Annotated in this window: 43 protein-coding genes (1 of these 43 cut by a window edge); 14 read left to right on the top strand and 29 right to left on the bottom strand. The window is 64.0% G+C overall.

Annotated elements, in window-relative coordinates; all coding sequences use genetic code 11:
- Window positions 1–481: 481 nt before the first annotated feature.
- Window positions 482–1,018, top strand: coding sequence for a cytochrome c (locus HZB53_19540; protein ID MBI5879846.1), 537 nt, complete (start codon window positions 482–484; stop codon window positions 1,016–1,018).
- A gap of 60 nt (window positions 1,019–1,078) precedes the next feature.
- Here the strand turns inward: HZB53_19540 and HZB53_19535 are convergent, their stop codons facing one another.
- Window positions 1,079–3,994 (bottom strand): glycosyltransferase family 39 protein, encoded by a 2,916-nt coding sequence (locus tag HZB53_19535; protein ID MBI5879845.1) that lies wholly within the window; start codon window positions 3,992–3,994, stop codon window positions 1,079–1,081.
- Window positions 3,995–4,124: 130 nt separating this feature from the next.
- Between HZB53_19535 and HZB53_19530 the strand changes: the two genes are divergently transcribed.
- The 3 genes from HZB53_19530 to HZB53_19520 all read left to right on the top strand — a co-directional run bounded on the left by HZB53_19530 (window position 4,125) and on the right by HZB53_19520 (window position 6,160).
- Window positions 4,125–4,793, top strand: coding sequence for a histidine phosphatase family protein (locus tag HZB53_19530; protein MBI5879844.1), 669 nt, complete (start codon window positions 4,125–4,127; stop codon window positions 4,791–4,793).
- A gap of 2 nt (window positions 4,794–4,795) precedes the next feature.
- Window positions 4,796–5,296: a DUF3090 domain-containing protein gene (locus HZB53_19525; GenBank protein MBI5879843.1), complete on the top strand. Its 501-nt coding sequence runs from the start codon at window positions 4,796–4,798 to the stop codon at window positions 5,294–5,296.
- A gap of 123 nt (window positions 5,297–5,419) precedes the next feature.
- The gene (locus HZB53_19520; protein ID MBI5879842.1) at window positions 5,420–6,160 is read left to right on the top strand and encodes an SCO1664 family protein; all 741 of its coding nucleotides are present in this window, start codon (window positions 5,420–5,422) and stop codon (window positions 6,158–6,160) included.
- Window positions 6,161–6,166: 6 nt separating this feature from the next.
- Here the strand turns inward: HZB53_19520 and HZB53_19515 are convergent, their stop codons facing one another.
- On the bottom strand, window positions 6,167–6,784 hold the full coding sequence (locus HZB53_19515) for an HAD family phosphatase (protein MBI5879841.1): 618 nt from the start codon (window positions 6,782–6,784) through the stop codon (window positions 6,167–6,169).
- 78 nt (window positions 6,785–6,862) lie between these two features.
- Between HZB53_19515 and HZB53_19510 the strand changes: the two genes are divergently transcribed.
- Both HZB53_19510 and raiA read left to right on the top strand, forming a co-directional pair.
- A complete protein-coding gene (locus tag HZB53_19510) occupies window positions 6,863–7,597 on the top strand; it encodes a ComF family protein (GenBank protein ID MBI5879840.1) in 735 nt (244 codons plus the stop codon).
- A gap of 112 nt (window positions 7,598–7,709) precedes the next feature.
- On the top strand, window positions 7,710–8,315 hold the full coding sequence (gene raiA, locus HZB53_19505; GenBank protein ID MBI5879839.1) for a ribosome-associated translation inhibitor RaiA: 606 nt from the start codon (window positions 7,710–7,712) through the stop codon (window positions 8,313–8,315).
- A gap of 80 nt (window positions 8,316–8,395) precedes the next feature.
- On the opposite strand, the gene HZB53_19500 is transcribed toward raiA, so the two are convergent.
- The 17 genes from HZB53_19500 to HZB53_19420 all read right to left on the bottom strand — a co-directional run bounded on the left by HZB53_19500 (window position 8,396) and on the right by HZB53_19420 (window position 29,115).
- Window positions 8,396–9,169, bottom strand: a complete 774-nt coding sequence (locus HZB53_19500; GenBank protein MBI5879838.1) for a glycosyltransferase family 2 protein — start codon at window positions 9,167–9,169, stop codon at window positions 8,396–8,398.
- Window positions 9,166–10,098, bottom strand: a complete 933-nt coding sequence (locus tag HZB53_19495; protein MBI5879837.1) for a glycosyltransferase family 2 protein — start codon at window positions 10,096–10,098, stop codon at window positions 9,166–9,168. Before HZB53_19495 ends, HZB53_19500 begins: the two co-directional genes overlap by 4 nt.
- Window positions 10,099–10,114: 16 nt before the next feature.
- Window positions 10,115–11,029 carry an aminoglycoside phosphotransferase family protein gene (locus tag HZB53_19490; protein ID MBI5879836.1) on the bottom strand — a complete coding sequence of 305 codons (915 nt, stop codon included), beginning with the start codon at window positions 11,027–11,029 and terminating at the stop codon, window positions 10,115–10,117.
- 5 nt (window positions 11,030–11,034) lie between these two features.
- Window positions 11,035–12,243, bottom strand: coding sequence for a hypothetical protein (locus HZB53_19485; GenBank protein MBI5879835.1), 1,209 nt, complete (start codon window positions 12,241–12,243; stop codon window positions 11,035–11,037).
- Between the two features lie 169 nt (window positions 12,244–12,412).
- Window positions 12,413–12,769 carry a DUF192 domain-containing protein gene (locus tag HZB53_19480; protein MBI5879834.1) on the bottom strand — a complete coding sequence of 119 codons (357 nt, stop codon included), beginning with the start codon at window positions 12,767–12,769 and terminating at the stop codon, window positions 12,413–12,415.
- Window positions 12,760–13,692 (bottom strand): type II secretion system F family protein, encoded by a 933-nt coding sequence (locus HZB53_19475; protein MBI5879833.1) that lies wholly within the window; start codon window positions 13,690–13,692, stop codon window positions 12,760–12,762. The genes HZB53_19480 and HZB53_19475 overlap by 10 nt, the downstream gene beginning before the upstream one ends.
- A 16-nt stretch (window positions 13,693–13,708) precedes the next feature.
- On the bottom strand, window positions 13,709–14,665 hold the full coding sequence (locus tag HZB53_19470; GenBank protein MBI5879832.1) for a type II secretion system F family protein: 957 nt from the start codon (window positions 14,663–14,665) through the stop codon (window positions 13,709–13,711).
- Between the two features lie 27 nt (window positions 14,666–14,692).
- Window positions 14,693–16,132, bottom strand: coding sequence for a CpaF family protein (locus HZB53_19465; protein ID MBI5879831.1), 1,440 nt, complete (start codon window positions 16,130–16,132; stop codon window positions 14,693–14,695).
- Window positions 16,133–16,196: 64 nt separating this feature from the next.
- Window positions 16,197–17,603, bottom strand: a complete 1,407-nt coding sequence (locus HZB53_19460; protein MBI5879830.1) for a response regulator — start codon at window positions 17,601–17,603, stop codon at window positions 16,197–16,199.
- 14 nt (window positions 17,604–17,617) lie between these two features.
- Window positions 17,618–18,394, bottom strand: coding sequence for a Flp pilus assembly protein CpaB (gene cpaB / locus HZB53_19455; protein MBI5879829.1), 777 nt, complete (start codon window positions 18,392–18,394; stop codon window positions 17,618–17,620).
- A gap of 380 nt (window positions 18,395–18,774) precedes the next feature.
- Window positions 18,775–22,692: a DUF11 domain-containing protein gene (locus HZB53_19450; GenBank protein MBI5879828.1), complete on the bottom strand. Its 3,918-nt coding sequence runs from the start codon at window positions 22,690–22,692 to the stop codon at window positions 18,775–18,777.
- Window positions 22,693–22,924: 232 nt separating this feature from the next.
- Window positions 22,925–25,105: a VWA domain-containing protein gene (locus HZB53_19445; GenBank protein ID MBI5879827.1), complete on the bottom strand. Its 2,181-nt coding sequence runs from the start codon at window positions 25,103–25,105 to the stop codon at window positions 22,925–22,927.
- A 21-nt stretch (window positions 25,106–25,126) separates the two neighbouring features.
- Window positions 25,127–25,519, bottom strand: coding sequence for a pilus assembly protein (locus HZB53_19440; GenBank protein MBI5879826.1), 393 nt, complete (start codon window positions 25,517–25,519; stop codon window positions 25,127–25,129).
- Window positions 25,520–25,524: 5 nt separating this feature from the next.
- Entirely contained in the window at window positions 25,525–26,076 is a 552-nt protein-coding gene (locus tag HZB53_19435) for a pilus assembly protein (protein ID MBI5879825.1), read from the bottom strand.
- Window positions 26,077–26,733: 657 nt separating this feature from the next.
- A complete protein-coding gene (locus HZB53_19430; GenBank protein MBI5879824.1) occupies window positions 26,734–27,810 on the bottom strand; it encodes a sensor histidine kinase in 1,077 nt (358 codons plus the stop codon).
- Window positions 27,807–28,508 (bottom strand): response regulator transcription factor, encoded by a 702-nt coding sequence (locus tag HZB53_19425; GenBank protein ID MBI5879823.1) that lies wholly within the window; start codon window positions 28,506–28,508, stop codon window positions 27,807–27,809. The genes HZB53_19430 and HZB53_19425 overlap by 4 nt, the downstream gene beginning before the upstream one ends.
- A 73-nt stretch (window positions 28,509–28,581) precedes the next feature.
- Window positions 28,582–29,115, bottom strand: a complete 534-nt coding sequence (locus tag HZB53_19420; protein MBI5879822.1) for a nitroreductase family deazaflavin-dependent oxidoreductase — start codon at window positions 29,113–29,115, stop codon at window positions 28,582–28,584.
- 412 nt (window positions 29,116–29,527) lie between these two features.
- On the opposite strand from HZB53_19420, the gene HZB53_19415 reads away from it, so the two are divergent.
- A complete protein-coding gene (locus tag HZB53_19415) occupies window positions 29,528–30,346 on the top strand; it encodes a 1-acyl-sn-glycerol-3-phosphate acyltransferase (protein MBI5879821.1) in 819 nt (272 codons plus the stop codon).
- Between the two features lie 31 nt (window positions 30,347–30,377).
- Window positions 30,378–31,709, top strand: a complete 1,332-nt coding sequence (locus HZB53_19410) for a DUF4147 domain-containing protein (GenBank protein ID MBI5879820.1) — start codon at window positions 30,378–30,380, stop codon at window positions 31,707–31,709.
- 76 nt (window positions 31,710–31,785) lie between these two features.
- Here the strand turns inward: HZB53_19410 and HZB53_19405 are convergent, their stop codons facing one another.
- The 3 genes from HZB53_19405 to HZB53_19395 form a co-directional block, all read right to left on the bottom strand.
- On the bottom strand, window positions 31,786–32,118 hold the full coding sequence (locus tag HZB53_19405; protein MBI5879819.1) for a ferredoxin family protein: 333 nt from the start codon (window positions 32,116–32,118) through the stop codon (window positions 31,786–31,788).
- Between the two features lie 263 nt (window positions 32,119–32,381).
- Window positions 32,382–34,298 carry an acetate--CoA ligase gene (locus tag HZB53_19400; GenBank protein MBI5879818.1) on the bottom strand — a complete coding sequence of 639 codons (1,917 nt, stop codon included), beginning with the start codon at window positions 34,296–34,298 and terminating at the stop codon, window positions 32,382–32,384.
- A gap of 196 nt (window positions 34,299–34,494) precedes the next feature.
- On the bottom strand, window positions 34,495–35,940 hold the full coding sequence (locus HZB53_19395) for an aspartate ammonia-lyase (protein ID MBI5879817.1): 1,446 nt from the start codon (window positions 35,938–35,940) through the stop codon (window positions 34,495–34,497).
- A 325-nt stretch (window positions 35,941–36,265) separates the two neighbouring features.
- Here HZB53_19395 and HZB53_19390 point away from each other — a divergent pair, with 325 nt between their 5' ends.
- The 6 genes from HZB53_19390 (at window position 36,266) to HZB53_19365 (ending at window position 42,791) form a co-directional block, all read left to right on the top strand.
- Window positions 36,266–38,026, top strand: a complete 1,761-nt coding sequence (locus HZB53_19390) for a 2-oxoacid:acceptor oxidoreductase subunit alpha (protein ID MBI5879816.1) — start codon at window positions 36,266–36,268, stop codon at window positions 38,024–38,026.
- 15 nt (window positions 38,027–38,041) lie between these two features.
- On the top strand, window positions 38,042–38,959 hold the full coding sequence (locus tag HZB53_19385) for a 2-oxoacid:ferredoxin oxidoreductase subunit beta (protein MBI5879815.1): 918 nt from the start codon (window positions 38,042–38,044) through the stop codon (window positions 38,957–38,959).
- Window positions 38,960–39,038: 79 nt separating this feature from the next.
- Entirely contained in the window at window positions 39,039–39,941 is a 903-nt protein-coding gene (gene lipA, locus HZB53_19380; protein ID MBI5879814.1) for a lipoyl synthase, read from the top strand.
- Window positions 39,942–40,014: 73 nt separating this feature from the next.
- Complete coding sequence (locus HZB53_19375) at window positions 40,015–40,863, top strand: sulfurtransferase (protein ID MBI5879813.1); 849 nt, start codon at window positions 40,015–40,017, stop codon at window positions 40,861–40,863.
- A 2-nt stretch (window positions 40,864–40,865) separates the two neighbouring features.
- Entirely contained in the window at window positions 40,866–41,258 is a 393-nt protein-coding gene (locus HZB53_19370; GenBank protein MBI5879812.1) for an iron-sulfur cluster assembly scaffold protein, read from the top strand.
- 882 nt (window positions 41,259–42,140) lie between these two features.
- On the top strand, window positions 42,141–42,791 hold the full coding sequence (locus tag HZB53_19365; GenBank protein MBI5879811.1) for a hypothetical protein: 651 nt from the start codon (window positions 42,141–42,143) through the stop codon (window positions 42,789–42,791).
- A gap of 535 nt (window positions 42,792–43,326) precedes the next feature.
- On the opposite strand, the gene HZB53_19360 is transcribed toward HZB53_19365, so the two are convergent.
- The 7 genes from HZB53_19360 to cobO all read right to left on the bottom strand — a co-directional run.
- The gene (locus HZB53_19360; protein MBI5879810.1) at window positions 43,327–43,614 is read right to left on the bottom strand and encodes a hypothetical protein; all 288 of its coding nucleotides are present in this window, start codon (window positions 43,612–43,614) and stop codon (window positions 43,327–43,329) included.
- Between the two features lie 147 nt (window positions 43,615–43,761).
- A complete protein-coding gene (locus tag HZB53_19355) occupies window positions 43,762–44,394 on the bottom strand; it encodes a transaldolase (GenBank protein MBI5879809.1) in 633 nt (210 codons plus the stop codon).
- Between the two features lie 4 nt (window positions 44,395–44,398).
- Window positions 44,399–45,349: a transketolase family protein gene (locus HZB53_19350; GenBank protein MBI5879808.1), complete on the bottom strand. Its 951-nt coding sequence runs from the start codon at window positions 45,347–45,349 to the stop codon at window positions 44,399–44,401.
- 11 nt (window positions 45,350–45,360) lie between these two features.
- Window positions 45,361–46,188, bottom strand: coding sequence for a transketolase (locus tag HZB53_19345; GenBank protein ID MBI5879807.1), 828 nt, complete (start codon window positions 46,186–46,188; stop codon window positions 45,361–45,363).
- Window positions 46,189–46,551: 363 nt separating this feature from the next.
- Window positions 46,552–47,430, bottom strand: coding sequence for a DMT family transporter (locus tag HZB53_19340; protein MBI5879806.1), 879 nt, complete (start codon window positions 47,428–47,430; stop codon window positions 46,552–46,554).
- Window positions 47,431–47,468: 38 nt separating this feature from the next.
- Window positions 47,469–48,863 (bottom strand): dihydrolipoyl dehydrogenase, encoded by a 1,395-nt coding sequence (lpdA, locus tag HZB53_19335; protein MBI5879805.1) that lies wholly within the window; start codon window positions 48,861–48,863, stop codon window positions 47,469–47,471.
- A 246-nt stretch (window positions 48,864–49,109) separates the two neighbouring features.
- Window positions 49,110–49,137: the end of a cob(I)yrinic acid a,c-diamide adenosyltransferase gene (gene cobO, locus HZB53_19330; GenBank protein MBI5879804.1), read on the bottom strand. The gene runs 515 nt beyond the window's last position; only the last 28 of its 543 coding nucleotides appear in the window; its start codon lies beyond the right edge, outside the window; it ends in the stop codon at window positions 49,110–49,112.

Below are 49,137 nucleotides of genomic sequence, written 5' to 3'. Positions count from 1 at the left end.
CCAACAAAGTTGGGAGGGGGTCGGGGGGAGGGCAACGCCGCTTACTTGTCGAGCCAGCGTGCGTGACAAGCACCAGAGGGCCAAGTTCATAGCAAGCCGGCATTGGACAGTACGCGTCCAAAGCCAAATTGAGAATTGCTGGAATTCGTCGCCGTCTGCCATCTCTGGCGCGAATGATGGTATAATAACGTCGTGGTAGCCACTGGATTGCGCCGCCGGCGCTCTCCGCACAAATGCGATCATCTGCAACGGAGCAGATTAGCATTATGGTGTTCGCCGCTCAACGAATCTCGCTAGTAATACCTGGCGCGCTCGCACCGATTGCCTCGCGACAAGCAGTCCATCGCAGTCGTTCCTCTAGCGACGGCGCCCTTTTTGCGCCGGATGCAGGCGGCCGCTCGCGCGGCGCACGAGCCGGGCAGGCATTCCCCACGCGTGCCTGCGCATGCACACGCGCCACGGGGCGGCGCGAGGCTGACGTATGAACGGCCGGATACCGCTTGCGATTGCCTTGACCCTGCTCGCAACGCTGATCTGCATGGTTGCGTTGCTGTCGACGGCGGCCAGCATCTCGGAAGCGATCGGTAGCGCGAACGACGAGAGCGACTTCATCAATCCGGTGCCGTTCAAGGGCGTTGCGGTTGCCCCGCTGCCGCGCCCCGATGCGGGTCGCATCGAGCGTGGCGCCAGGGTGTACACCGCGCAATGCGCGAAATGTCATGGCGCCACACTGCAAGGCGCCCCCCAATGGCCGCTGCGCCAACCCGACGGCTCGTACCCGGCCGCGCCATTGGATGCGTCGGGCCCGGCCTGGCGAAACCGCGATACAACCATCATCGACGTCATCACCAACGGCAATGGCCCGGCCGGCGCCAGCGGCATGCCGGCCTTTAGGACCACGTTGTCACCCGCGGAGGTGGTCGATGTGATGGACTACATCAAGTCGCGCTGGAGCCGAGACCAGCGCCGCAAACAATGGTGGCAAACCCAGCGGGATGCGGAGACCTCTCCGGAGTGACCGGCTGACGATACAGAAAGCCCCCGTGTGAACGGGGGCTTTCTGTTTTCCGCCATACGCCTAACGCACGATTAGCCGGACGCCAAGGCGCGCTGCGTTCGGCGCGCCCGGCGCCGCCAACGACAGACGCTCGCCCGTGCGCGCATCGTACAGCCCAACCTCGATAACGTAGTTGCCTGGCGGCATCTCTTTCGGCAGCCGCAGATCGTGCGTGTCGACGAGGTACTCGCCCGGCACCCAGGTCACAGTGGGCCGCGCGCCGCCCGCCGGCACCGAGTCATCTTGCGCCAGCGGCGGGCCATCGGTTGACCGCACCTGCACAAACACCTTGTACCCGGCGCGCACGCGTTGTACCGCGCGCCAGTGCAGATCCACTCGCAGCGAGTCGCCGGCGACGAGCGTGACCGTGCCGGTAAACGCGCCACTCAGCGCCGGCGTCGGCGTGAGGTCGTAGCCGTACAGCATAATCTCATTGCCGCTGAAGCGAAACTGCTGCGTGACGCGCGGTCGAGTCGGCTGAAAGATGCGCGTGCTTGGCTCAACCTTGACATTGCCGACCGATACGGATGCACCAACGGTTGTTCCAAGCCGGTCCATGATGGTCATGCGCAAGGTGCGGTCGCCCTCCGCCGCGTCGGACGGGACATAGAACGTGTAGCGTGCCTTTACGATCTCTCCCGTGTGCCACTGGCTGGTCGGGTAGCCGCTGACCAGCGGCGCCGGTGCATCGCCCGTGAACGACTCCGTCGGCGCCGAGCTGCGGGAGATCAGGAACTGCACGCGGTAGTCGTCTTTCGGCGTCGCCAGCGCCCGCCAGTAGATCGTGACCTGAATCGGCTCGCCCGGTTGTCCGGCGTCGCGGTCAAGCTCATAGCCGATCATATCAATCACGCCGGCCACGTTGTAGCGCATCAGACGGGCCGGCTTGATCTTTTCCAGCGGGGGCGGCTGCTGGGCGCGTTCAATGCGGATGGGATCCGAGACTATCGTACGGCCGGCCGGGTTTCCGGCCGCATCCAGCACATCGAGCGTCTGCAGATCATCGGCGGCATACAACTGAACTTCAAGGCTGTATTCACCGGGTGGCGTGCCGGGGTCGAGCGGCACGGCCAGCGCACCGAACACAATGTCGCCGGCGCGCCAGCGAGTGGTCGGGAAGTCGTATGTCGCCGGCCGCGCATCGAGCTTACCGACGAGCCGACCGGCCGAATCGAGCGCGCGCAGCGACACCTGGTAGTCGCGCGTCAGGTCGGCCAGCGCGCGCCAGTAGACTGTCACCGCGATGCCCTGATCGGCCGGCTGCGCCGCCGGCGGCAGATTGTAGCCGAGCAGCTCGATCTGCCCTCCAAAGTTGGCCGTGCGGGCGTACTGAATCTGCGGCTTGTCGCGAAACACGGTGCCCGGCGCCAGTACGTAGTGCAGGACATCGACCCCCCAGAACGAATCCACCCCCACGCGCTGCGCCTGTGTGTCGAGGATGGTGCGCACAAACCCGCCGGGGTCTACGATCTCGTCCTGCCACAGCACCAGCCACGCGCCGGTCGCGCCGCTCAGCGCCTGATTGAGTTCGTTGGCTACGTTGTAACCCAGCACGCGCCGGGTCGACAACGTCGGCGAATCGGGCAGCGGGATGGTGCGCCCCTGCGGATCGTAGTACTGGTAGACCGGGTACATGTGCCCGGACACGAGGATGGTCGGCTCGCTGGGCGACCGTTGCGACCTGATCGTCGCCACAGCCGAGCGAAAATCGTCCTTCATGAACTGCGGGTCAGTGTATAGATTGATCAGCCCGCTGACCACCGTGCTCGCCACGACCGCCACGCAACCCGCCGCCAGCGACAGCAGCGTATAGCGGCGTGCGGCGTGCGCCGGCGCGCTGCGCCAGAACGCTAATCCCAGCGCTGCGAGCGTCGCCGCCACGAAAAGCAGGAAGGCCGGCGACGCGATCATCAAGTAACGGGGATGAAACTTCGGCCGCCCATACGAAATGAACCACATGAGCAGTACGGGCATGACCAGCCACAGCAGCAGATAGACCCGCGCGGCTGCGCCGGTTGTCAGCGGGAGGCGGAACGGGTTGTCCACGTACGGAGCGACCGGATCGCGCTGCAGGCGCGCGGCCGCAAACCAGCCGGCAATCGCCAGCAAGCCGAACACGAGCGCCGGCAGCAACGCGTCGGCTTCCAGCATCGTCTGGCCGGTGCTGAATAGGATCAGCGTCTTGCGCGCCACCTCGCCCATGGATAACACGCCTTCAAAGTACGACTCATCCTGGGCGAAGCGCGCCAGCGCAAACTGCGCCCACGGCGCAAACGACAGGCACACCAGCGCGCTGCTGGTCAGGCCAACGAAAAGCATCCCCCAGTGCGTTTCCTGCCGCACCCACCAGTAGAAGAAATAGATCACCTGAAACGCAACAATGAAGAATGCGTAGAAGTGCAGATAAACGGCAACCAGATTGGCCAGCGTCCAGGCGATCCAGGTCAGCCAGGTGGGCCGCGCCAGCCAGCGCCAGAAAAAGAAGGCCGACAGCAGCACGAACAGTACCGTCGGCATGTACATGCGCGCTTCCTGCGAGTACCACACGTACATCGGCGATAGGGCCGCCAGCACGGCGGCGATCCAGCCGGCCGGCTCGCCCAGCAGCCGCCGCCCCAGGTGATAGAACAGCGGCACGCACAACACGCCGGACGCCAGCGACAGATACCGCAGGCTGAACTCGCTCTGCCCCACGGCCAGCGTCCAGTAATGGAGGATGTAGTAGTAGAGTGGCGGGTGGATATCGGCGGCCGTGCGCTCCGTGATCGCGCCAAGCGACTGGGCGGAGAGCCACGCGCTAAACGCCTCGTCATACCAGAGCGACATCGCGTCGATACGCGCCAGCCGAACGACGTAGGCCGCCAGCGCAACGACAGTGAGCAAGTTACGGCGGGACAGCAGCCGGTGCGCGGTGGCGGCGAGGGTGGCAAGGTTCATGAGGCGTCTGAGCAGAGTCTAGCATGCCGGCAGAATGCGTGCAAATGGCGCATCGATTTGCCGTCCTATCTACCTTACGTCGCGTAGCGCCCGTTTGGACTTTCGCAGTTATGGTATAATCGCTGGAAGGATGACTACTTTCATTTTTGTGCGTCACGCCACCAATGATTGGGTAAAAAAGGGCAAACTGCCCGGCTGGACCGAGGGTATTCACCTGAACGACGAGGGGCGCAAGCAGGCCGCAGCCGCTGCTGGGCGCCTCAAGCCGGTCAAACTCGACGGCCTGTTCGCCAGCCATCTAGAGCGCGCGCAGGAGACGGCAGGGTATATCGCCGATGGTCGCAAGCTTGCCGTGCAGGTGCGCGAAAACCTCGCGGACCTGAAAACCGGCGAGTGGACGGGCAAATCGGTGAAGCAGGCCTCGAAGCACAAGCTGTGGGCGGCGATTCAGACGCGCCCGGCGCACACACGCATGCCGGGCGGCGAATCGTTCAGCGAGATGCAGGGCCGCCTCGTCGCTGAACTGGACGATATCGCGCGCCGCCACCCGAGGGGCACCGTCGCGGTCGTCTCGCACGCCGATGCCATCAAAGCCATCGTCGCGCACTACCTGCGGCTGGACCTCGACCACTTTCAGCGCATCGTGATCAGCCCGGCGTCGCTGACGGTCGTGCAGGTGGACGGAGGCATGGCGCGTTTGCTGCGCCTGAATGACACCGGACCGCTGGAACCGTTCGCGGCGCCGCATCGCCCCTCCAAGCGCGCGCGCAAGCAGCGGGGCGCGGCTCGAAAACGTTAGCTATGCCGCAACTTCTGTACGACTTCAATCCGGTCAGCGACGTCGTCGTGGACGCAATCGGCGAACCGGGACACCGCACTTTCTATCTGCAGGGCCGCCAGGGCCGCTCCACCGTCACCGTCATCATCGAGAAGTTACAGGCACAGGCGCTGGCCGACGGAATTGACGAGCTGCTCGAGAAGCTCGGCGAGCCGCCCAACACAAGTAAGGCGGAACTGTCGCTGGACGAGCCGCTCGAACCGCTGTTTCGCGTCGCGCAGATCGGCCTCGGACACGACGAGCGCACCGACCGGCTGGTCATCATCGCCTACGATTCGCCCGACGGCGACGAGGACGACGCCGAAGCGTCCGGCGCCGTGCGTTTCTGGATGAGCCGCGACCAGGCGCGCGCGCTCGCCGCCCATGCGCGCATCGTATGCGCCGGCGGCCGCCCGACGTGTGTCCTGTGCGGCAACCCGATCGACGCCGAGGGGCACTTCTGCCCCAAGCGCAATGGCCATTAGGCCGCCGCGCCGCCCTTCACCGCTGCCTCCCCCTGCGAACCGGCCCCGGCGCATTCAACTCAGACCAGAGCCATGAGCAAGAGACGCAACCGACCCACCGCAACTGAGACGCGCGAGGTGCGCATGCCCGCATCGCACCTCGAACCGCACACGACCGTCGAAATCATCGACACGCTATCCCACGGGCAGATCGACCTTCAGGGGTTGCTGCCCTGGAGCACCAATTACACGTTCCTGGGCGTCGTGACGCGCGGCGAGGTGCAGCTACTGGCCGTGTACAAGCCGTGCGCCGGAGAGCGGCCGCTGTGGGACTTCCCGACCGGCACGCTCTGCCAGCGCGAGGTTGCCGCGTATTGCGTGTCGGCCGCGCTCGGCTGGGACCTGGTGCCGCCGACCGTCCTGCGCGAGGGGCCACACGGGCCGGGCTCGGTGCAGCTGTTCATCGACTGCGACGCCGAGCAACACTACTTCACGCTCAAGGAATCGCACCGCGAGACGTTTAAGATGATGGCCATCTTCGACGCGTTACTGAACAACACCGACCGCAAGGGCGGCCACTGCCTGATCGACCGCAACGGCAAAGTCTGGGCCATCGATCACGGCGTGACGTTCCACCCGGAGCCGAAGCTGCGCACGGTGATCTGGGACTACGCGGGCGAGTCGATTCCGCCGAAACTGCTTGAGGACATGGCATCGATGCAGGCGCAGTTGGAGCAGCACGGCACCGTTGCCGACCGGCTGGCCGAACTGCTGTCCGCCGATGAAATCCAGGCGTTCGAAGGCCGGCTGGCCGAACTGCTGGAAGCGGGCAGGTTCCCGGAGCCCAATTCGGACTGGTACACGGTACCCTGGCCGCCGGTTTAGCCGGCGCTAGAGGATACCGCGCCGCTTCAAGTCGCCGGCCAGTTGCTCGGCCGACTCGAAGCGAATGGCATCGATGCCCAGCGATGCCGCCGCAGCGACATTCGCCGGCACGTCGTCGATAAACACGCACTGCTCCGCCCGGCAACCGGCGCGCTCCACCGCCAACCGGTAGATGCGCGCGTCGGGCTTCGTCAGTTTCACATCGCCCGATATCACCGCATCGTCAAACAGGTGCAGGAAGTCGAAGCGCGCGCGCGTCTCATCAAACTTGCCGGGCGGGAAATTCGACAGTGCAACCAGCGGCCAACCGGCGGCCTTCAGTTGCCGCAGAATCGCCACCGTCGGCTCGATCGCCCCGCCGAACGAGTGCACGTAGCGCTGACCGTAGAGACGAATCTGTTCGCACCAGCGCGGGTGCTGTGCGCACAGCGCCTCGGCTGCCTCGTCGAAGCTGCGCCCGGCGTCCTGGTGCATGTTCCAGCCGTAGAAATCGATCTCAGCCAGAAACGCATCGACGGCCGCTTCGTCGCCGCCAAACACCTCTCGGTACACGTAGCGTGGATCCCAGTCGAGCAGCACCCCGCCCAGGTCAAAGATAATCGCGCGAATTAGATGGTCAGTCATGGCGTCAGTGTAACCGACGCCTTCGCCGGGTGCAAATTGCCGCTTGCGCAGCGCCGGCAACTGCGCTACGATACACCCATGCCAGAGCGGACGACTGCGCGCACGCGTATCGCGGCGCTGTGGCGCGACGCCAACCGGACCGTGCTCGACCTGCTCTTCCCGCCGCGTTGTGCCGGCTGCGGCCGGCTGGGGCGCGAGTGGTTCTGCGCCGCCTGCACCGGCGCGCTGCAGCGTATTGCGCCGCCATTCTGCCCTCGCTGCGGCAGCGAGCTACCGTCCCCTTCTGCCGCATGTGCCAGTTGCGCCGCTCACCCACCGCCCGACGTGCTGGCCAGCCTGCATGCAGTCGCACGATACGCCGATCCGCTGCGCCCGGCGATTCACGCGCTGAAGTATAACGGGCGAACGGTGCTCGCCGAGCCGCTGGGCGCGCTGCTGGCCGCCGAGCTTGCCACGCTCGCGCTGCCGGCCAGCCTGATCGTGCCGGTGCCGTTGCACAAACAACGCGAGCGCCAGCGCGGCTACAACCAGTCGGCGCTGCTCGCGGCCGAAGTCGGCCGCCGCTGCGGCCTGCCGGTCGATCGAGACGCACTGGTGCGCGACCGGAACACGGAACCGCAGGTCAGTATGCACAGCGCCGCCGAGCGCCGCGCCAATATCGCGGGCGCCTTCCGCGCCCGGCGCGCGCTGCCCGGCGAGAAGATTCTGCTCATCGACGATGTCGCGACCACCGGCGCGACGCTGGCCAACTGCGCGATCGAACTGGCTGCCGCCGGTGCCGGAATTGTTTGGGGATTGACTTTAGCACGTTAAAGATGCGATAATATAGGTGAGCACAATCGAAAGGAGGCGCTCTGTCGGGCGCGGAGCACACCGATCGGATAGCCCCGCGTTCAACCACCATTTCCATTGAGGAGGGTCGTTTATGCAACTCTCGATCACGGGACGCAACGTTGAGGTCACGGACTATACCCGTGAGTACGTGGAAAAGAAGATGCAGCGCGTCGAGCGGCATCTGCCGGGCATGACGGAGGCGCGGGTCGAGTTGACCAGCGAAAACACCAAGGGGTCGGACGCACGCAACGTGGCCCAGATCACGCTCCGCTCGGGCGGCAAGATTCTGCGCGGCGAGGAGCGTGGCTCCGACCTGTTCACCGCCATCGACATGGCGATGGAGAAGGTGGTGCGCCAGGTCGACCGGTTCAAGGAGAAGCGCCATGGCCGCAAGCGGCGAAGCGCCGGCTTGCGCGAGACGGTCGATGCGATCGAAAGCTTGCCAGTCGCGCTGGCCGAAGCGGCATCCGAGCCGCCGCCGGCCAGCCCGGATGACCTGGAGTACGAAGCGTATCTGCCGATCGTACGCACCAAACGCTTCCAGACCTCGCCGATGTCGGCCGAGGAAGCGATCGAGCAGATGGAGTTGATCGGCCACTCGTTCTTCGTGTTCTACAACGAGAGCGACGGCGGAGTGAACGTGCTCTACCGGCGCAACGACGGCGACTACGGGCTGCTGATACCGGAACTGGGATAGTAGAGCGGCGCAGTAAACGCGAAGCGGGTGGACTAGTCCACCCGCTTCGCATTTCCCGTCCCGCCGCGTATCCTCTGCACTCAGGGCGCTCCCGCCCCAGGGTCACCGGCGCCCTGGCGGCGCATCAAACGATAGATCTCGAACTGGTACCACGCCATCAACCCGCACAATAGCCACCCGCGCCAGCCGTCGCGCCAGCCGGACAACTGCACGAAGCGCCGGTAGAACTCGCGTAGTGGCTGCGTCACAAACTTGCGCGGCTGCGGCCGGACGCCTTGCTGCCACAGCTTGTGGGCGTCAAACTGCGCATAATACCTTTGCTTGCGGATGAACTCACCGATCGTCTCGTAGTTGATATGCGTGAGGTGCCGTGTTAGTTCGCCAACGTCGCCGTCCAGCACGACCAGCTCGTGCACCGTCCGCGCTGGGTCGTAGCGCGCGCCGGCGCGGCGCATCAAGCGCAGTTGCCGATCCGGGTACCAGCCTGTGTGCCGTATCCACGCTCCGAAGATATAGTTCTTGCGCGGTATCCAGTAGCCGGCCTGCGTGTCCGGCGCGGCATTGATCGTCGCCCGCACCTCGTCGCGCAGATCGCCGGGCACGCGCTCGTCGGCGTCCACGAACAGCACCCAGTCGCCGGTCGCCAGGCCAAGCGCCGTGTCGCGCATCGCCGCGTAGTTGACGAACGCGCGCTCCTCCAGCCGCGCGCCGGCCGCGCGCGTAATCTCCGGCGTGCGATCGGTGCTGAACGAATCCACCACCAGCATTTCGTCGGCCCACGCCAGGCTGGCGAGGCAATCCGGCAGGTGCCGCTCCTCGTTGCGCGCCAGCACCACCGCGGAAAGCGTCGTCATGAGTTACCCGCCAACATGGCGCGCACGTCGGCAATTGCCGACAGTCGCGCCGATCGTTCAGCCTGATTCATCTGCGTGTCCGCCTCAGTCGTGCGTTGTGCATGCCAGAGGCCCAGGCGGATGACGAATCGGATTGTAGCCAGCCGCGCCCGCGACTCGAACTTCCCGAAATAGCGCAAGCGGCTCTTCCAAAGCTGCACGTACATCGCCTGCCGGAACTGGCTGGTCGATTGGCCCTCAAAGTGCACAATGCCCGCGCGTGGCTCGCACCAGATATCCCAGCGCGCGGCCCGGATGCGCCGCGACCAGTCCACTTCCTCGACATACATGAAATACCCTTCATCCATCAGGCCGGCATCTTGTATTGCCGCGCCGCGCAACAGCATGCTTGCACCCAGCGGGTGATCTACCAGGAACGGCTCGGCATGACGCGCATAGCGGCCATTGAGCGCGGAGTTCATGACGCGATGCTGCGCCGGAAAGAAGTCGAAGTACGTCTGGAAGATGCCGGGGAAACGGAACGCCGAATGCTGAAAACGCCCGTCGGGGTAGGTCAACTGTGCGCCGACCATCCCCGCGCGCGGGTGCGCCTGAATGAACGCCAGCAGCGTCGCAATGGCATCCGGCTGCACGTGCGTGTCGGGATTCAGCAGCAACACGAACTCCGGCGCGCCGGATTGCTGACCGCCGAATCCGAGCGAGCGCAGCGCCACGTTATTGCCGGCCGCGAATCCGAGGTTGGCGCCCGCCTCGATCAACTGGACGCCTGGAAACTCGGCGCGCACCATCTCCGCGCTGCCATCCCGCGACGCATTGTCCACCACGATCGGCAGCGGATTCACGCCCTCGCTGGCGATCACTGCCCGCAGACAGTCGCGCAGCAGATCACGCGTGTTGTACGAGACGATAATGACTGGTAAATCGATCACAGGTTTTTTTGGGCCGCTAGACGAACGCGCAGAGTTGGTCGTACAACGCCTGCGTGCGCACCACCTGTCGACGGGCGCGATCGACATCCGGTTCGCCAAACAGGAACACGATGACCAGCATCATCGCGGTGTCGAGCCGGTAGATCGTCTCCACCGCCGGCGGCACGGAATCGAAGATCGCCGCATCACCGTAGCCAGCGAGGAAACCGTCCCTGAGATTGCCGGCCTCGGCCACACGCGCCAACTCAAAAACTGGGTCGCCATGCAGGGCGTTACCCCAGTCGTTGATCGCCACCACCCGCGACTGCCGGGTGAATAGGTTGGCCGGGCGCGCATCCATGTGCAGCAACTGCCGGCGCGGCACATACGTGCCCAGTATCTCGTTTAGCAACTCGGGCCGCAGACGGTCGAGAATCAATTCCGCGTACCGCTCGACTGCGCGTGCCCGATCAGCGACACGAGCCGCCACCATGGCGTTGAAGCCGCCCGGTCGCTCTGCGACGAGGGTGCGCTCCACCGGCGGGCAGTCGTGGATCGACCGCACCAGGCGACCTAAGTCGTGGAACGACAGCGGACTGTCGTCACGCGCGATGAACTCTGACGCCAGAAAATCGAGCCCGTCGTCGTTCAGGTGCAGGGCGCGGATCGCTGGCGATGGCACACCGTGACGGCACGCGTGCAAGGTCAACACGGCTTCCTGCTCCAGATATGCGCGCAGGTCCCAAATCCCGAAGTCGTCGCTGACGAAACGCTGCCAGGGCGTCTTGATCGCCACCGGTCCAAAGGCGTCCGTGTCGGCGCGGCAGACGAGCCCTTCCAACCCCTGCCCCGCGATCTCGAAATGGTCGGCCTGCCACTCCGGATAGTGCGTTTGCACTTCCGCCTGCAGCGCCGCCAGCAGTTGCGCTTTCCGCGCAGCGGACTGCGTCATGGCGGCTAGAATCCGATCGTCACCTTCGTCGGCGCAATGCGGTCGTTGACGATGCGTACCTGCTCATGGTACAGACCAACCCAGAAGTACGGCGCCAGCGGGTTAAACTGGCTCTTGTCGGTCATGCGCACGCGCCCGGTGACCTGGACGCGCTGGCCGGGCATCAGGTAGTACAGGTCTTTGCCATTGACGGTCTTGACGGTCAACTGGCTCGGCGATCCGATGCCCCAGCGGTACGGATAGAACCGCCCGGTCGAGTTGCCTTCGAAGTCCATGCCGATGCGGAAGACGCCCGGCTCTTCGTATTCGCCCAGCCCGTTGAAGTTGGCAATCGAATCGTATTCGGTGCCGCTCCACGGCCCCTTGGTGCGCACCGGCGTCGTACCGATGTTACCTACGGTGGCGGTAAACACGAGGCTGGAGCCTAGCGGAACCGAGGTCGGCGCAATACGCGCCGTCGCGCCGATGATCTCGGCGCGCGGCACGCCGCCGTCGGCCACGGTCAGTGTATTGGTCGCCACGACGGTATTGCCAAGCGCGTCGGTCGCCTCGGCCACGACGATGTAGTCCCCATCCGGCGGAGGCTGCGCGCCCAGGTCCACGCCGCCTTCGTAGTCGTAGGTGTGCACGCCGGGGTCGCCCGGCCTGGCCGCGTTGTCCAGCCGCTCCGGCACGGGCCACTTGCTGCCGTCCTTGCCGCGCAAGTAGACCAGCACATCGGCCTTCTTCGTCAAGTTGTACGCCATGCTGACGCGGTCATCAATACCGTCGCGGTTCGGGGTAAAGCGGTGCGGAAAGACCGTGAAGTTCTGGATCTCCGGCAGCGTCAGGGTCGAGCCTTCGATTTTGAAACTCCGCTCGGCCAGCTCGGGGGCGCCGCCATCGGCGGGCAGCGCCTCAATGCGCACGCCGTACGCGCCGTTGGGCAGCACCATGCCACCCAGCACGCCGCCAAACAGAAACGAATAGGTTCCGGGCGAGCGGAGCTGCGCCTTGCGCAAAACGTAGGCGCGACCATCGGGGCCGATCAGTGTGACGCTGATCGTCGCGCCGGCGGCCAGCGTGTACGAGACCTCGAGCGCTTCATCTTTGCCGTCGCCGTTAGGCGTGATCGTCTCCGGGCGCACGGACGCCGCCGGCAGCAGCGGCGGCGCGCCGCAGGCGGCCAGCAGCCACAGGCATAGGACCGACGCAAATAGATGTCTGATGGTCATGACCGTTCAACAGGCACAAAAATATCTGGAGCAAAACGACTCCAGAACTGTTTTCGAGTCTAACAGAGCCGATATCAATCGTCAAATGGGCGCGCCGCCGAAAACGGGCCGCCCCGCCAGATCGCGTAATCGGCGGGGCGTTTTGGGCTGCGTCATGCAGAGGGCACGATTACGGTTGCGGCTCAAGCTCCAACTGATCACCAACCTGCGTGGCGCTGGCGGCAATCGCCCCGGCGGGCAGTTCCAGCGTGGCCCAGGCGCGCCAGAACGGCTTGCCCAGCGTGTTGGGGCGCAATCCGGGCTCCAGGCCAACGACCACGCCGCGCCGGTCGATATACACGCAATCGAGCGGGAAGCGCATCCAAAACATGTGAATCCAGTTCGTGTCGTACAGCACCAACCCGCCGCCGGGCGGCAAAGCCGGCCTACCCATCAGTCCCAGCAAGCGGTCGGCGAAGCCGGTCGCCTCGGCCGCACCGGCGGCGACCACCGAGCCGCGCGTGCGGTTGCGAATGCTTACCCGCACAGGCCCGGCAGCATATTAAACTGGCGGCACAGGCGCGGGATGGTCGGGCCCAGAATGACGATGAACAGGCCGGGAATCAGCAGCAGTACAAGCACGACGCTCATCTTGGTCGGCGCCTTGTGCGCTTCTTCTTCGGCGCGCTGGCGGCGCTTGATGCGCATCTGCTCGGACTGCACGCGCAGGATCTTGGTCATGCTGACGCCTAACTGCTCGGCCTGGATCAGCGCGGTCACGAAGTTGCTCAGGTCGGACACGCCGGCGCGCTCCGCCATGTCCTTGAGCGCTTCTTTGCGCGAGCGCCCCATGCGCACTTCGCTGTTGACCCGGCCAAAGGCGCGCGCCAACTCGTTATCCATCTTCTCGGCCACCCGCGCCAGGCCGGCATCCAGCGCCAGGCCGGCCTCTACGCTGATCGTCAGCAGGTCGAGCGCATCGGGCAGGGATCGCTGGATCGTCTTCTGACGGGCCGCGATTTTCCGGTTGAGCCACAGCACCGGCAGGTAGAAACCCAGCCCGCCGCCCGCCGTGGCATACAGCACCGCTTGCGCAAACGGCGCCTTGCTCACGAGCATCAGCCCGAGCGGCAGCACGGCGCAGACCACGGCGGCCAGCGTCCGCACGCCCAGAAAATCGGTTGGCAACCAGTTGTACGGGTTGCCCGACATCTCCAGCTTAAGGCGCATACCCTCGACATTGGCGCGCGGCGCAAAACGCAGCGCCAACCCTGAAAGGCTCTGCAGCATCGGGCGCCCGACACGCTCGGAGAACGGCCGCTCCATTTCGATTTCGTCGAGCGTACGCACGCGCGTGCCAAACTGGTTCAGGCGCGACTGCAGCGGGTCGGCCCGGCCAGGCAGCGCCAGGCCGATGAACACCATCAATACCGCAGCAAACGCCAGCAAGGCCACAAGGATGGGTAACACAACGATCCTCCGCCAGCTAGACCTCGATATTCACGATGCGGCGAATCAGCACAAAAGCCAGACCCACCAGCCCGAACGAGGTGCATGCCAGCATCATGCCGCAAATACTGCGGAACAGCTCGCCCATGTAGTCGCCGTTCAAAACAAAGAGCACCATCGTCAGGATGAACGGCATCGAGCCGACCAGATAGCCGGCGCTTTGCTGCTGCGCCGTCAGCACGCCGATCTCGCCCTTGATGCGAATGCGTTCGCGGATCGTATGCCCGATGATTTCCAGCACCTGCGACAGGTTGCCGCCCACCTCGTGGTTGATCAGGATTGCCGTCACCGTCATATCGAGGTCGTCATTGGCGTTGCGGCGCACCATGTTGTTCATCGCCGCTTCCATGTCAAGGCCGAGCCCCATCTCGCGCACCACCCGTCCAAACTCCCCGGCGATGGGCGGCGGCATTTCGCGCGACAGCAACTCCATGGACTGCAACAGGCTGTAGCCTGAGCGCAGCGAGTTGGCCAGCAGGGCGACGGCATCCGGCAGTTGGGAAGCAAACGCCTTGCGGCGCTGGCCCTGCCGGAAGCCGAGGTAGACGCGCGGCAAAAAGTAGCCCAGCACGCCGCCCGGCAGCGCCATGAACGGCTGGCGGAAGATAAGGTAGAACAGCAGACCCACGCCGGCGACGAGCGCGAAGCTGATCAGCAGGAATTCGCCCGGCGTCAGCTTCAGATCGGCGCGCGCCAGTTGCACGATCAGGTCGTTGGACTGGCCGCGCCTGGACAGCTCTTTGTCGATCTCGTCGGCCAGCTTGCCTTTTTTTTCCTGCACCGGCGTCGTGTCGCTTCCGCCGGTGCGCGAAGCAAAACGGTCCAGCCGGTCGCCGATTGCGTTCGAGCTAAACACGTACCGTGCGACACCGGCAAACATGATCACGATCGAAATCGTGCACAACAACGCCACGCCTATCGGGGCCAGTTCCATATGCTGGACGCTTTCCGCGGTGGCCGCTTAACGCCGCCGCCGGTCTCCGGTAAAGCCGAAGACCTCGGGCGGCAGTTGGATGCCCGACGCTTCCAGCTTTTCCGTGAACTTCGGGCGAATGCCGGTCGGCTGCAGCCGCCCCATGATCTTGCCGTTCTCGATGCCGTACTGTTCGAACTTGAAGACGTCCTGCATGACGATCACGTCGCCTTCCATGCCCTGCACCTCGGTTACCGCCACGGTGCGACGCGTGCCGTCGCGCATGCGCTCCAGTTGGACGACCACATCGACCGCCGCCGAAATCTGCTCGCGGATGGCGCGCACCGGCAGGTCCATGCCCGCCATCAGCACCATTGTCTCGAGGCGGGAGAGCGCGTCGCGCGGGCTGTTGGCGTGCAAGGTCGTCATCGATCCGTCGTGGCCGGTGTTCATCGCCTGCAGCATGTCGAGCGCCTCGCCCGAACGGCATTCGCCGACGATGATGCGGTCGGGACGCATGCGCAGCGTGTTGATGACCAGATCGCGAATCGTCACCTCGCCCTTGCCTTCAATGTTCGGCGGACGCGACTCCAGCGTGATGACGTGATCCTGCTGCAACTGCAGCTCGGCCGCGTTCTCGACCGTGATGATGCGCTCATCGGACGGGATGAACGACGACAACATGTTCAGGAACGTCGTCTTGCCGGTGCCCGTGCCGCCCGACACGACCAAATTCAGGCGCGCGAAGCAACACGCCTTCAGCAGCTCGATCGCCTCCGCCGAGATCGCTCCCATCTCAACCAGGCGCTCGGCGGTCAGCATCCGCTTGAAGAACTTTCGGATAGTGACCGTGGGGCCGCGCAGGGCCAGCGGCGGGATGATGATGTTGACGCGCGATCCATTCGGCAGGCGGGCGTCGACATACGGCTGCGCCTCATCGACCCGACGGCCGATCGGCGACACGATGCGATCGATGATCCGCATCACGTGCGAGTCGTTCTCGAACTGCACCGACGACTTCTCGACTTTGCCGGCCCGCTCGATGTAAACCGTCTTCGGCCCGTTGACCATGATTTCGGTGATCGATTCGTCACCCAGCAGCACTTCGATCGGGCCAAACCCAAGTATGTCCGAAACGATCTGCTCGAACAACTTCGCACGGTCGGCGCGGTTCATCGGGACGTTTTCTTCCTCGACCGCCGCGTTGAACAGCGTCTCCAGGCTCCGGCGTACCTCTTCGGTCTTGCTGACGTCCAGCTTGGGATCGAGCTCGGCGATCAGGCGGGCGTGAATGCGCTCTTTCAGCTCACGCTGGGCGTCGCGAACCGGCGCGGCAGCCTGCCGCCGCAAGCGGATTTCATCTAGCTTGGACGCGCTGCCATCCACGCCGCCGCCATCGACGGACGCCGTGTTGGCGCCCGCCGGGACGGGCGTCAGGCCGCCCGGCGTCGTCTGAACCGATTTTTCAATGCGTTTCAATAGTGACATGCTTACTCCCCGCGTGCCCGCTGGGCGGCGACAGGCAACCCGCCGGTCGCCCAGCAGGCCGGTCCTAGCGGAACAACCCGCGTCGTTGCTGCGGTTGCGCCCTGGCCGATTCTCCGGCCGGGTCGGCTGCCGGTCGCACGAGCAGCTTGGCCAGTCGTACGATCGAAAGCGCCGCCAGTGAGTTCTTTTGATTGATTACGAACGGCTGCCCCATCTGCGCGGCCTGGGTTGTCGCGCGGTCGTCGCGCTCGATGACCGCATAGACGGGGTGCTTGATGCTGGCCTGGATATCCTGCGCCGTGATACTGCTGCGCGGGTCATGCTTGCTCAGGATCATCAAGGTCTTGTCCGCCGGATACTTGAGCGCCTCGGTCACCTCAAAGAACAGTTTGGTATTCTTGATAGCCGGAATCTCGCTGGTCGTCAGCAGCAGAATCCGGTCGGCCACATCCAACACATTGAGCGTGACCTCGTCAAGCGATGCAAACGTATCGACCACAATATAGTCAAACTTGGCGCGCAGCGCAGTCAGGATCGTCCGCACCGCCGGCGCCGTGACCAGTTCCGCCAGTTCCGGCGAGGACGGCGCCAGCATGACCTTGATGCCCGACGGATGCGAGACCATCAGATCGGCAAGTATTTCCAGATCGGGCCCGCCTTCGGCCGACGCGATTTCGGCGATCGTCTGCTGGCTGGTCAGGTTGAGCAGCACGCCGACGTCGCCAAAGCGCAAGCTGCAATCGACCAGCGCCACGCGCCCACGCGTCTCCTCTTTCAGCGCAATGGCCAGATTGGCGGCCAGCGTGCTGCGACCCAGCCCGCCGCTGGCGCTGAAGACAACCAGCACTTTGCCTTGCGGCACGCTTGGGGCGGCGGGTGCGCTGGCGGGCGCCTGCGTGTATGGCGCCACGGTCCTGGCCGGCGGCACCGTGATCGTGCGCTCGCCTGCCGGCGGTGGTAACGTTGCCGCGGACACTACCTGTCCGGCCGGTCGCGCCGGCGTCGCCGAAACGCGGTTGTCCGTGGTTGAGCCGGCCGGCGGCGTGCCGGTCGCGGCGCCTTGCCGGGCGGCGGCTCGCTGTTCGCCGCCCAGCTTCGCCACTGCGCGAATAGTGTTCGCCAGTTGTTCGCTGCTAAACGGTTTGATCAAGAACTCGCGCGCACCGGCCAGCATAGCCCGCCGCAGATAGTCCGGCTCGGCCTGCACGGACATGATTACGATCTGTGTGCCAGGCACCTGGCGCGTAATCTGCTCGCTGGCGGCAATGCCGTCCATGCCGGGCATGTTGATGTCCATCAACACCACATCCGGCTGGTGCTCGATCGCCAACCGGACGGCGTCATCGCCCGTGCCGCCCGTAGCTGCGACTTCAACGTCCTTCTCGAAATAGAGCAGCTTCTTGAGATTGGTGACCGTGTCCGGATTATCGTCAACGATCAGGACCCGTATCTTGCCGGTGCTTTCGCTCATGGTAATCGGTTCGGTTACTTGCGGCCCACAAGCGAGCCCGTAAAGTTGAAGCGCTGGTCGATATACTCGACAATGACCGGCTCCGTCTGCACGATCTCGTGATCACCGGCCGCCCGCAGTGCCAACTGAACTTCAGCAGAAGTTTCGCGCAGGAACTTCAACACCAGCGCATCCTGCCGGTTGACGAGGAACGTCAGGCTGGGCGCGCCCGCCCCGCTATTGTCCGCCGTCGCCGCGGCATTCCACGCCCCGACACGCAGGATTTCGGCATCTTGCAGCGTCAGTTGCGTAATCTGCCGGCGCGTGTATCCCGAGAGCACCTGCCCGGCGGGTGGCACCAGGTCATAGGATACGATCAAGTCGACAAAATCCCCCTCGCGCAGCGCCGACGCCACCCCGGAAATCTGGCTGACCGGGAACGCCACGGCGACTTTGCCCTTGGGAATGATGAGCGCCGCGTCGGACCCAACGCCCTTGCGAGTCTCTTCCTCTTTCTTGTCGGCGATCATGTCGCGCACGAGGATTTGGCCGATCGCGATTCGAGTCCGCGACATCTTGCCCGTTGCCTGGCTGATGTCCGTAAGGGAACCGGGCGGTACCGGCACATCGTCCGGCCAGTCATACAGCGTGACAGCGGCCGCCGGGATTGTTGCGAATTGCACAATGTTTTGCTGTGCAATTACAACACGTGTCGTGTGCGGCACGGGGGTCGCGCCGCCTCCTCCCCCGCCCTGACTGAGCAACAACCAGATGACGCCTCCGGTGATGACTCCGAGAACGAGCCCCAGCATAATGAGTACCTGACCACCACGCCGCATGAGACGCCTCCATCAAGACGTTTTATGTAAACATAAGTGCTTAACTGGCAACATTGTACACGAATTCATACCCCCGCACAATAGCACTCAGGTAATAGGCTGAAGTTTGGCTACCTCCATCCAAACGGTCCCGGATAGCATCGGCACCGATTTCAATCGACGGAAAACTAGGGCAAATTGCAGTCTGCCGAACGTATTCAGTAGAAATGGGACTCACTGCATAGTGCTATTCGCCCTAATTCTGGCTCCGCGCGGGGGCGCAAAGGCCGACAAGTCGAGCAACGCCGTCGCGAACCGTCCGAGCCCAGGCCGTAACCTGCGGTACAGCGTCGAGTTGTCGGCGCTTCGGCGAATTAGCGCGCAATAATCGGCAGGAACAGGCGACCGGGAAGCACCGTAACCTGGATCGGGCCAAGTATATTGTTGGCCTCATTCGATTCTGCGACACGGCCATACGACGGATCTGCGCAGTTGCCTGGGTAATCGCACGTATCGGCCTGAAGGTATAGATCGTTCTGGCCCACTCGATTGAATGTTACGGCATAGGTAATCGTCACGGTCTGGCCGGCGCCGAGCGCGTCAACGATATAGTACGGCGGTGCGCCAAGATCACCCAACTGCGTGCGAGCCAGCGGCGCCTGGTCCGCGTAGAGGTCGACGAAGAACCACGTCCCCGTTCCAACCGGCCCCGCGTTCGTGACGGTCACTACCAGTGCCGTCGGTTCGAATGCGTGGACCGAGCCCGAGGCAATCCGGGCGCCCGTAATGCGGATATCCGGCGCGCCGGCGGTTGAAACCAAGTCGACATCGCGGAACGCGCCATCAGTTGATAGCGGATCGGAATCGGCCGGTGTTCGAACCGTTGCCGTGTTGGTGATGAGCGAGCCGTTGGCGGCTCCAGGCAGAACCTGTACCACGAAGCTTACACTGGCGAGGGCGCCAGGCGCGAGCGACGGCAAGCTGCGCGTGTAGATGCCGGCGCCGGCATTCCAGCCGGTCGTGTCGACGATCGACACATTGGCCGCCGGCGGCGATTCGGTGATCACGAGACCCGTCGCGAGCGTTGCCCCTGAGTTCCGGTAGGTGAGCACATAGGTGAGCACCTGCCCGGGTTGCACCACTGCCGCGCCATCATCCTTGACCAGCACCATGTGCGGCCCGGCCATGTAGTCGACGTCGAGCGCCAGGTTATTGTCTGGAAAGGCATCCAGTCCTGCAAAGTCCACGGCCGCCGAGGCGCTAATATACGTGCCCGCGGCAACTAATGGATCGACCTGCGCCCACAAGGCGCGCGCGCCGTTTCCGAGCGCGGCCACGCTGCCGATCGATTGAAAATAGACACCGCCGCCAGCGGGCGTCCAGCCGGAACCGGTATACGCCAGCCCGGCCGAAAGCGATACCGTGAGTACGACGCCGGATGCCGCACTCGTGGCGTTGTTGGAGTAGTTGATCGTATAGGTCAACACCTGCCCGGCGCGCGGGGTCGAGAGGCCGTCGCTGATCGCGGCGACCATGTCAACGCGACTGCTCGATACGACGTCGACGTCGACCGCGACGTTATTGCCTTGCACCAACGCCGACTCCGTATCGGCGCCCAGGCGTGCCGTATTGGTGATCGGCCCCAGCGGAGCCGCGGGATTGACCTGTACCACAAACGTCGTGGAGAAAGTTTCCCCGGCGGACACATTGCTCGCCGTCCGGGTATACGTGGCCCCGCCGCTCAGATTCCAACCACCCGGTCCGACGAAGGTCGTATTGGCCGGAACGGTCTCGGTCAGCATGACGTTGAGCGCCGTGAACCCGCCCTTGTTGATGTAGGAAATCGTGTAGGTCAGGACATCACTCGGAAGCACCGCCAGCCGGTGATCAGTCAGCGAAATGGAAAGGTCGGAGCCGCCAGGCACGACGTTGTCGACGTCGCGATAGACGTTGTTGGCCGGATCGCCATCCGGCCCTTGCGCACCGTTATAGCCAATGCTGACCGTATGTGTGAACGGTAAGTAGAGGGGATAGGTACCGCTGATGTACACCGTGAACGGCGTCTCCCCGACACTGCCCGGCGTGAGCGTGCCCGCATCAAAGACGAAGATGTTGCCGCCCAGACTCGTCCACTGCGGCCCGCCAACGTAGCGAGAGCCTTGCGGAATCGTGCTCGTCACTACCACGCCGCTTGCGGTCAACTGCCCGCTGTTGCCGTACGATACCGTGTAGAAGTTCGTTGAACTGACGACAATCGAACTGCGCAAGTCGTCGGTGCTGCCATACAGGTCAACGACGGCGACGCTGTCACTGTCGATGGACGCATTGTTCACCGGATCAGGATCCAAGCCCAGTGAGCCGTCATAGCCGATCGCGACCACGCTGTTGATCACGCCACTGGCGGGCTTGCCCGTCACCTGCACGACGAAGGTCGCCGTGGCGGTGGCAAGCGGCCCGACCGTGCCGAGGGTGAGCAGGTAGTACTGGCCATGCGCGGCCCAGCCGGCGGTCCCGCCGATAAACGTCGTGCTGATCGGCGGCGTTTGCGTCAACACCACGCCCGGCACCGTGCGCACGTCATTGTTTGTGTAGACGATCGTATAGGTCAGCACCTGGCCGAGGATCGCCGTGCTGAAACCATCGGACTGCGACACCTGCAGGTCGGGACCGTTGGCACTGTACTGCAATTCCACCAGGTTCAGAGCCGGTGAGCGTGTATAGGGCGCCGAGGCCGTCATGACCACTTGATACTGGAAGTAGTTGCCGAATTGGCCGCCCGGGAACACGTATGTATTGGTGATGTCGGAGCCGGCCGCGGCCTGGCCGATCGACGTCCACGGCTGCGCGTCGAGCGCGCTCTGTGTGGCGGCGATGCGGTACTGCATGGTCATGGTTTCCGTGTGCCCGGCCGCAACCGTTGTATTCCACTTGAGCGTGCCAAGCTGGTACGAGCCGCCGAAGTTGATCATCCGCGATTCATAGTGCCCGGCCGGCGCGTACGCATTGCCAATGCCGGCCGCGGAGCCGCGGTAGACGGTCGCCCGCGGCACGCCGGACGTATTGTAGCCGCCCAGCACATAGACCTGGCCGCCGCTGTTGATCACACTCGCGTGATACAGACGCGGCTCCGCCAACGGGCTTGACACAATCCAGAACCGCCCCCCGCCCAGGTCGCGCAAGGCGCCGTTATTCTCATCGATCAGCGCCGACTGCACGGCCGTGATGGCCTGGGAGGTGCCGATCCCTTCGCTGCCGCCAGTCACCAACAGTTGGCCGCCGCCTTGAACGAGGGCATGCGCGGAAAAAGCTTTGTTCAGCGAGTTGGCCGTCGTCCAAGCGCCTATGGAGCCGTCGTTGTTAAACTGCGCGTAAAACACCGCGGACACCGCCACCGACGAATTCGGCGGGGAGCCGGCTTGCCCCGCGACAATGTAAATGTAGTCCGTGCCTGTGCCGCTGGAGAATGTGGCCGCCCCAAATGAATAACGCCCCGCATTCCCGCCCACATCCGGAATGCCGTTTGTCTCGAGCACCCAGCTGCCCAGGCTGCCGTCGGCATTGATCGGGGCGCGATAGATGCTGCTGAAACTGTTGTACAGATCGTGGCCGCCCAGTACGTACAGGTTTCCGCCATGCACCACCGCCTGCGGATAGACCAAAGCATTCGACATCGATGCCGAAGCCCACGCGCCGCTCGGAACGGCATTGCCGTCAAATGCCCGATATACTATGCTCGACGTAAATACGCTATTGATGGACCCGCCCACAACGTACAGAATGCCGCCGCTCGCCGTCGGCGAAATCACCGCCGCCATGCTGGCGCGCGGGTTGGGCAAGTTATCGAGCGTACGCCAGCCCGGCGCGGTAATGCCCCCGGCCAGCGCCGTGGTGGCCGAGAAGATCGTCGTTTGCTCGGCAAACAGTCCGTCGTAGCCGCCTATGACCAAGACGTTGTCGCGGTAGATGACGGCCGCCAATTCGGCGCGCGCGTCCGGCAGGCTTTGCGTATCAGTCACCCAGTTCGACGTAATGCCGATCGGCAGCAACTGAATCTCGCCGTCACCCACATTGCGCACACCCGTGAGGTAGAATTGGCCGGACGCAAAATCCTCGCCCGTGGTGTCGATTAGCACGCAGGAATTGTTAAGGCAGAATGGAGCGCCGGCCTGCGCATGCAGAGCCAGTTCAAACGCAACGATCATCAGCGCCGCCAATGCGATCCCCGCGCCGATCACGCGCGCGACGCGCCGCAAGGCGGACGAGCGCCCTAGATTGCGTTGTGTACCGAACATGTGTCCTCCACCGAGCATGGAGTAGCGCGGGCGCCCGCACACGCTGCGCGAGCCGGCCCGCCGAATCAAGTATACCATCGGTCCGTTGCGGCCGGTCAATCCATGGACGGGGTCACGCGCATGGGTCTCACGCCCGCCTGGCTGATCCAACGGTTGCGATGGCCGATGGAAAATAAAACGCGGGAGGACACGCTGCCATGTCCTCCCGCCCGTTACAGCAAGCCCTGACCGGCTACTGATTGCAGGTGATGCTGCTGGTGGTCTTCAACGCGAAGTCGGTCTTATACGTGCCGCTGCCGGTGCCCACGACGACGTTCAGCGGGAAGCTCAGGTCGGCGCCGCCCACCCCATCGGTCGGCGCGTTGTACGTCAGGCCGTTGACCGTCACCGAAGCGCCCGTAATCTGGTAGGTGCCGCTTTCGATGTTGTTCAACACGAACTCGCCATTCGACGTGGTCTGCACGTTCTGGGTCGAGCCGCTCGGGTAGCGCACCGTCAGCGCCGCGTTCGGAGCAAAGGCGTCGGTGCTGATGATGCGGCATTCGCTGGCAATCGTCTGCACCTGGCTGGCGATCTGCGCGTAGATGGAGGCCATCGACGCGGCATCGGTTGCGCGGAAGTAATGCGGGCGGCTCGGGTCCGTATCGCGGCTGGCAATCGCCTGCAGCAATGCCGGGTTGAAGTTGTTTCCGACCGCGATCGTGTAGATGATCACGTCGGGCAGGCCGTCGCCGTTGGCGTCGGCCTTGGCGATGTTGGCCTGGTCGAGCGCGTCCTGTTCGGCGCCGGAGTTGCACGCTACGCTGCTGAACGCCATGCCATTGAAGCCGGTGATCTGTCCATTGATGCGGGCATTCGCCAACCCGTCGGACGCGATGATCATGATCGCCACGCTGCCCGCGCGGTGACCGGCGCCCAGCACCGTCTGCCGGCCCTGCTGGATACCGGCGGCCAGCGGCGTATAGCCGTTCGGGCTGAGGCTGTTGATGGTCGCATTGACCGTGGACACACTGCTCGTTAGCGAGTTCCGCACGCTGGCGGTGTAATAGCTGTTCGTGCTGCCGCTCTGCGTACAGCTGTAGTTATACCGGGATCCATTCTGGATCAGCGGATAGGTTACTAACCCAACCTGGTCGCCCACGGTCGGCTGCATGTTGTTATTGAAGCTCGTCAGGGCCGCTTTGGCCGCCTGAATCTTCGTCTGGCTGCCGAACGGATCACCCATACTACCCGAGGTATCGAGGATGTTGACCACGTCCACCGGCACATGCTGTGTGGTCTGGCTGACACGACCCACCAAAGTCAACTTCTGCAGCTTTACCGTGCCAACGAGCGAGCGCGTGACGCTGACCGGTGGGCGAATCTTGACGCTGGCGACGCCGAAGCTGGCGCAGCCGCCTTCCGCTGTCGGATCGACCCACTGCTGGAACTTGCCGGTGATCGACTTGGGGTTGCCCGTCGAGTCCATGCTGACCAGGCGGAAGCGTGCAAAGCCAACAATATGGTATCTGGCATTCGCTCCGGATCCCGACACGGTGTCGAAGATGGGGATCGTGACCGCCACGCCCGCCTTGCTGCCATTAATGTAGTCCTGCACGCCGCTGCGGACGCTGCTGGAGTTCATGGCGCCCGTCGCCGCGGGGATGTTATCGCCGACAGCCCACCGGCCGCTGCGGCTCGTGTCTGCGATATTAGTGGCCAGCGTGGCCGCACTGACGTCGCCGGCCGTCCACGTCAGCCAGCCGAAGTTGCCGGGCGCGTTCTGCTGGCCGGCATCCTTCTCAAAGATCTGGTAGGTGAAGGTCGGGTCCGCCTGCTCGGTGTGGATGTCACGGATGCCGTCGCCGTTCTCATCGCGGAAGGTCGTCACATTGACGGCCATCGGGAACATGCCGCCTGATGAGCAGACGCCCTTGTTGGCGTACGCCGCCGAGCCGCCATTGACCTGCAACGTCGGGAAACCGACCAGCCCCGCGAAGTAGGTGTTGAAGACGCGGTTGGCTTCGACCTGCACGCCAACGACCGGATAGCTGGCGCCGTTGACCGTCAGGGTCGCCGGCACTGGATTGTTGCGGCCGTAGGTGTCGATCGTTCCGGAGCGCACGACGATGCTGTTGCCGGTCGTGTCCTGTACCACATAGTAGGCGGTGACGTCGGCCGACGCCGTACCGTTGCGCACCGCATAGCTGCGCACGGCGTCGGAGACATCGCCATTGCGGCTGCCCGAGACGACCAGCTGCAGCGTGCCCGCCTCGGCTGCCGCGTCGAGCGAATTCTGCAATTGACGCCGCTGTACGTAATCGTTGCCGGCATCGGCCACCACCGCCACCATGGCCAACAGAGCGACCATCCCGGCGGCAATGATCATGAGCGATTGCCCTGCTTGTCGATTGGAGCGCTTGGTCTGGTTCATAGGATGTGCCTCACACACGCATTACTCGATCGTCATTACCGATACGGTCCGTAGTTGGAAGGTTCCGAGTGCCGGAACCGGCAGCACAACATTGTATAGTCCAGAGACGGATACCTGGGCGCCGGATACCCAACTGCTGGGATCCGATGGTTCGACCACCACGGTCAACTGGCCCGGATCCAGCGTGACCAGATAGCCGCGCACCGTATCCTGCACCTGTGTCGTAGTTTGCCGCGGGTTGTGCACAATCGAGTTGGTGCCTTCGCGCACGGCCATTTGCATCGTCACATACGAGTAAAACACCACCGCAAACCCCAGGACGAATGTCAACACCATCAGAATAACTGGAAAGGTCAGGGCGAATTCTACGAACGCCTGACCGCGCGCGCCGGGTTCCCGGATTGGTTTCTTCATGGTGATCACCGAATCGGCATCGCAACTGCATAGTGGACGTGATAGACCGACGGCAGGCCAAGCCGATCAAAGAATGGAAACGACATGCCGCTGCTGAACGAGCTCAGGGTGTAGTGCACGGTGACGGTGATGCCCGAGCCGATGGTCGCGCTCGGCGCGATCGGGCGTTCCACCAGGAACGTCTGCGACTTGATCAGTTGTTGCGCGCGCATCGGCTCGCCGACGGCGACAAACGACTCGTTGGCGACGCGATTGAAATACTCTTCCCAGAGCGTAACGCTGTTGCCGCCATACGATGAGCCGTCGTTGGTGCCCGTGCAATTCGGCTGCGGCTGGCTGGCGCACGACGCATCCGCCAGTTGCGGATACATCGACGCGAACACCGCTCCCTCGCGCGCCGCATTGACCACACCCAGGTATGTGCTGAACACAATCCCCATTTCGATGATCATCAGCAGGATGAGCAGAATAAACGGGAGGCTGAACGCAACCTCGACGATGCTTTGCCCACGCTGCTCGTCGTGTTGCAACATGCTCACCTTCCGCTTGGCGTTCATTACTGGCTCCCTGTAAGGCCGGCAGGTGTCACGTTCTGCGCCGACGCTGTGCCGTCCGCGTCCGTCGTCAACTGCTCGTCAAGTAACTCCGATCGACGATGGGTCGCAATACCATCCTACCTGCATACCAGTATACGCGTTCGGACTTCGGCTACAATAGTACCGAGCACCCATAGGAATGATAAGTTGCACATTACTGTCTTGAGCAGCCTCGCTAGCGAGCTGGCCGACCATTGCTCTGCGCCTTTGACCCGGCAAATGCGGCAATGTGCGCCTGGACGTTGCGTTTCACGGTTTCCTCGGACGACATTGCACGTGGAGCGTTCGACTTCGCGGCGGAAATGCATCTAAAGTGACGCCCCAGCAGGTTAATCCGTGCCCTGCGGAACCAGGGCACTAGCTGTAGGTGTCGGAACGCGGTGGGTTAAGAAGGAGGGCTAGAAAAGGAGACTCGCGGCCGCGCTTTACTGCGCAGACCGCGAGTTCCTTGGCGATCGCAACGGTCGCCGACTGATCAAGACGCCGGCCGCAACTATGGAAATTGCCGGGCATGCAATTGCGGACCATCCACACTACGGATTACATATTAGCACGTTTGTACTGGGGAGCAATAGCCTTGCGGTACTAGCGGGGGAACAAATCGCGCGCTTATGCGCACTATGTGGCTGGCAGCCGCAAGCCGACGCGTGTGCCACGCCCCAATGCGCTGTCGAAGTGGACCTCGCCGCCGAGCATCTCCACCCGTTCGATGATGTTACCGATGCCGAGCGTTTTGCGCTCGCGCACATCGGAGAGCACATGTTGAACGTCAAAACCGGTCCCGTCATCAACCACCGACGCGTTGACGAATATCTCGCCGACGTCGAGGTTGATTTCGATGTGCCCGGCGTTGCCATGTCGCTGCGCATTGATGAGCAGCTCCTGGATGATCCGGAAGATAACGACTTCGATGTGGCTGGGCAGGCGGCGGTCCTTGCCCATGATGGTCAATTCAGTGCTGATCTGGGTATTGTTCTGGAACTCCTGCACATAACGCCGCAACGTCGGGAACAGTCCGAGGTCGTCCAGCATCATGGGACGCAGGTCAAAGATGAACCCGCGAATGCGCTGGAATGTCCCCGTCGCGGAGCCTTTAAGCGCGCTCATCTCTTCGCGCGCGCGCTGCGGATCGGCCGCCAGCAGGCGTTCGACGACTTCGGCCTGCAGGACCAGATTGCTCAAGGCCGTCGCCGGGCCATCGTGCATCTGGCGCGCCAGTCGCTGGCGCTCGCTCTCCTGCGCGTCGATGATACGCATGATCGTCTGCAGTGCGGACAGCCCGCCGGTGGTGCGCTTGACTGGCGCGGCGCCCGGCGCGGGCTCCGGCGGCGCCAGCATCTCGATGTCTTTGACCACCGCCTGGAGTTGCGCAGCGTACGTGTCCATCACCTGGCGGCGGTTCTCCAGTTGCTCCACCTGCGAGCGCATCATGAACAGCCGCATCTGCGCCTCGCGCGCAGTCTCGAAGACCTCCCAGATCTCTGTGCGCGAGTAGTTGTCGATGTTGGACTGAATCTGCCGCTGCCGGTTGATCAGCTGTACCTCGCGCCGTGTCAGCGTCTCAACCTCGCCGCGGCTCTGGCGCAGCAGCAGGTCGATCTCGCCCGTCGTATTCTGCAGGCGCGACAGTTCGGCGCGCAGTTTACCCAGCACATCGCCGGGCGCCAGCGCCAACGGGATGACCGCTTCTGTCATACCGTGTCCTCGAGGCGAATCCAACCCTGGCGCAGCGCATACAGCGCCGCCTGCGTGCGGTCCTCGACCGACAACTTACGCAGAATGGATGTCATGTGGTTCTTGACGGTCTGCCGCGAGATGCCAAGTTCCTTGGCGATCTCCTTATTGCTCTGGCCGCGCCCGATCTGCTGGAGAATTTCCATTTCGCGCGAGGACAACGGGACAAACGAATCTTCGGGGAAATCAACTGAGGCCGAGCTCAGCGCGGCCAGTTTCTGCAACAGCCAGGCGTGCGCCTGCTTCTCGGTGACCGCGTTGCCCTCAATGATGAACTGGCCCTGCGATGCCATGCGAATGGCGCCGATCAGTTCGTGCGGCATCACTTCCTTGGCATAGCAGGCTGCCGCACCAGCCCGCAGGGCATGCAGGAATTGCGCATCATTGATGTAGGCAGTCAGCACAATCACGGACGGTCCATCGTCAATCTGGCGGATTTCGCGCGTGGCCTGCAGGCCGTTCATGCCCGGCAGACTCACGTCCATCAGGACGATCTGCGGCATGAGTCGCTGCGCTTCGGTCACCGCGATCAGACCGTCGGCGGCCTCGCCGATGACCTCCATGTCTTTCTCGCGCTCCAGAATGCGCCGCAGCCCATGGCGGACCATTGGATGGTCGTCGACAATCAGAATTTTGATTTTGGGCGCATCCGTAGTCATGGCAGCATCGCTTGGCAACCGCGGGATAAGGCTGCCTGAGAGTATAGCATCTTTTGGGCGCGTAGGGCAAACGTCAGCAATGCGTCCCGGTGCGTCTGACCAGCGGGGCGCAAGGTGTAAGCACCATGATCGGAATCGGCCGGCCTGTTACTCGCGCGCGGTAGGCGCGATATCCAGCATAGGTCCGCTCGGCCGCGCGCCAATAGCGGTCGTACTCGTCGCCGCGCGCCTCGTGCGCGACATGCGCTACCGGTTGCCGGTCGACCAGCACGTTGGCACGCGCGTCAGCGCGCAGATTGTAGCACCAGCCGGGGACGCGCGCGCGGCCAAAGTTCGTACCGATCAACGCAAAATTGGCGTCGTTCGGTTGCACCCGCACGCACAGCAACGGGAGCGTGCGCGGCAATCCGGTCCGGGCTCCCGTGGTCGTCACCAGCGCCACGGGCAAGCCAGTCAGGGCAGTCGTCAAGGTCCAGCGGCCTCCGCTCAACCTGAACGCGGCGCGGTCACCGAGATGCAGCACCGGCGCGACCAGTGCCGCACCCCAGGGCGTGGCGGCCAGCCGCTGCACCGCCCGGTGCAACATACCGTAACGATTTTGCTCCATGCGGCCATTGTATCGGTGGGCGACAAACGCGTCAACTCGCGGCGGTGGCAAGCCAGGGCTTTTCCAAAGTCCAAGCGCGCGCTGCCCCCATCCTTACCTTCCCCCGTTCGCAACTGCAGCGAACAGGGGAAGGAGTCAATCCCCTCGCCTGCGACGCCGGCGATGCGGCGGGGCGTCGGGCCCCGCCGCGCTTATCGGTCAGCGGCGCTGTGCAGCGGCTTCTCGCCGCTGCACGTTAAGCATGGCCTGACGTGAGGCCAGGCCACAACGAAGCCGCTGACCAGCGCGTCGCGGGAGAGGGTTAGGGAGAGGGCAAATCCGACTTTGAAGAGACCCTGGGTGGCAAGCCGAGTGCTGATGTTCTTGCCGCCGTTTGCACAGCCAGCGCCGCTTGCGATAGAATCAGCGCTGCATGCCTATCCGTTACAGCTTTCCACCGCGCATGATCATCGCGCGCACGCCGTCTTTCCTGTTCGGCCGCCGGTCGTCGTACGCCGACTTTCGAGCGGCGTTTGCGGCCGTCGGCACAACGCCGCTCGTCTGTAACGCCGAGCGTATTCCGCAGGCGGAGCCGTTCATCGCGGTCATGAACCACTGCCACCGCCCGGAGATTCCGTCATGGTGGTTTGCGATGGCGCTGTGCCACGCCATCGGCGATCGGCGGCGCGGGCACGCGCCGCACGAGCCGCGCATGATTGTCGCCCGGCACTGGACGTATGACAACTGCTGGCAGCGCGCGACTATCGGCGCTGGCAGCGCGTTTGTCGTCGGCCGCATTATTCGCGCGTACGGGTACCTCGGCATGGAACCGGTCGCGCTCGGCACGGCCGAAGCCGGGCAGCGCGCGCGCTCCATGCGGCAGATACTGGACGCGGCCCGGTGCGCGCGCACCTCGGGCGATATCATTGGCATTGCGCCCGAAGGTGGCGACACGCCGGGCGGAGTGATGCAGCGGCCGCCACCCGGCGCAGGGCGCTTCTTGTGGCTGCTGGCCGCCGCCGGCATGCCGTTCCTGCCCTTCGGGCTATCTGTGCAGGGCGACCGGTTGCGCGTCGCCGTGGGCGAGTTGTTCTCGCCGCCGGATGTGCGAGCGGCGGGCGGCCCGCCGCCCGCAGACAAGGCTGCGTTCGACGAGTGGGTGCTGCAAGAGATAATGGGACGCGTCGCGCTGCTGCTGCCGCCTGATCTACGCGGCTATTATGCAGAACGCCTTCCCGCTGGCGCGCACTGAACCGCAACAGCCGATTGGATTTGCCAGGGCCATGGTGACCCCGATGACAAGCACTTCTGATGCCCGCGCCATTTTCGATGCGGCGCTCGCCGCCGCCGATTCGTACGCCGCAGTGAGCCGCTCACTTCGGCTCGATGGAGATACGCTGGTCGTCGGGCCGCACCGGTTGGCGCTCCCGGCGGACGGTCGCATCTTCGTCGTCGGCGCCGGCAAAGCCAGCGCGCGCATGACGCGTGCGGCCGAGGCTGCGCTTGGCAGCCGGATCGCCGGCGGCGTCATCGCCGTCAAGGACGGCCATCTGGTTCCGACCGGCCGGGTGGAGGTGCGCGCAGCGGGGCATCCGCTGCCCGATGCGCGCAGCCTGGCCGCAGGGCAAGCGATGCTCGACCAGGTGAGCAACCGAAGTGCAAGGGACGTCGTGTTGTGCCTGCTGTCGGGCGGCGGCTCCGCGTTGATGGAGGCGCTGGGTGACGGATTGTCGCTGGACGATCTGCGCGCCGTGACACGCGGCATCATGCTCGGCGGCGCCACCATCGTGGAGTTAAACGCCGTGCGCAAGCACCTGTCGCTGCTGAAGGGCGGGCAACTGGCGCGGCGCGCGCGCCCGGCCCGCGTGGCCGCGCTCATCCTGTCCGATGTCGTGGGTGATGATCTGTCGTCGATCGCATCGGGGCCAACCACGGCCGACCCGTCAACATTTTCGGACGCGCTGGACATCGTGCGCCGCTACGGCCTGGATCAGCAACCGGACGCGAAGGCGGTGACCCGCTATCTGACGCGCGGCGCGGCGGGCGAGCTTCCTGACACCCCCAAACCCGGCGATCCGCTGTTTGACGGCGTCTGCAACGTAGTCGTCGGCAGCAACCGGCTCGCCATCGACGCCGCGGCGGCGCACGCGGCATCGCTCGGCTATCACACCGAGGTCTTGACGACCTACTTGCAGGGCGAGGCGCGGGAAGCGGGGCGTGTGCTGGCCGGCATTGCCCGCGAGCGCACCGAGCGCCGCGCGTCCGGCGAGCGCTGGTGCCTGCTCGCCGGTGGCGAGACGACCGTCACCGTGCGCGGTCGCGGGCGCGGCGGCCGCAATCACGAAATGGCGCTGGCGGCGGCGCTGGCGCTGGATGGGGTGCCCGGGGTGACGATGCTGTGTGCCGCCACCGACGGCGGCGACGGCACATCCGACGCTGCCGGTGCGATCTGCGATGGCGAGACGCTGCGGCGCGCGCGGGCACGCGGCCTGCGGGCACAGGCGATGCTCGACGACAACGACTCGCACGCGTTCTTTGCGGCGCTCGACGGGCAGGTGCAGCCGGGCCCCACGTTGACCAACGTCAACGACGTTGCCATTATGCTCGTGCAATAGCGAGACCGCATCGCGCGGAAACCAAAACGCCCGGGAGCAACAACTCCCGGGCGTCTTGTTTCTATACCAGTGCGAACTAGTGTTTCGCGTCGGCGCGGCGGCGGTCGTTCGGCCGGTTGGTCGGATCGAGCGAGTCCATGATGTTCTTCACGAGCGCTTCGGTGCCTTCGCGATCGGTAAAGAAGTCCTTCTCGATGCCGATGTAGTTTTGCCACTGCGCCGGCACGCTGTCGGCGTCGAAGATGGCATCGACCGGGCACTCCGGCTCGCACGCGCCACACTCGATACACTCATCGGGACTGATGTAGTATTTGTCGGCGCCCTCATAGATGCAGTCGACCGGGCAGACGTCGACGCACGCAGCGTCCTTGACGGCCACACAGGGCTCGGCGATGATGAACACAGCCATAGAAGATTGTTCTCCTTGTTAGTATCTAACGCTTGCAGCTCGGCGTCTATTTAATCACAATTCAACAGCGCTGTCAACATTTTTCGAGCGTCGCGAGCGTCGGGCGTCGGCCTGAGCGCAGCGGTCTCAGACCGCCTCGGCAAACCTGGCCCAGGACGCAAGGACAGGTTTCAAGTTTGTCCGAGCGTGCGGATCGGTGGCTCGTCCATCTTCGCCGGGCGATTCACGAACCGCGCCGACGCCGACTGAGGGAGCTCCAGCCCTTACCGCTTCGTCGCGTCTTCCAGTTCGACGCGCATGACTTCCCACGCGTGCCGCGCCTCGTAAACCGAACCTTCATCCTCGATCGTCGTAATGTCGCCGGGGTCTTTGTCAAGCGTCACCGCCTTCAGCACGCGGCGCATAATCTTGCCGCTGCGCGTCTTTGGCAGCCCGTTTACAAAGTTCAACTCGCCGATCACCGCCACCGGCCCCAGTTCGGTGCGCACCGTGTCCAGCAGTTCCTTCTTCAGCGCCTCCGACGGCTGGCGGCCCGCCTTCAACACCACGAACGCCGAGATGACCTCCATGCGCAGCGGGTCGGGGCGTCCGGTCACGCCCGCCTCGGCCACCGCCGGGTTCTTCAGCAGCGCCGTCTCGACCTCGATCGTGCCAAGCCGGTGCCCGGCGATCTTGATGATCTCGTCGGCGCGCCCGGCGAACCAGACATAGCCGTCGCTATCGATGTGCGCCGAGTCGCCGGTGTAGTACACGCCTTCCATGCGGCTCCAGTAGTCGCGGCCGTAGCGCTCCGGCTCGCCCCACAGCGCCGCCGTCAGGCCGGGGAACGGGCGCTTGATGACCATGATGCCCTTCTCGTTCGGCGGGCACGGCTTGCCGTCGGCGTCCACCACCTCGACCTCGATGCCGGCCAGCGGCAGGGTCGCCGAGCCCGGCTTGATCGGCAGCATGGCGATGCCGTACGGGTTGCCGAAGATCGGTCCGCCCGTTTCAGTCTGCCACATGTGGTCGATCACCGGGATGCGGTCCTTGAGCACGACCTTCTGCAGCCACTCCCACGCGGGCGCATTCAGCACCTCGCCGGCGCAGAACACGCGCTCCAGCGAGGCGTGGCTATGCCGGGCGGGCAACTCCTCGCCATAGCGCATCAGCAGGCGCACCGCCGTCGGCGACGTGAACACGCCCGTGACGGCGAACTCCTCGACGATGCGCCAGAACGTCGCGGCATCCGGGTAGTCGAGCGAGCCTTCGTAGGCGATGCTCGTGCAGCCGGTGATCAGCGGCGCATAGACGATGTACGAGTGACCGACGACCCAGCCGATGTCGGAGGTCGACCACCAGACGTCGGTCGACTTGAGACCGAAGACCCACTGGCCCATGCTATGGATGTGCACCTGGTAGCCGCCGTGCGTATGGATCGCCAGCTTCGGCTTGGCGGTCGTGCCGGATGTCGCGAGAATGTACGCCGGCTCGTTCGATTCCATCTCAACATAGCCGCTATCCTGCCCCTGCCCCTTCGACAGGAACGCATCCCAAGTCATGTCGCGGCCTTCCTTCATGGCCACGTCGGCGCTGGAGCGCCGGTTGACGATGCAGTGCTCGATGCCGTCGCAACCCGCGTCGAGCGCAGCGTCCACCAGACCCTTCAGCGGCACATCTTTGCCCTTGCGATAGGTGATATCGGAAGCGAACAACAGGCGCGCGCCGCTCGCCTTGATGCGGTCGGCCAGCGCGCCGGAGCCAAATCCGGCGAAGACGACGATGTGAATCGCGCCGATGCGCAGGCAGGCCAGCATCAGCGCGATCGCCTCCGGCGCGGTCGGCATATAGATCGCGATCCGGTCGCCCTTCTGGATGCCCATGCCGCGCAGCGCCGCCGCGATCTGCTCGGTTTCGCGCAGCAACTGCGCGTACGTGAACACGCGCCGCTCGCCGCGCTCGCTGGCGTAGATCAGCGCCGCGTGCCCGCCCCAGCCGCGCCGCACGTGATGGTCGAGCGCGTTGTACGCGATGTTGGTGCGGCCGCCGGAGAACCACTTGAACGTCGGGTACTGCCAGTCAAAGACCGAGTCCCACTTGCGGAACCACGGAAGCGCCTCGGCGGCGCGCCCCCAGAACGCATCCGGGTTGTCGGTCGCATCCTGTTTCCAGCGGCGAACGAGCGGGTTCATCAGGTCCATGGGCAGTCTCCTGGCGAGTGAGGTATGGCCGAGCCAAAGCGCAGCCGGGCCAGACGATAATGCCCGAATTATAGGTTTGGCGCGCGATAAACGCAAAGACCTCGCGGGTTTTGGAAACCCGCGAGGTCTACAGTAGCTTTACTGCGTGCCCCATTCGACGGCGTCTTTTGCCGCTCAGAGGGACGCGCCGTTTCGCCTACCCGCCGCCGGCCGGGCCGCCCAGCCCGCCCTCGGTCAGCTTGCGGATGTCGCCGAGCACGTTGTCAATATCGGCCACCGTGATCAGCGTGCCGTTGTCCTTATTCTTCAGATCGCCGCGCGCGATGCGCTCCGATGCCACTTCGCGGATCGTCATGTTGCGCTTCATGGCGTCCTTCACCAGCTCGGCCGCCGACATATAGCCAATCAGCGGGTTGAGCGCGGTGGCGACGATGGCGTTCTTCGCCAGCCAGCCCTCGGCCTTCGCCTTCTGCGCCACCACGCCCTTGACGCACGTCTCGGTGAACGCCTTGATCGAGCCGATCATGACCTGCATCGCCTCGAACAGGTTGTGCGCGATGATCGGCATCATCACGTTCAGTTCCAGTTGGCCGGCCTGCGCCGCCAGTGTCACCGTGTGGTCGCAGCCCTGCACGTGAAACATCGCCATGTCCAGCATCTCGGCCAGCACCGGATTCACCTTGCCAGGCATAATCGACGAGCCGGGCTGCACGGCCGGCAGGCGGATCTCGTCGAGGCCGGTCGTCGGGCCGGACGAGAGCAGGCGGAAGTCGTTGGCGATGCGCACCAGAGTGATCGCCAGCACGCGCAGCGACGATGAGAAGTCGGCCGCGTCGGCCTGGCTCTGCATGCCCTCGAACAGGTTGTCCGACTCGTACAGCTTGATGCCGGTCAGCTTCGACATCTGGGCGACCATGCCCTTGTGGTAATCGGGGTGCGCGTTCAGGCCGGTGCCGGTCGCGGTGCCGCCGATCGGCATGCGCCGCAGCCCCTCAGCCGCGCGGGCAATGCGCTCGCGGTCGCGCGCCACCGCTTTGGCGTAGCCGCCGAACTCCTGGCCCAACCGGATCGGCACGGCGTCCTGCAGGTGCGTGCGCCCAGACTTGACGATGCCGTCGAACTCAACGGCCTTGGCCTGCAGGGCCGCCGCCAGCGCGTCCACCGCCGCCAGCAACTCATCGACGCGCCACAGACAGCCAAGCCGGATCGCCGTCGGGATCGTGTCGTTGGTCGACTGCGCCATGTTCACATCGTCGTTCGGCTTGACGATGTAGTTGCCGCGCTTGCCGCCCAGCTTCTCAGTCGCCAGGTTGGCAAGCACTTCGTTGGCGTTCATGTTGTGGCTGGTGCCCGCGCCCGCCTGCACCGGGTCCACCACAAACTGCGCGTCGTACTGGCCGGCCATGACGTCGGCCGCTGCGGCGACGATCGCTTCGGCCTTCCTGGCGTCGAGCAAACCCAGATCGCGGTTCACGGTGGCCGCCGAGCTCTTGATGGCCGCCATGCTCCAGATGAAGGCCCGCCACGGGCGCATGCCGGAAATCGGGAAGTTCAGGACCGCGCGCTGGGTCTGAACACCGTAGAGTGCATCGGCCGGAACCTGCAACTCGCCGAGAGAATCTTTTTCTATACGATAGTCCATAGACGGGGGCTCCTTGGGGAAGTTGAGGGACAATGCTGAACAAGCCTAAGCGGATTGGCCGGCATGGTCAAGTGACAATTGTCCCGCAATAATTGTGACAGACGGCGCAACCCCACGGCGAAGCGTGCAAATACATCGTTTGCCCGTATTTATTAGTGTTTGATCACGTGCGATTGATGCGGGCTGGCCAAAAGTGGTTTGTCGATTGTTTGCTAGATGAGTATAATTGTTGACGCCCTAAACTATTACGCAGCTCGTTTGCAACCGGAGCGAAGCACCATCACAATTTGTGCTTCCCGTCACAAATCTTAGGAGTGCAACCTTTATGCCACACGTCGGACAAGACCTGGTCTTGCGCGTTGGCGGCGACTCGGCCGCCGGCGGTATCGTCGCGACGGGCGAAATCTTCGCCTACATGGCCGCCTGGGCCGGGCTGGAAGTCTACACCACCCGCACCATTCCCGCCGAAATCAAGGGCGGGCACGTCATGTACCAGATGCGCGCCGCGCTCGAGCCCCTCACTGCGCAGGGTGATGAACTCGATGTCCTGCTTGCATATGACGAGGAGACGTTCGAGCGCTATTACAAGATGCTGAAGCCGGAAGGTCTGCTGGTATTCAACAGCAACGACCTACAGGTGGAAACGACCGGCCACCGCCATCGCCGCATCGGCGTGCCGATGCATGACATCGCGAAGTCGCTTAACTTCGCCCGCGGCTACAACATGGTCGCCGTCGGCGCGCTCGTCAAGCTGTTCGACATGGACATGGATATCGCGATACAGAGCGTGACCAAGCGCCTCGGTCATGGTCGCGCCGCGGAATCACTGGCCGTGAACCTCGACGCGCTGCAGAAGGGCTTCGAGTACATTGAGCAGGCGGTCGGCAAGGAACCGCCCTTCCACCTGCCGCTGCCGAAAGAGAAGCGCGCCGAGCGCATCATCGTCTCCGGCAACCAGGCGCTGGCGATGGGCGTCATCGCGTCGGGCTGCCGCTTCATGGCCGGCTACCCGATCACCCCGGCGTCCGAGATCATGGAATTCCTCGCGGCCGAGTTCCCACATATCGGCGGTACGATGATTCAAGCCGAGGACGAGATCGCCGCATGCGGCATGGCGGTCGGCGGCTCGTTCACCGGCCAGCGCGCGATGACCGCCACCTCCGGCCCCGGCCTCGCGTTGATGATCGAAATGATCAGCCACGCCAGCATGACCGAAACGCCGTTGCTGGTGGTTGACGTGCAGCGCGTCGGGCCCTCGACCGGCATGCCGACCAAGGTCTCGCAGGGCGACCTGCGCCTGGCCTGCTACGGCGGCAACGACGATTCCCCGCGCTTCGTCGTCGCGGCCACGAGCGTCGAGGACTGCTTCTACATCGTTCCGCATGCGTTCAATCTCACTGAGCTTTACCAGGCGCCGGTCATCGTGCTGTCCGACCAGGACATGGCCGTGCGCGTGCAGACCGTGGCCCCGTTCGACGTGTCGAAGGTCAAGAATGAGTCGCGCCTGGTCTGGGACCCGAAGGCAGCCAACGGCGCCGGATACGAACGCTATGTGGACACGCCGAACGGCGTCTCTGCGATGTCGATCCCGGGCCAGGCCGGCGGGCAGTACACCGCCGAGGGCCTGGAGCACTTCCCGAGCGGCGCGCCGGCCTTCAGCGCGGAGCTGCACGCCAAGAACATGCGCAAGCGCGCCCGCAAGCTCGAGGCTGCCGTCGAGTACGTCGAGAAGAACGAGTTGTGGGAGGAGTTCGGCGATCCGTCGTCGACGATCGGCATCCTCGGCTGGGGCTCGGTCATCGGCCCCGTGCGTGAAGCCGTCATCGACCTGGCCACCGAAGGCATCAAGGTACACGCGCTTTTCCCGAAGGTGATCCAGCCCCTGCCGGAGCACAAGCTGGCCGAGTTCCTGAAGGGCAAGCAGGAGCGGCTGGTGACGGAGATGAACTTCTCCGGCCAGTTCGCCGAGATGCTGCAGGCCAAGTATCTGATTCCGTTCACTCACGTCAACAGCTATAGCGGTGTGCCGTTCCTGACCAGCGAGATCATGGCGGCCATTCGCGAAGCCCATGCGCGACTGAAATAAGAGGGGGAGAGTATCATGACGTCGATTCCTTTGACATCCACAGTGGCGCCGCTGCTCAACCAGGTCAAGCTCAAACCGAACGACTACAAAAGCGAAGTCAAGCCGATCTGGTGTCCGGGTTGCGGCGATTTTGGCGTACTGGCGGCGTTCTACCGGGCGCTGAGCGATCTCGGCGTGTCGCCGGAAAAAGCAGTCATCGCTTCCGGCATCGGCTGCTCGGGCCGTTTCCCGGCGTTCGTGGAGTCGTACGGCTTCCACGGCGTGCACGGGCGCGCCCTGCCGCTGGCCACCGGCATCAAGATGGCGAACCCCGATCTGATGGTCGCAGCCATCGGCGGCGACGGCGACGCCTTCTCGATCGGCGCCGGCCACCTGCCGCACGCGGCGCGTCGTAACATCGACCTGACCTACATCGTCATGGACAACGAGATCTACGGCCTGACGAAGGGCCAGGCCTCGCCGACCAGCCCGGTCGGCTTGAGCCCGAAGGGTGCGCCGTACGGCGAGATCAAAGCGGCCAAGTCGACGCCGTACGGCAACTCCGATGCGCCGATCAACCCGATCGTGATGGCGCTGGCCTACGGCGCGACGTACATTGCGCGCGGCTTCTCCTCGAAGCCCAGGGAGATGGTCGAGTTGATCAAGCGCGGCCTGACGCACAAGGGCTTCGCGTTCATCCAGATCTACTCGCCATGCGTGACGTTCTTCGACACGTACGATCATTTCAAAGAGAAGACGGCGCCCCTGCCCGCGGACCACAACTCGCGCGACAAGATCGCGGCATTCAAGATGGCGCTGGACGAGGAGCACCTCTACCTCGGCGAGTTCTACACCGAAGACCGGCCGAGCATGGCGGAAAACGCCAGGGCGATTCGGGAGCGCGCCGGGTCGAACTTCTCAATGGACAGCCTGATCGAGCGGTACAAAGGCTAGTTTCTCTCACACGACCGACGTGGCGCGAGGGAAACAGGGTCCGCCCTGTTTCCCTCGTTCCGTATCGGCTGGAGCACGCATGTCGAACGAAACACCGGTACGCCCGCGACACCCCGAGTGGCTCAAGGTGCGCGCGCCGTGGGGCGAAGACTATTCCCGCCTGCGGCAGATGTTCCGCGAGCTGCAACTGCACACGGTCTGCGAAGAGGCGATCTGCCCGAACATCGGCGAATGCTGGGGCGCGGGCACCGCGACGATCATGATCCTCGGCGAGGTCTGCACGCGCGCCTGCCGCTTCTGCGCCGTGACGACCGGCGACCCGGGCGGCATCGCCGACCAGTTGGAGCCGTGGCGCGTCAGCGATGCGATTGCCAAGATGGGCCTGTCGTACGTGGTGATCACGTCCGTGGACCGCGACGACCTGCCCGATGAAGGCGCGGGCATCTTCGCCGACACGATCCGCCACGTGCGCGCCAAAGCGCCGCAGACCATCGTGGAGGTGCTGATCCCGGACTTCAAGGGCAAGCGCGACCTGCTGCAGCAGGTCGTGGAGGCGCGCCCGGCGGTCATCGCACAGAATATCGAAACGGTGCGCCGCCTGACGCACGACGTGCGCGACAAACGCGCTGGCTACGACCAGACACTCCGCGTCCTGCGGGCGGTCAAAGCGATGGAACCGGCCATGAAGACTAAGAGCAGCATCATGCTCGGCCTGGGCGAGACTTACGACGAGGTCGTTGAGACGATGCGCGACCTGCGCGGCGCGGGCTGCGATCTGCTGGCGATCGGCCAGTACCTGCGGCCAACCGACAAGCGCCGCCACTACCCGATGATGGAGTACGTCCACCCCGATGTCTTCGCGCGCTTGCGCGAAGACGGCCTGCGGCTGGGCTTCCTGTACGTCGCGTCCGGGCCGCTAGTGCGTTCTTCGTACAAAGCCTGGGAGGCGGCGCGGCTCTTCCCGAATGGTGCTCCGGCTTAGCCGGCCATGCGGTATTGCCGCTGAAACGTATTCTATGAAACTGAACGCAACTTTCTCCTGGGAGGGAGTACCTATGCAGTATGCACATCCTGAATACCTGGTCGAAACCGAGTGGGTTGCACAGCATCTGAAAGACCCCGCGGTGCGCATCGCCGAATCCGACGAGGACTATCTGCTGTACGAAACCGGCCACATCCCGGGCGCGGTCAAGATCGACTGGTTCACCGTCCTGCAGGACCCGGTACGCCGCGACTTCCTGAGCCAGCCGGCGTTCGAGCAGTTGTGCGCCGCCCACGGCATCGCCGGCGACACAACGGTCGTGTTCTACGGCGACAAGAATAACTGGTTCGCCTGCTACTCGTTCTGGCTGTTCCAGTATTACGGCCACATGAACTGCAAGATCATGAACGGCAGCCGCGCTAAGTGGGAGCGCGAAGGCCGCCCGACCACGCGCGAGGTGCCTGCCTATCCGCAGACAACGTACAAGGCCAAGGCACCCGCGGCACGCCTACGCGCGTTCCGCGACGACGTGATGAAGCACGTGGGCATCAAGGGCGCGCTGGTGGATGTGCGCTCGCCCAAGGAGTACACCGGCGAGCTGCTGCACATGCCCGGCTACCCGCAGGAAGGCGCGCAGCGCGGCGGACACATCCCCGGCGCGGTGAGCATCCCGTGGGCGATGGCCGTGGCCGAAGACAACACGTTCAAGCCGGCCGGCGAGTTGAAGGCAATCTACGAGGGCAAAGGCATCACGCCCGACCGTGACATCGTCGCCTACTGCCGCATTGGCGAGCGAAGCGCGCACACCTGGTTCGTATTGACCTACCTGCTCGGCTACCCGCAGGTGCGCAACTATGATGGGTCGTGGACCGAGTGGGGCAACCTCGTCAACGCGCCGATCGAGAAAGACTACAAGCCGTGAGCATGGACCGCCAGGCGCAGATCGAGTACCTGCTCGATCACTACCAGAACCCGCGCAACCGGGGCGAGATGCCCGACGCTTCGGCGCAGTTGCAGGGCGGCCACGAGGGGTGCAGTGACATCGTCACGATGTATATCAAGGTCGAGGGCGACAAGCTGGCTCGCGTGACCTTCACCGGTGAAGGCTGCACCATCAGCCAGGCGTCGGCGTCGATCATGACCGAGCTGGCGCAGGGCAAAACCCTCGCGGAGATCGAGGCGCTGGATCACGCGATCATCGAGGAGGAAATGGGCCGGGAGGTTGTGACCACACGACCACGCTGTGCGACCCTGAGCCTCGACGTGCTCAAGCTGGCCGTCAAGCAGTATCGCGACAAGCTGCGCATGACCGCATAGGCCGCTGATCTGGACGACGAAGCGGGCGAGACGCATTGTCTCGCCCGCTTTTCATTTGTCTCCGCGGAACTGTAGCCGACCTTACCGATACCGCGCCGTTCCACGACCGCCGGTCGCGGGCACAGGGGTACAGCCACAAGCGTCGGAGACCACACGTGACGCCGACGCGCGTTTCTGACCTGCCGGCTCTCCGGCGATGCACCCAGCGTGGGGTCGGCATAGGCCATCGCCAGGCGCAGGCGGTTTCTGGGTGCCCTGCTCGGTCACGCACGCAGCGGAATCAACACCGCGAAACAGCTATTGATGCCGCTGCGATTGTATCGAAAGATTGCGCCCGTTCGTTTTAGTTGGTAAGGCAGGCTGTGACGGCCACGCATATTGTGCCGTGATATCCGTCGCCGCAGCTCCGTGACGACGTTGCTGTCCCTCTGCGTGGGAGGACATCGCGGCGTTTGCCCGGCCAACTCACGCAGGGACACTCGATCCCTCAGCGTTTCACCGCAGCCAGACCGCGCACGGCAACGGCACGCGCCGCACCTCTAACTTGCCGTTCTTTCCACGCTGGCCGACGACCGGCATTTTCGGTTGATGCGTTTCGCGTTGGCGCAGCTGCCCTTGTGTCGCGCAGTCTTCCTGGCACTGCTGCGTAACTGACGGTTGTAGCCGGCGAGCCGGCGGGGCCGTACGTTGTTCTTCCGCGCGGCCATCGAGCAGGCTGCCATCAGCGAAGCGTGTAAACAATCACGCCCATCACTCATCGAAAGGCTGCGTGTGCATTATCGTCACAAACCGATGAATGAATCGCAGGCGCGAGGCAGGATTTGAGCAGGGCAGATGCCCGCTTACCGGAACGAGGTACTTGCCCCATGTGGAGATTGTGATTTGAGCATAGTCAATACTGAAAACGAGTTGAAAGGCGGGACGGCGCGACCTAAAAAAGCCAAAATGCCTCGTACCAACCTTCTTGTGTTTTGCACCATCCTCATGGTCGCCGGGACGGTCGGTTCGTTCTCAATCAAGCAAATGCCGGAACATGCAGCGGCAAGCAATTCCACCGATGACCACGTCTCATCGGCGTCGGGACAGATCATCTATCTTGCGTCGCTGACGCCGGGCGCGTCGCCGTTTTCGCGTGCAGATTTTGAGGCCGAGGGGGTTCGCGTCGTGAGCAGCCTGGCCGAAGCGAGAGTGCCGGCCAGCCCCGCCATCGCGGCGATCATCGTCGACCATGTGACACTGGCGGAGGCGGAACCCGCTTGGCTGACCGATCAGTATCGCGGTGGTGTGGTTATCGTCGGACTCAACGTCAATATGAACGAGCTACTTAGAGTCCTTCCACCGCCGGCCAACGATCCCAGCTACAGTCCCCTACCCTGGGGGCAGGGTTACGCGCCAGGCCGACCGCACTACTCGATAATCGATGAACGGGGGAAATGCTGGCAGCAAACGCAAGACCATTTCGATAGGCCGGACTTGAAGCCGTTCATGCAGCGCCTGCGCACGCGGATTCAGTCCAGATGCAACACGCCATAATCCTGGTTATCGCGTGGCGGTCACAATTTACCTTTGCGGAGGCAGCGATGAGCGGGTTCTCATGGTCCGTGGGGCGAGGTGTGATATTAGCCATCGGGCTATTCCTGAGCCTGTCGGTAATGATTGCCCTGGCTGAAACGCAGTATTGGAACCCAATCGGGACGGAGTTGGCGGGCACGACCTATCAAAAGCGGCAGGTCCAGCTCGGGGACTATGCGCGAGGGTCTTCCTCTGCCGTCAACCCGATTGGCTCAGTCCGCGCAGAAGTGCATGCTTTTAGCAACGACCCGGGCAATTGGAACGGTGGTTGGGCTTTGAAAGATGCGGCTGTCGCAGAAAACTCCGTATTTGCAACTACCCCGTGGGTCGGGCTGGATGGATACTATTCGAGCGGGTTTTACGGCTGCGATGTGTACCGATGCTATAGCACAACTCAGCATTTGTTTTACCGAACAAATCCCTATTACACGAGTACGGACGGGGGACATTCGTCGTGGGTTTGCTTCAACACTCCCGGTTGCTGAACCGCAGACGTTTATGGCTCATGGCTTCGGCTACTAACAATTGACACCACCTCCCACAATTTCTTATTGACATCCCCGCCGACTGCATCCACGAACGCACGCAGTCCGTTTGGGGCGCTCCCGCCGCGGGCGATGGCATCCAGATCGTACAGCGCTTGCGCCACTGCGGCGCGCTCCTCGAGCAGTCCGTTGAACTGCGCGTCGCAGCGCGCGATCGGCGGCGGGTAGTGGCATATCTCGTCGGCGATGCGCCGCCTCTCGCGTTCAAGGATAGCGCGTATCTGCTGCAATTCGGTCATGGCGCCTGCCATCCGTTTGTCCGTCGCTGCGCGCTGGCCTCACGCCAGCGCGTGTCGTTGCGGCCCAGCCTCATGCTGGGCCGCGCTTAACGCGCAGCGGCTTGAGGCCGCTGCGTAGCGCGGTCGGCGGCAAGAGCCGCCGACGGTCTATCCGTTGACGGCCGCGTCAAACTCCGCGATCGCCTGCTGCGATAGCGCATGCTCACCCATGCTCTGCATGAGCGCCCACGGCACCGTCACCGCGCGCGCGCCGGCCAGCACCGCCGCCATCGTCTCGTCGGTGCTCTTCAGGCTGGCGGCCATCACCTCGGTCGAACTGCCCGCAATGCGGCACACCTCCACCATCTGCCGGGTCAGCGCGACACCATCACCGAGCAGCCGCGTGGAGCGGTTGACGTACGGGATGATGTAGCGCGCGCCCGCCTCGCACGCCATCAGCGCCTGTGAGGTTGAAAAGATCGCCGTGATCGCGCAGGTCGCGCGCTTGGACATGCGCTGCAGCACGGTCAGACCGTTCAACGTGCAGGCGATCTTCAGTCCCAGGCGCGGCCCGAGCTTGATGTACTGCTCCGCCTCCGCCAGCATTGACTCTACCGGACCGTTTCGCAATTGGTGGAAGACGATGCCAGGGCACGCTTCAAGCAGCGCTGGGATGATCTCGGCGGCGGGCCGCTTCTCGCGTGCGATGATCGATGGATTGGTGGTGATGCCGGCGAGGAAGCCGAGCGGCATGGCCGCGCGCACGTCATCGAGGTTGGCTGAATCAAGAAAGATCGCCATAGGCTTAGCGGGTGCGCGGCAGGTGCGCAAGCTCGCGCGCGCAGTCGGCGATATGGTGGGATGTCAGGCCATACTTCTCCAGCAGCGCTTCCGGTGCGCCCGATTCGGCGTAGACGTCGTCGAGGCCGATGAAACGCATGTGCGTCGGGTAGTTCTCCGCCACCGACATGGCGACGTACGAACCGAGCCCGCCACGCAACAGGTGCTCCTCGGCCACAACGATGCCGCCGGTCTCGCGCGCCGCCTTCTCGACCGCTTCGTGATCGAGCGGCTTGATCGTGTGCATGTCGAGCACGCGCGCCTGGATGCCTTCCGCCGCCAGCTTCTCGGCCGCTTCAAGCGCCATACCGAGCATCAGGCCGTTGGCGATGATCGTCACATCGCGCCCGTCGCGCAGTTGGATCGACTTGCCGATCTCGAACTGCTTGCAGCCGTCCTCGTAGATGACCGGCGCCTTCTGGCGGCCGGTGCGCAGGTAGCACGGTCCGACATGCGCCGCGATGGCGTGGGTCGCCGCGCGCGCAGCGTGCTCGTCGGCGGGCGTAATCACAGTAAAGCCGGGCAACAGCGCCGCCAGGCCGATATCCTCGATGCCCATCTGCGATGGCCCGTCCTCGCCGATGCTGATGCCAGCATGGCTGCCGACGACCTTGACGTTCAAGCCCGGAAACGCCACCGACATGCGCAACTGGTCGAACGCGTTCGCCATCATGAACACCGCGAACGAGGCGATGAACGGAATCTTGCCCGCCGCCGCCAGCCCGGCGCCCACACCGACCAGGTTCGCCTCGGCGATGCCGACCTGAAACGCGCGGTCGGGAAACGCCTTGGCGAACGCCTCGGCGCGCGTCGAGTTCTGCACGTCGCCGTCCACAATAACGATGTTCGGATTCTGCTTGCCCAGTTCCAGCAGCGCGTCGCCGTAGGCGTCGCGCGTCGCTTTGCCCATTTTCATAGTGGTAACCTCTAGCCGATCTCCTGCAGCGCGACGGCCGCCTGCTCGCGCGTCAGGGGTACACCGTGGTAGTGCGCCTGCGCGATGCCATTCTCCAGGTACGAGACGCCCTTGCCCTTGATCGTATGGGCGATGATGACCTGTGGCTGGTTCTGCACCCGTTGGACCGCGTCGAACGCCGCCAGCACCGCCGACTGGTCGTGCCCGTCGATCGCCTGTACGTGCCAGTCGAACGCCATCCACTTCTCAACAAGCGGCTCGAGTGCGGGCATGATGACCGCTGTGGCCGCGTTTTGCTGATAGCCGTTGCGGTCGACGATGCAGATCAGGTTGCCGACCTTGTACTTGGCGGCCGCCATCGCGGCCTCCCAGATCTGCCCCTCATCGCTTTCACCGTCGCCGATCACGACATACACGCGGTAGTCGCGCTGATCGATCCGCGCTGCCAGCGCGATTCCGAGCCCGAACGACAACCCCTGCCCCAGCGAGCCGGTCGACGCCTCGACGCCGCACAGCCGCTTCATGTTCGGGTGACCCTCCAGCGGCGAGTCGATCTTGCGCAGCGTCATCAGCATATCGCGCGGGAAGTAGCCGGTGCCAGCCAGCGCGGCATACAGAGCCGGCGCCGCGTGCCCCTTGCTCATGATGAAACGGTCGCGGTCCGGCCATTCCGGCTTCTGCGGATCGTGCCGCATGACGCCGCCCGCGTACAGCGCGGTCAGGATTTCGACGGTGGAGAGCGATGACGACGGATGACCTGATCCGGCCTCGGTCGTCATGGTAACGATGTCGCGCCGCATCTGGCGCGCGAACGCCGCAAGGCTTTCAAGACTGCTCATAACGCCCCTTTCACACGATTCGCGTCAAACCCTTCGGGTCGTGAAGGCCCGAAGGGTTTCATCCGCTCTAGTTTAGCGAATTGGACGCCGGGGTGCAAACTGTCATGTTGAGCGCGAAGGCAAGACTGTCGAATTACTACACGCCACGCGCGCGAAACATCTCAGCGCCACAAGAAGCGTGAATCATGCTAGGAAAATGTCGTCTGGCCGATCCGCGCAGGACTGCATTTGAGGTCCTTCGCGCGCGAAATGTTCTGATAAACCGACGTCTTGCCTTCGCGCTTCATCCTGTGCCCGCCGCAAAGCGGCGGACGGCGGCGAAGCCGCCATGCACAGGACATGGATGACCGGTCGAGCGAATGTTCAATCCGTCGGCGCGGTCGTGCCACCCAGCGTCGCCAGCGCGACCGCCAACAAGATCAGCGCGCCGCCGGCGAAGAAGTTTGCGTCCAGACGCTCACCGAGCAGCAGCCAGCCGAGCGCCGCACCGGCGACCGGCTGCGCGAAAAAGAAGATCGACGTCATGCCCGCGCCGAGCAGTTCCAGCGCCTTGTTCCACAGGTACATCGCCAGCGCGGTCGAGACGACCGCCAGGTACAACACGCCGAGCAGGATGCCGGGCGTCAAATCGCCAATCGGCGAGCCGGCCAGTTCAAACGGCGACAGAAACGCCGTGAACAGCGCACCGGCCAACCCCGCATAGGCCGAGACGGTCAGTGCCGGGCTGCTTCGCACAGCCAGCCGCACCATCACGGAGTATAGTCCCCACGTCAGCGCCGCGCCGAGCAGGATCAGGTTGCCCGCCAGCGAAGCCGAAAGGCCGGTCGGGTTGATAACGACCACGACGCCAACCGTCGCCAGCGCCAGCCCGGCCACTTTCCGGCGCGTCAGTGGCTCGCCAGCCAGCAGCCAGGCGAACAATACAATAAACGCCGGCGACGCGCTGGTGACCAGCGCGCCATTGGCCGCGGTCGTCAGCTTCGTGCCGGCAAATTGCAGAACAATCGAAATGCCGAACCCGACCAGGCCGGTCAGCACGATAAACCACGTATCGCGTCGGTTAGCCGGCGGCCGCGCTCCGGAGAGGCGCATCGCCGTCAGCAGCACAAGCGATGAAACCGCAAAGCGAATGGCGACGAGCGTTACGGGCGGGATGACATCGAGCACCACTTTGCTGACGACGTACATCCCGCCCCAGATTACGGCAGCACCCAGCGCTGCAAGTACACCGGCCAGAGGCATTGACTAGCAACTAGCTGCTAGCGACTAGTTGCTAGCCGCTAGATGTGGATCGCGTGGCCGTCGACAGCCAGCGCCGCCTCGCCCATCGCCTCGGCCAGCGTTGGGTGTGCGTGAATCGCCTGGCTGACCTCAGCGGTCGTCAGCTCCGCGCTCTTCGCCAGCCCGATCTCATGAATGCCTTCGGTGGCATCCGGGCCAATAATGTGGGCGCCGAGGATCTCGCCGTACTGTTCCTCAATGACCAGCTTCACCTGGCCCTCGTATTCGTTGATTGCCAGCGCCTTGCCGATGGCGCGATACGGGAAGCGGCCGATCTTGATCTTGAACCCCTGCGCCTTCGCCTGCTGCTCGGTCAGTCCGATGCTGGCGACCTGCGGTGTGCAGTACGTCGGGTGCGGGATCAGGTTGATGTCGAGCGGCTTCGGGCTGCGGCCGGCGATGACTTCGGCCGCGATCTCGCCCTCGCGCATCGCTTTGTGCGCCAGCAGCGGCGGCTTGGTCACGTCGCCGATCGCGTAGATACCCGGCACGTTGGTGCGCTGCTGTCCATCGCTGACAATGAAGCCGCGCTCGACCTTGACGCCGACCTTCTCCAGGCCCAGCCCCTTGCTGTTCGGCGAGCGCCCGGCGGCCAGCAGGATTACGTCACCTTCGAGCGTCTTCGCCCCATCCGGCGCGGTGACCTGCACGGTTACGCCGGTGTCGCTCGGCGTGATGCTCTCGACCTTCGTCGACATCAACAACTTGACGCCCTGGCGCGTGAACTCCTTGGCCAGCAGGTCGGCGATCTCGTCATCCTCCGGCGGCAGGATATGGCCGAGCATCTCGATCAGCGTAACGTCGCTGCCGTAGGTGCGGAAGATCGACGCGAACTCCGTGCCGACCGCGCCCGCGCCCATGATCAGGATTCGCTTCGGCACGTCCTTGATCACCACCGCCTCATTACTGGTGATGACGCGCTTGCCGTCCACCGCGAAGCCGAACGTGTTGGCGCTGGAGCCGGTGGCGATGATGATGTTCTTCGTGGATAGCTTCTGCCCGCTTTTCTTGAGCAGGATCGATGTCGCCGTGTCGAGCTCGGCCTCGTCGCTGTACACGTCGACTTTGTTCTTCTTCATGAGCGACGCGACGCCGGTCGTCAGACGCTTGACCACCTGCCGGCTGCGCGAAATCGCCGCGCCCCAGTCCACCCGCAGGTTGTCGAACGCGATGCCCCAACGAGCCGCGTCTTGCATGTACGCCAGCACCTCGGCGTTCTTCAGCAGCGCCTTCGTCGGGATGCAGCCCCAGTTGAGGCAGACGCCGCCCAGCGTCGATTCCTTCTCGACGAGCGCCACGTGCAGGCCCAACTGCCCGGCGCGGATAGCCGCCACATAGCCGCCAGGCCCGCCGCCGATAATCACCACGTCATACGTCTTGTTCGCGTTGCTCATATCCCTCTCCTAGCACAAAAAATGCGAGCGGCGGATGGCGGCTGTCGACAGCGCCCTCCGCGGCTCGCAGTCCGCTTGCCCGGAAACTAGAGCGGTTGTCAGAAATAACCGATACGCAAAGGTCATTGCGAGGAGGCGAAGCCGACGAAGCAATCTCAGCATGCCAGAAACCGAGATTGCTTCGCCCCCTGCGGGGGCTCGCAATGACGCTCACAAGCGCCGTATCAGATCATTCCTAACAACGCTCTAGAAATCGATGCCTTTCTGCGCAAAC

The organism is Chloroflexota bacterium, from assembly GCA_016235055.1.
Taxonomy (GTDB): domain Bacteria; phylum Chloroflexota; class Anaerolineae; order JACRMK01; family JACRMK01; genus JACRMK01.
This window is presented reverse-complemented; position numbering and strand designations above follow the sequence as displayed.

Coding starts and splice junctions, on each gene's coding strand:
- HZB53_19350 (MBI5879808.1), bottom strand. CDS start 45,349: ATGAAAATGGGCAAAGCGACGCGCGACGCCTACGGCGACGCGCTGCTG.
- HZB53_19440 (MBI5879826.1), bottom strand. CDS start 25,519: ATGAAGAAACCAATCCGGGAACCCGGCGCGCGCGGTCAGGCGTTCGTA.
- HZB53_19515 (MBI5879841.1), bottom strand. CDS start 6,784: ATGACTGACCATCTAATTCGCGCGATTATCTTTGACCTGGGCGGGGTG.
- HZB53_19360 (MBI5879810.1), bottom strand. CDS start 43,614: ATGACCGAATTGCAGCAGATACGCGCTATCCTTGAACGCGAGAGGCGG.
- cpaB (MBI5879829.1), bottom strand. CDS start 18,394: ATGCTGGGGCTCGTTCTCGGAGTCATCACCGGAGGCGTCATCTGGTTG.
- lipA (MBI5879814.1), top strand. CDS start 39,039: ATGTCGAACGAAACACCGGTACGCCCGCGACACCCCGAGTGGCTCAAG.
- HZB53_19485 (MBI5879835.1), bottom strand. CDS start 12,243: ATGACCATCAGACATCTATTTGCGTCGGTCCTATGCCTGTGGCTGCTG.
- HZB53_19415 (MBI5879821.1), top strand. CDS start 29,528: ATGCCTATCCGTTACAGCTTTCCACCGCGCATGATCATCGCGCGCACG.
- HZB53_19540 (MBI5879846.1), top strand. CDS start 482: ATGAACGGCCGGATACCGCTTGCGATTGCCTTGACCCTGCTCGCAACG.
- HZB53_19530 (MBI5879844.1), top strand. CDS start 4,125: ATGACTACTTTCATTTTTGTGCGTCACGCCACCAATGATTGGGTAAAA.
- HZB53_19410 (MBI5879820.1), top strand. CDS start 30,378: ATGGTGACCCCGATGACAAGCACTTCTGATGCCCGCGCCATTTTCGAT.
- HZB53_19425 (MBI5879823.1), bottom strand. CDS start 28,508: ATGACTACGGATGCGCCCAAAATCAAAATTCTGATTGTCGACGACCAT.
- HZB53_19405 (MBI5879819.1), bottom strand. CDS start 32,118: ATGGCTGTGTTCATCATCGCCGAGCCCTGTGTGGCCGTCAAGGACGCT.
- HZB53_19355 (MBI5879809.1), bottom strand. CDS start 44,394: ATGGCGATCTTTCTTGATTCAGCCAACCTCGATGACGTGCGCGCGGCC.
- HZB53_19400 (MBI5879818.1), bottom strand. CDS start 34,298: ATGGACCTGATGAACCCGCTCGTTCGCCGCTGGAAACAGGATGCGACC.
- HZB53_19525 (MBI5879843.1), top strand. CDS start 4,796: ATGCCGCAACTTCTGTACGACTTCAATCCGGTCAGCGACGTCGTCGTG.
- HZB53_19340 (MBI5879806.1), bottom strand. CDS start 47,430: ATGCCTCTGGCCGGTGTACTTGCAGCGCTGGGTGCTGCCGTAATCTGG.
- HZB53_19510 (MBI5879840.1), top strand. CDS start 6,863: ATGCCAGAGCGGACGACTGCGCGCACGCGTATCGCGGCGCTGTGGCGC.
- HZB53_19450 (MBI5879828.1), bottom strand. CDS start 22,692: ATGTTCGGTACACAACGCAATCTAGGGCGCTCGTCCGCCTTGCGGCGC.
- HZB53_19535 (MBI5879845.1), bottom strand. CDS start 3,994: ATGAACCTTGCCACCCTCGCCGCCACCGCGCACCGGCTGCTGTCCCGC.
- HZB53_19375 (MBI5879813.1), top strand. CDS start 40,015: ATGCAGTATGCACATCCTGAATACCTGGTCGAAACCGAGTGGGTTGCA.
- HZB53_19435 (MBI5879825.1), bottom strand. CDS start 26,076: ATGAACGCCAAGCGGAAGGTGAGCATGTTGCAACACGACGAGCAGCGT.
- HZB53_19465 (MBI5879831.1), bottom strand. CDS start 16,132: ATGTCACTATTGAAACGCATTGAAAAATCGGTTCAGACGACGCCGGGC.
- HZB53_19460 (MBI5879830.1), bottom strand. CDS start 17,603: ATGAGCGAAAGCACCGGCAAGATACGGGTCCTGATCGTTGACGATAAT.
- HZB53_19500 (MBI5879838.1), bottom strand. CDS start 9,169: ATGACGACGCTTTCCGCGGTGGTGCTGGCGCGCAACGAGGAGCGGCAC.
- HZB53_19520 (MBI5879842.1), top strand. CDS start 5,420: ATGCCCGCATCGCACCTCGAACCGCACACGACCGTCGAAATCATCGAC.
- HZB53_19395 (MBI5879817.1), bottom strand. CDS start 35,940: ATGGACTATCGTATAGAAAAAGATTCTCTCGGCGAGTTGCAGGTTCCG.
- HZB53_19390 (MBI5879816.1), top strand. CDS start 36,266: ATGCCACACGTCGGACAAGACCTGGTCTTGCGCGTTGGCGGCGACTCG.
- HZB53_19490 (MBI5879836.1), bottom strand. CDS start 11,029: ATGACGCAGTCCGCTGCGCGGAAAGCGCAACTGCTGGCGGCGCTGCAG.
- HZB53_19370 (MBI5879812.1), top strand. CDS start 40,866: ATGGACCGCCAGGCGCAGATCGAGTACCTGCTCGATCACTACCAGAAC.
- HZB53_19470 (MBI5879832.1), bottom strand. CDS start 14,665: ATGGAACTGGCCCCGATAGGCGTGGCGTTGTTGTGCACGATTTCGATC.
- HZB53_19420 (MBI5879822.1), bottom strand. CDS start 29,115: ATGGAGCAAAATCGTTACGGTATGTTGCACCGGGCGGTGCAGCGGCTG.
- HZB53_19430 (MBI5879824.1), bottom strand. CDS start 27,810: ATGACAGAAGCGGTCATCCCGTTGGCGCTGGCGCCCGGCGATGTGCTG.
- HZB53_19345 (MBI5879807.1), bottom strand. CDS start 46,188: ATGAGCAGTCTTGAAAGCCTTGCGGCGTTCGCGCGCCAGATGCGGCGC.
- HZB53_19445 (MBI5879827.1), bottom strand. CDS start 25,105: ATGAACCAGACCAAGCGCTCCAATCGACAAGCAGGGCAATCGCTCATG.
- lpdA (MBI5879805.1), bottom strand. CDS start 48,863: ATGAGCAACGCGAACAAGACGTATGACGTGGTGATTATCGGCGGCGGG.
- raiA (MBI5879839.1), top strand. CDS start 7,710: ATGCAACTCTCGATCACGGGACGCAACGTTGAGGTCACGGACTATACC.
- HZB53_19385 (MBI5879815.1), top strand. CDS start 38,042: ATGACGTCGATTCCTTTGACATCCACAGTGGCGCCGCTGCTCAACCAG.